This is a genomic window from Cupriavidus sp. 05T41 (genome assembly GCF_056396525.1).
On sequence record NZ_JBFTLQ010000011.1, the window covers coordinates 113,933 to 171,603 of the forward strand.

Sequence of the window (57,671 nt, forward strand, 5' to 3'; positions counted from 1 at the left end):
GCATCTTCGCCGCCGCTGAAGGCGCCTTTCCCGCCAAAACCCCCGCTCGCCATCACATCCGCCGCTGGCACAGCGCTTGCTCAATAGAACGCGAGCGGACCAACGGCGGCCCGCTCACCCCATACGCGGCGGCAGCGGTCTTTATCGCTGCCGCCAGGACAACGGCGTCCCCTGACCGGTCTTCATGACCGGTTCGCGGGACGCCCTTTGTTTTTCTGGAGCCATGATGACCGGCAAAGCCACCCGCATCGAACTGCTAAGCCTGCGCACCCCGCAGATGCGCGCCTTCCACCTGACCTGGATGGCGTTTTTCGTGTGCTTTTTCGCGTGGTTCGCGTGCGCGCCGCTGATGCCGGTGCTCAAGGGTGAATTTGGCCTGACTCCCGGCCAGATCGCCAATATCAATATTGCCGCGGTCGCGGTGACCATCCTCGTGCGCCTGGTCGTCGGCCCGCTGTGCGACCGCTTCGGCCCGCGCCGCACCTATACCGGCCTGCTGGCGCTCGGCGCGATTCCCGTGCTCGGCGTGGCGATGGCGCAGAGCTACGAGACCTTCCTGTTCTTCCGCCTGCTGATCGGCGCGGTGGGCGCGAGTTTCGTCATCACGCAGTACCACACCTCGGTGATGTTCGCCCCCAACGTGGTGGGCACGGCCAACGCCGCGGCCGCGGGCTGGGGCAATGCCGGCGGCGGCGCCGCGCAGGCCATGATGCCGCTGCTGCTGGGCGCGATCCTGATGCTGGGCGTGAACCACGCCATGGGCTGGCGCCTCGCGCTGCTGGTGCCGGGCGTGCTGATGCTGATCATGGCGGTGCTCTACTGGAAGTTCACCCAGGACTGCCCGCAAGGCGATTTCGCCGACCTGCGCAAGCAAGGCATCAGCGTGGACAGCGGCAAGAAAGGCGGCTGGGCCAGTTTCAAGGCCGCCAGCGCCAACTACCGCGTCTGGATGCTGTTCATCACCTACGGCGCCTGCTTCGGCGTGGAGATCTTCATCCACAACGTGGCCGCCACCTATTACGTGGACCACTTCGGCCTGTCGCTCAGCAGCGCCGGCCTGGCCGCCGCCAGCTTCGGCCTGCTCGCGCTGTTCGCCCGCGCCCTGGGCGGCTGGCTGTCGGACAAGGCAGCCCTGCGCCGCGGCCTGGATGCGCGCTCCACCCTGCTGTTCGTGCTGATCCTCGGCGAAGGCCTGGGCCTGCTGTGGTTCGCACAGGCCCACAGCGTGGCGGCGGCCGTGGTGGCCATGCTGGGCTTCGGCCTGTTCACCCACATGGCCTGCGGCGCCACCTACGCGCTGGTGCCCTTCATCGACCGCAAGGCGCTCGGCGGCGTGGCCGGGATCATTGGCGCCGGCGGCAATGTGGGCGCGGTGGCGGCCGGGTTCCTGATGAAGGGCCTGGGCGGCAACCTGCAGCAGACGCTCACCGTGCTCGGCGCGGCGGCCATCGTCTCGGCCCTGTGCGCGATCGCCGTGCGCTTCTCGGCCGAACACAAGGCCAGCGAGCAAGCCCTGTTCGACAGCGCACTGGCCGGCTCCAACTCCTGAGCCGCCGCCGCAACGAATTCGGTCCCAGAAAACACAGCACAGCACGGCCACGGCTCCCCGGCCCCACAGAACAAGGAAACCATCATGAAACTGATCATCATCGGCCACGGCATGGTCGGCCACAAATTCCTGGAATGCCTGGCCGAAGCCGGTTCGCAAGACCTGGAGGTCACCGTCCTGTGCGAGGAGCCGCGCCCGGCCTACGACCGCGTGCACCTCTCGGAATTCTTCGCCGGCAAGACCGCCGAGGATCTGTCCCTGGTGGAAGCCGGCTTCTTCGAGCGCAGCAACATGCTGCTGCGCCTGAACGCCCGCGCCACCGTCATCGACCGCGCGGCCAGGACGGTCACGGTGTCCAACGGCGAGACCCTGTCCTACGACAAGCTCATCATCGCCACCGGCTCCTACCCCTTCGTGCCGCAGCTGCCGGGCAAGGACCGCAAGGATTGCTTCGTCTACCGCACCATCGAAGACCTGGAAGCCATGCAGGAATGCGGCGCCCGCTCGAAGACCGGCGTGGTGGTGGGCGGCGGGCTGCTCGGCCTGGAATGCGCCAAGGCGCTGCGCGACCTGGGCCTGCAGACCCATGTGGTGGAATTCGCCCCGCGCCTGATGGCCGTGCAGGTGGATGACGGCGGCGGCGAGATGCTGCGCCGGAAGATCGAAGACCTGGGCGTCACCACGCACACGCGCAAGAACACCGTGGAGATCGTCGACGGCGAGCAAGGCACCCATCGCATGAACTTCGCCGATGGCAGCCACCTCGAAACCGACATGATCGTCTTTTCGGCCGGCATCCGCCCACGCGACGAACTGGCGCGCGCGGCCGGCCTGGCCGTGGGCGAGCGCGGCGGCATCGCCGTGGACAACCAGTGCCTGACCTCGGACCCGGACGTCTACGCCATTGGCGAATGCGCGCTGTGGCAAGGCAAGATCTACGGCCTGGTCGCACCCGGCTACGACATGGCGCGCGTGGCGGCCAAGCACCTGCTGGGCCACCAGGCCGAGTTCGCGGGCGCCGACATGAGCACCAAACTCAAGCTGATGGGCGTGGACGTGGCCAGCCTTGGCGACCCGCATGGCAATGCCCCCGGCAGCCGTGCCTACCAGTTCACCGACGAGCGCAAGCAGGTCTACAAGAAGCTGGTGGTGTCCGATTGCGGCAAGTACCTGCTGGGCGGCGTGCTCGTGGGCGACGCCGAGGAATACGGCACGCTGCTGCAGATGATGCTCAACAAGATCGAGCTGCCCGAGTCGCCCGAATTCCTGATCCTGCCGGCTTCCGACGGCCAGGCCAAGCCGGGCCTGGGCGCCGACGCGCTGCCCGATGCGGCGCAGATCTGCTCGTGCAACAACGTCTCCAAGGGCGACATCTGCGCTGCCGTGCGCGACGGCGCCACCACCATCGGCGCGCTCAAGAGCTGCACCAAGGCCGGCAGCACCTGCGGCGGCTGTGTGCCGCTGGTCACGCAGGTGATGAAGGCCGAGATGAAGAAGCAGGGCCTGGCGGTGAACAACCACCTGTGCGAACACTTCGCCTACTCGCGCCAGGAGCTCTACCACCTGGTGCGCGTGGGTGGCTTCAAGACCTTCGGCGAGCTGCTGGCGGCGCACGGCACGGGCCTGGGCTGCGACGTCTGCAAGCCGACCGTGGCGAGCATCCTGGCCTCGTGCTGGAACGAGTTCGTGCTCAAGGAAGAGCACGCCAGCCTGCAGGACTCGAACGATTACTTCCTGGGCAATATCCAGAAAGACGGCACCTACTCGGTGGTGCCGCGCATGCCGGGCGGCGAAGTCACGCCCGACGGCCTGATCGCGGTGGGCCAGGTCGCCAAGAAATACGGCCTGTACACCAAGATCACCGGCGGCGCCCGCGTCGACATGTTCGGCGCGCGCGTGGAAGAGCTGCCGATGATCTGGGAAGAGCTGATCGCGGCCGGCTTCGAATCCGGCCATGCCTACGGCAAGTCGCTGCGCACCGTGAAGTCGTGCGTGGGCTCGACCTGGTGCCGCTATGGGGTGGACGACTCGGTTGGCCTGGCCATCGAGATCGAGAACCGCTACAAGGGCCTGCGCGCCCCGCACAAGATCAAGTTCGGCGTCTCCGGCTGCACCCGCGAATGCGCCGAGGCGCAGGGCAAGGACGTGGGCATCATCGCCACCGAGCGCGGCTGGAACCTCTATGTGTGCGGCAACGGCGGCATGAAGCCGCGCCACGCCGAATTGCTGGCCAGCGACCTGGACCGCGCCACGCTGCTGCGCTACGTGGACCGCTTCCTGATGTTCTACGTGCGCACGGCGGACCGCCTGCAGCGCACCAGCACCTGGCGCGACAACCTCGAAGGCGGCCTGGACTACCTCAAGGCCGTGGTGCTGGAAGACAGCCTGGGCATCGGCGCAGAACTCGAAGCCCAGATGCAGCACGTGGTCGACACCTACGAGGACGAATGGAAGCTGGCCGTGACCAACCCGGAAACACGCAAGCGCTTCCGCCACTTCGTCAACAGCGACCTGCGCGACGACAACCTGGTCTTCATGGAGGAGCGCGGCCAGATCCGCCCCGCCACGCCCGAGGAACGGATCTTGCATCGCTCCAGGCTCGAACAGATCCCGGTGATCGTCAAGGCAGCCTGACCGGCCGTGCCCCACAACCAACGCGCCAACGCCAAGGAAAACATCATGAGCCAAGCCCACCACAGCGAAACCTGGACCGCCATCTGCGCCCTGCGCGACATCGTGCCCAATACCGGCGTGTGCGCGCTGGTGGACAAGGCACAGATCGCCGTGTTCCGCATCGGCGCGGGCGCGGACGATCAGGTATACGCCATCTCCAACTACGACCCCAACGCCAATGCCGCGGTGCTGTCGCGCGGCCTGGTGGGCAGCCTGGGCGAGCGCGTGGTGGTGGCCTCGCCGATCTACAAGCAGCATTTCGACCTGCGCACCGGCGAATGCCTGGAAGCGCCGGAGCACTCGGTCGCGGCCTACCCTGCCCGCGTGCATGACGGCAAGGTCTGGGTGGCCGCATGAGTGCCGGTCGCGTCAGTGCAGGCCACAAGCCCCGCCTGGTGGTCGTCGGCAACGGCATGGCCGGCATGCGCACGGTCGAGGAGCTGCTCAAGCTGGCGCCCGATCTCTACGACATCACCGTGTTCGGCGCCGAGCCGCACGGCAACTACAACCGCATCCTGCTCTCGCCGGTGCTGGCCGGCGAGAAGACCATCGCCGACATCATGCTCAACACGCGCGAGTGGTACGAGCAGAACGGCATCGAGCTGCTGGCCGGCGACCCGGTGGTGGCCATCGACCGCCCGCGCCGGCTGGTGCGCTCGCAATCCGGGCGCGAGGTGCGCTACGACCGCCTGCTGCTGGCCACCGGCTCCAAGCCCTTCATCATCCCGGTGCCCGGCCACCAGCTCGACGGGGTGATCGCCTTTCGCGACATCCAGGACGTGGAAACCATGCTGGCCGCCGCACGCAACCACCGCCGCGCGGTGGTGATCGGCGGCGGCCTGCTCGGCCTGGAGGCCGCCAACGGCCTGATGCGCCAGGGCATGGAAGTGAGCGTGGTGCACATGGCCGACAGCCTGATGGAGCGCCAGCTCGACGCACCCGCCGCGGCACTGCTCAAGCAGGCGCTCGAGCGCAAGGGCCTGCAGTTCCTGCTCAACGCCCATACCAGCAGCATCCTGGGCGAGGACCGCGTCACCGGCGTATGCTTCAAGGACGGCACCAGCATTCCCGCCGACCTGGTGGTCATGACCGCCGGCGTGCGCCCCAATATCGAGCTGGCCCGGCAGGCAGGCCTGCATTGCGAGCGCGCCATCGTGGTCGACGATACGCTGCAGAGCTTCGATCCGCGCGTGTACGCCGTGGGCGAATGCGTGCAGCACCGCCAAGCCACCTTCGGCCTGGTGGCGCCGATCTGGGACCAGGCCCGCGTGGCCGCCGCGCACCTGGCCGGGGCCGGGCACCGCCGCTACGTGCAGCAGGCCACCGCGACCAAGCTCAAGGTGACCGGCGTGGACCTTTACTCCGCCGGCGACTTCATCGGCGGCGAAGGCAGCGAAGACCTGGTCATGCGCGATGCGCGCCGCGGCGTCTACAAGCGGCTGGTGCTGCAGGGCGGGCGCCTGGTCGGCGCGGTGCTGTACGGCGACGTGCAGGACGGCCCCTGGTACTTCGACCTGATCCAGAGCGGCGAGCCGGTCGGCGCCATGCGCCAGCGCCTGCTGTTCGGCCGCGCGCAATGCGAGGCGCTGGCGGCCTGAGCGCCGCTCCCCCTGGCATCCGATTTACCGTTAGCAACGAGCGCGCCACCGTGAACCTGTCCGATATCCCCGTCATCCTTTCCACCGGTTCCCCGGCCGCGCCGCCGGCCGGCGCTTCGTCCGTCGTCACCGATACCACCTGCCCCTATTGCGGCGTGGGCTGCGGCGTGCGTGCCACGCGCCATGACGACGGCAGCGTCGAAGTGGCCGGCGACGCCAGCCACGGCTCCAACCAGGGCCGCCTGTGCGTCAAGGGCTCCGCCCTGGCCGAAACCACCGGGCTCGAAGGCCGCCTGCTGCATCCGCAGGTGCGCGGCGCCGACGGCGCGCTGACGCAGGTATCGTGGGATCACGCCCTGGACAAGGTGGCGCAAGGCTTCAAGGACATCATCGCCGAGCACGGCCCGGACGCCGTGGCCCTCTATGTCTCCGGCCAGTTGCTGACCGAGGACTACTACATCGCCAACAAGCTGATGAAAGGGTTCATCGGCAGCGCCAATATCGACACCAACTCGCGCCTGTGCATGTCGTCTGCCGTGGCCGGGCACAAGCGCGCCTTCGGCGAAGACCTGGTGCCGGGCAACTACGAAGACCTGGAACTGGCCGACCTCGTCGTGCTGGTCGGCTCCAACACCGCATGGTGCCATCCCATCCTGTTCCAGCGTCTGTCCAGGGCCAGGGAAGCGCGCCCCGGCATGAAGCTGGTGGTGATCGACCCGCGCCGCACCGCCACCTGCGAGCTGGCCGACCTGCACCTGCCCATCAAGCCCGGCACCGATGTCTGGCTGTTCAACGGCCTGCTGCACTACCTGGCGCAGCACGGCGCCGCGGATGCGGCATTCATCGCCGGGCACACCAGCGGGCTGGACGATGCGCTCGCCGCGGCTGGCCCGGACTGCACCGACCTGGCCAAGGTCGCCAGGGCCTGCAAGCTCGACCCCGAAGCGCTGCGCGCGTTCTACGAAATGTTCGCCGCCACGCCCAAGGTGGTCACCGCCTTCTCGCAAGGCGTCAACCAGTCATCGGCCGGCACCGACAAGGTCAACAGCATCATCAACTGCCACCTGGTCACCGGCCGCCTGGGCCGGCCCGGCATGGGGCCGTTCTCCCTGACCGGCCAGCCCAACGCCATGGGCGGGCGCGAAGTCGGCGGCCTGGCCAATATGCTGGCCGCGCACATGGAACTGGCCAACCCGCAGCATCGCGAGATCGTGCAGTCGTTCTGGGGCTCGCCCGCCATCGCGGACAAGCCCGGCCTCAAGGCGGTGGAGCTGTTCGAAGCCATCGAGCAAGGCCGCGTCAAGGCCGTGTGGGTCATCGCCACCAACCCGGTGGTGAGCCTGCCGGACGCCGACCAGGCCCGCCGCGCGCTGGCCGCATGCGAGCTGGTGGTCAGCTCCGACATCATGCTGCGCACCGACACCAACGACGCCGCGCAGGTGCTCCTGCCCGCGCTGGGCTGGGGCGAGAAGGACGGCACCGTCACCAGCTCCGAGCGCCGCATCTCGCGCCAGCGGGCCTTCCTGCCCGCACCGGGCGAAGCCCGCGCCGACTGGCGCATCCTGTGCGAGGTGGCCACGCGCATGGGCTTCGACGGGTTCCACTACGCCGGGCCGCACGAGATCTTCGACGAGCATGCCCGCCTGAGCGCCTACCGCAACACCGGCAGCGGCGCTGCCGAAGACGCCACGCTCGCCCATCGCGCCTTCAACATCGCTGGCCTGGCCGGCATGGGCCGCCAGCAGTTCGATGCGCTCGCCCCCGTGCAATGGCCGGTGACGGCCGCCTCGCAGGGCCTGCAAGGCCCCTCCGGCACGGCCCGTCTGTTCGCCGACGGCCGCTTCGCCCATCCTGACGGGCGCGCGCGCTTCGTCGCCACGGCACCGCGTGCGCCGGTCCACGCCACCGACGACGATTTCCCGCTGGTGCTCAATACCGGCCGCGTGCGCGACCAGTGGCATACCATGACGCGCACCGGCAAATCGCCCAAGCTGGCCGACCACATCGCCGAGCCTTTCGTCGACATGCATCCGCAGGACGCATTGCTGTGCGGCGTGGGCGAAGGCAAGCTCGCCCGGGTCTCCACCCGCTGGGGCGCCATGGTCGCGCGCGTGCAACACAGCGGCGGCATCCCGCGCGGCAGCGTGTTCGTGCCGATCCACTGGAACAATCAGTTCAGCTCGGACGCGCGCGTCGGCGCCCTCGTCAACCCCGTGGTCGACCCCGTCTCCGGCGAGCCCGAGTTCAAGCACACCCCGGTGCGCGTGGAGGAATTCCGCGTGTCGTGGCACGGCTTCGTGCTCAGCCGCGAAGCACTGCCGGCCGACACCCTCACCTACTGGACGCGCGTGCAGGGCCGCCAGTTCCAGCGCTACGAATTCGCCGGCCGCGAAAACATCGCAGACCGTGCCGCCTGGGCCCGCGCCCTGCTCGGCATCACCGACCCCGATGCCGACTGGATCGAGTACGAAGACCGCACCGCCGGCATCTACCACGCCGGCCACGTGGTCGACGACCGCCTGCAGACCTGCATCTACATCTCCACCCGGCCCGAGCTGCCCTCGCGCGCATGGCTCTCCACGCTGTTCGGCAAGGACCATCTCGAAGACGCCGACCGCATCGGACTGCTGCTGGGCCAGCCCATGGAGAAAGGCGCGGATGCCGGCCCTACGGTGTGCTCGTGCTTCGGCGTGGGCCGCAACACGATCTGCGACGCGGTGCGCAAGCACGACCTCAAGACCCCGGCGGAAATCACCACGTGCGTGAAGGCCGGCGGCAACTGCGGATCCTGCGTGCCGGAACTGAAGAAGCTGCTGGCGGAGATCAGGGTAGCGGAAACGGCTTGAGGATCCCTCGGCATCCCTGGCCATCGCGCACCGCGAACTCCGGATCCCCGGCAGGAACGCAGGTCCACAGCTGGGCGGCGGTGTCGCTGGCCATCTATGTCAATTCGATGAAGACCCTCACGAAGACCTGGGATTAGGGCGCTATTTGCGGGCCGCCAGCGCAACGCGCACATCGATGGTATGTTGCCGGTCTTTCGGGGCACGCCCCCTCAGATCCGTAGCAGACGAGCAGACTCATGATGATGGAAGGCAGTCACCCGGCGGGTGACCCAATGAAAGATCCCGGCATTCACTCGCCCTCGCGGGCATGGCTGGCAGTCGGATCGGTAACCGTCGGCGCGTTTGCGTTCGTGACGACGGAGTTCCTGCCGGTCGGGCTATTGCCGCAGGTCGCCGCGGAATTCGGCGTGACGCCGGGCACCGCGGGACTCATGGTGACGATTCCCGGCGTACTGGCCGCCATCTCCGCGCCCGGCATGATGCTGGGCGCCGGGCGTATCGACCGGCGCCACATCCTGCTCGCGCTTTCGGTGCTTTTGCTGGCATCGAACCTGATCTCGGCGTTTGCGCCCAGCTTCGCGGTCATGCTGATCGGGCGCGCCCTGCTGGGCGCGAGCCTGGGCGGCTTCTGGACGCTCGCGCTGGCCGCGGCAGGCAGGCTGGTACAGCCCCATGAAGCACCGAGAGCCACCGCGATGATCCTGGCTGGCGTGACCTTCGCCACCGTGATCGGGGTACCGCTGGGCACCTTTATCGCAAATCTTGCGTCCTGGCGCGCATCGTTCATGGCGACCGGCGTACTGGTGGCCGTGGCCCTGGCAGCCCAGGCGATGCTGGTGCCATCGCTGCCCTCGAAAGCCGCCTTGCGCCTGGCCGATCTGTTCGCGCTCCTGCGGCGCACGCATTCGCGCACGAGCCTGATCATGGTCGCCTTCGTGTTCGGCGCCCACTTCTCGTCCTATACCTTTATCGCCCCGTTCCTCCAGGAATATGCCGACTTCAGCGCGCAGGGTATTACCTGGGTGCTGCTTGGCTTCGGCATCATCGGCTTTCTCGCCAATTTTGCCGTCTCGACCACGGTCGCGCGAAACCTCGGTGCGTCACTCGCGACCATGATCGTGATGCTGATGGTCTCGCTGCTGCTGATGCCCGCGCTGCGGCATGCGACGCCCGCGGTGGTGGCGGTCGTGCTGGCGTGGGGTATCGCGTTCGGCGCGATTCCGCTATGCCTCAGCGTATGGATCCAGCGCTCGACCGCCGACCTGCCAGAGGCAGGCTCGGCGCTGTTCGTCGGCATCATCCAGGTTGCCATCGCGGTGGGCTCGTCCGTGGGCGGCAGTATCGTGGACGGCCGCGGCATTCCGGCAGACTTCGGTTTCGGCGCGGTGCTGGCGCTGATCGGCCTGCTGCTGCTCGCCAGCTTCCGGGCCATTCGCAAGGACCGTGCTCCCGCACCGTCGGCAAGGAACGTCATGGCCGCCGCGCCGGACTGCCACTGAGGCCAGCGCAAGGCGCAATCCGTGCAATATCCGCTGGAGCGGGAAGCCGGGGCGGTTCTTCACCAGCCATCCCGGCGCGATGGGGCGAGCTAACTGGCGGCAGCCAACGGTTCTGCCATCAGCCTTGTCGATTCACTCCCCACGCGTCTCCGCATCCACCGCCGCAAACACCTCCTCGGCCATATGGAACGCCGAGTTGGCCGCCGGCACGCCGCAATAGATGGCCGTCTGCAGCAGCACTTCCTTGATCTCCTCGCGGCTTACCTTGTTGTTCGCCGCCGCGCGCAGATGCAGCTTGAGTTCTTCATTGCGGTTGAGCGCCACCATCATGGCGATGGTGAGCAGGCTGCGCGTATGGCGCGGCAGGCCTTCGCGGGTCCAGATCTCGCCCCAGGCATAGCGCGTGATGAGGTTCTGGAATTCGTCGTTGAGCGGCGTGAGCCGGGCCAGCGAGCGGTCCACGTGGGTGCTGCCGAGCACGGCGCGGCGCACGGCGAGGCCGGCGGCATAGCGTTCGCTGTCGTTGGACGGCTTCGCTTCGCCGGACAGGAAACGCGCCAGCGCGTCGTTGAAGCGCGCGGTCTGTTCGAAGCTGGACAGGTGCGCGGCTTCGAGCTCGACGTACTGCGCGCCGGGAATGGCATCGGCGAGCGCGCGGCCTTCGGCCGCGGTGGTGGACGGATCGGCGCTGCCGGCGATCACCAGCACGGGCACCGGGATGGTCCTGACCGCTTCGCGCAGGTCGGCGTCGCGCACGGCGGCGCAGTTGGCGGCGTAGCCGCGCGCATCGAGGCCGCCCAGCACGGCACGCAGGCCATCGAGCTTGCCGCCGGCGGCAGCGACAAACCCCGGCGTGAACCAGCGCTGCAGCGATGCGTCCACCAGCGGCGCCATGCCGTCGCGCAGCACCCCGTCGATGCGGGTGTTCCATGCCTCGCCCGTGCCGATCTTGGGCGCGGTATTGGCGAGCGCGATATGCGTGAAGCGCTGGGGCGCATTCACGCCGAGCCACATGCCGGTCAGGCCGCCCATGGACAGGCCGCAGAACGCGGCCTTGCGGATGCCGAGCGCATCCATCAGGGCCAGCACGTCGCTGCCCAGCTCGGCCACCGTGGCCGGTCCCGGCGGCAGCGATGATTGCCCGTGGCCGCGGGTGTCGTAGCGCAGGACGCGGAACTGCTTGCCGAGCGCTTCGGCCTGCGGCGCCCACATGGTGTGGTCGGTGCCGAGGGAGTTGGAGAAGATCAGGACCGGGGCGGATTCGGGGCCTTCCAGGGTGTAGAACAGGGAGGCGCCGGCATGATTGAGGTGGGGCAATTTAGTCTCCAGGGGCGAAATCTGTCTTGGATCTGTCTTGGGTCTGTCTTGGTTGGTCTTGTTGCCTGGATTCCGGCGTTCAGGCTCGATGCCTGTCGACGGGCTCCGTTGGCATGGCTCGCGGTGACATGGCTACGGGCTCGTCAGCCCTCGCGTGCGCGCCATGCCGCCAGCGCGCCGTCGACGAATCCCTCTGCCTGCCCGAAATAGTTGGCCGGATCGCATACCCGGTCCAGCGCGGCGGCATCCATCAGGCCGGCGTGGGCGGGATCTTCGGCCAGCACCGCCGCCAGCGCTGCACGCAGCGTGGTGCCTTCGGCCACCGCCCGCTTGCAGGCGCCTTCGACGAGGTGGTGCGCCTGCAGCCGGCCGATCCGCCCGCCCAGCTCCAGCATGGCGGCTTCGGCGAGAATCAGTCCGTGGGTCATGTCGAGGTTGGCGCGCATGCGCGGCGCATCGACCTGCAGGCCGCTTGCCACCTCCAGCATCTGGCGCAGGGCGCCGGCGCTGAGCGTGACAATCTGCGGGAGGGTGTCCCATTCGGCCTGCCAGCCGCCGAGGGCGCGCTCGTGTTCCTGCACCATGCCGGCGAGCATGCTCGCCACCAGCGGCGGCACGCGCACGGCGGCGGTCAGCACGGCGGCGCAGCCAACCGGGTTGCGCTTGTGCGGCATGGTGCTGGAACCACCGCGGCCCGGGGCGGAGGGCTCGGCGACTTCAGCCACTTCGGTCTGCATCAGCAGCGCAATGTCGCGCGCGATCTTGCCGAGCGTGCCGGTGAGCATGCCGAGCGTGGCGGCCACGTCGGCCAGGCGGTCGCGGTGGCCATGCCAGGGCACGGCGGGCACGGCGAGATCCAGCTCGCGGCCGAGTCCGGCAATCACCGCGGGCGCGGCGTTGCCGAGGCTGGCCAGCGTGCCGGCGGCGCCGCCGAATTGCAGCACGGCGACTTGCTCGCGCGCGGCGCCGAGACGTTGCAGGTTGCGCTGCAGGGCGTCCAGCCAGCCGGCGGCCTTGAGGCCGAAGGTGGTGGGCAGCGCGTGCTGCAGCCAGGTACGACCCACCATCGGCGTGTTGCGGTGCTGCCGCGCGAGCGTGGCGCACGCCTCGCAGAGCGCTTCGAGATCGGTGCCGATGGCCTGCAGCGCACGGCGCAACTGCAGCACCATGCCGGTATCGATGGCGTCCTGGCTGGTCGCGCCCCAGTGCACGTAGCGCGCGGCCCGTTCGTCGCGTGCGGCCACGCGGGCCGTAAGCTGCTTGACCAGGGGAATGGCAAGGTTGCCGCCCGCGACGGCGGCATCGGCCAGCTTGTCGAAATCGATTTCCCCGGCCCGGCAAGCGGCAGCGATCACTGCGGCGGCGTCCTGCGGGATCACCCCGCAACTGGCCTCGGCAAGCGCCAGCGCCGCTTCGAAATCGAGCATGCCCTGCACCGTGCCGGCATCGGAGAATGCGGCCAGCGTATCGGCGCTGCCGAACATGGGGTCGGTCAGTCGGGAAGAAGTAGGCATCGGTTCAGGTTCGCACGGAAAAGAAACGCACGCCGGCGCCGGGCCGCGGAGCGGGCCGGCGCCGGCGTGCGGCGAGACTTGGCGGGAACGGGGCCGCGCCGGCTCAGATATCGAAGAACACCGTTTCGCCCTGGCCTTGCAGTATCACCTGCCACTGCAGCTTGCCCGGGCCCGCCGGCTGCGCCACCAGGGTCTGGCGGCGCTCCGCCGGCACCTGCGACAGGACCCAGTCGCGCGCATTGGCCTGCGTTTCGTCGGGAAAGTATAGACGCGTGGTCAGGTGCTTGAGCAGGCCGCGCATGAACAGCGACACCACGATATGGGGGGCCTGCGGCTGGCCGTCGGGGCCGGGCACGGCGCCCGGCTTGACGGTGACGAAGCGGAAGCTGCCGTCGGCCTGGGTCGGCAGGCGGCCGAAGCCGGTAAAGCCGGGCACCAGGCTGGATTGCGCGCCTTCGCGCTGGTCGTCGGGGTGGCGGTAGTGGCCGGCCGGGCTGGCCTGCCAGATCTCCACCATGCCATCGGACACGGGCTCGCCCCCGCCGTCGACGATGCGGCCCTCGATGACGATGCGCTCGCCGTCCAGGGACGGCGCCTCGGCGGTCAGGTCGCCGGCGTCGAGCGCCGACAGGCCGATATGCAGGTAGGGACCGACGGTCTGGGATGTGGTCGCGTACAGCATGGCTTACTCCATCGGCGTGGCATCGCGGCCGCGCAGCACGATATCAAAGCGGTAGCCAAGCGCGTACTCGGGCACCGTGGTTTCCCAGTCCAGCGCGCATACCAGGCGCTCGCGCGCCTTGGCGTCCGGCACGCAATTGAAGATGGGGTCGAAGGCGAGCAAGGGATCGCCCGGAAAGTACATCTGCGTGACCAGCCGCGTGGCGTAGGCGTTGCCGAACAGCGAGAAATGGATATGCTGCGGCCGCCAGGCGTTGTGGTGGTTGCGCCAGGGATAGGCGCCGGGCTTGATGGTCTTGAACTGATAGCGGCCGTGGGCGTCGGTCACCGCCCGGCCTTCGCCGATGAAATTGGGGTCCAGCGGCGCGTCGTGCTGGTCGCGCTTGTGCACATAGCGGCCGGCGGCGTTGGCCTGCCAGACCTCGATCAGCGCATTCGGCACCGGCCGGCCGTTCTCGTCGAGCACGCGCCCGCTGACCAGGATGCGCTCGCCGATGGCCTCGCCGCGGCCCTGGCCGGTGGTGAGGTCGCTGTCGCCGGCGCGCACGAACTCGGCGCCGAACCGCGGACCGGTCACCTCGGACAGGGTCTGCGGCAGCGCGATCAACGGCTGCTGCGGCGAGCGCAGACGGGTGGAGCCGTAGGGGTCGAAGCGGTACGCGGGCTGGGTGTCCCAGTAATGGCGGCGGTACTGGGCCAGGCCTGGCGGGAGCTTGGGGGGCGAGTCGGCCATGATGCACGTCTCCTTATGGATGAATTTGCATTACTTTATTTGCAGACTTATCTGCTGTAAATTGAGTTTTTCGACCAGATTCATAACTTTTCGATATGCAAAATGCCTTCCGCAGCCGGGTGCGGCTGCGTCACCTGCATTCCTTCGTGGCGGTGGCGCAGACCCAGCACCTCGGCCGCGCCGGCGAACAGCTGGGCCTGAGCCAGCCGGCCATCTCCAAGACGCTGACCGAACTGGAGGCCCTGCTGGGCACGCGCCTGCTGGTACGCAAGCGCTCCGGCACGGAACTGACCGAATCCGGCCAGCGCTTCCTGCGCCACGCCTTGCGCGTGCTGGAGGACCTCGACGAAGCCGCCGGCAGCATCGATGGCGAGTCGGAGAGGGGCGCCCGTCGCATCCGCATCGGCGCCCTGCCCAGCGTGGTGCCCGACCTGCTGCAAGAGGCAGTGCTGGCGTTTCGCGACAGCCACCCCGAAGTCAGCCTGGCCGTGCAGACCGGCATGAACCGCGCGCTGATCGATAGCCTGAAGGCCGACCTGCTCGATATCGTGATCGGCCGCATGGACAATCCGGCGGTGATGGAGGGCTTGTGGTTCGAGATGCTGGACGCCGAGCCGTTGCTGCTGGCGGTGCGCCGCCAGCATGCGCTGGCCGGGCCGCAAGCCGGCACGCCGACACTGGCGGACGTCATGCGCTTCCCGCTGGTGGTGCCGGCGCAGGGCTCGGTGCCGCGCCATAGCGCGGAGAGCATGCTGGCGCGGCACGGCTTCGTGTTGCCGCCGGGCGTGCTGGAAACCTCGGATGCCTACCTGGGCCAGCTGATCGCGCTGAAGTCCGACGCGGTCTGGCTGGCGCCGCGCTGCGCCATGCGACAGGGGCTGGAAAGCGCCGAGCTGGCCTTGCTGCCCATCTCCGGCCATGGCAGCGAAGAGCCTGTCGGCCTGCTGCGCCAGGGCGGGCGCAACCTCGACCACGCCGCCGAGGCCTTCGTGCAGGACCTGCGCGAGCGCGCCGCCGCGCGGGCACGCGGGCACGCGCCGAAGGCGCGGGAGTAGCCGCCGGCAGTGGCTACATCTCCCCCGCGTCCGCCATCTTCTTGCCCGCCGCGCGGGTGACATCGGGCGACAACTGCAGGAAGATCCAAGCCGAGGCCGAGGTGATCAGCCCCACGCAGATGAAGGTGGCGTGAAAGGCCGGCAGCGCGGATGTCGCGCCGTGTTCGCTGAACGCGCCCTGGAAGGTCGCCAGCAGGGCGCCGGCCGATGTGACAGCCAGGCTCATCGACAGCATCTGCACCATCGACAGCAGGCTGTTGCCGCCGCTGGCCCCGGCCGTGCCGAGGTCCTTGAGCGTGACGGTATTCATCGCGGTGAACTGGATCGAATTGACCGCGCCGAACACGGCCAGTTGCACCAGCAGCAGCGCCAGCGGCTGGCTCGGCGAGATCAGCGCGAACGAGGCCATCGCCAGCCCCACCACGAACGTGTTGGTGACCAGCACCTTGCGATAGCCGTGGCGCTCGATCAGTCCCGTGGCAAGGCGCTTGGACGCCATGCCCGCCGCCGTGATCGGCAGCATCATCAGGCCCGCCTCGAACGGCGAATAGGCCAGGCTGACCTGCAGGGTCAGCGGGATCAGGAACGGCATGGCGCCGTTGCCGATGCGCGCGAACAGGTTGCCCAGCAGCCCCACGCTGAAGGTATGGATGCGGAACAGCCGCAACCCGAACAAGGGACGGCGGTGGCGCGTGGCATGCAGCACATAGGCGGTCAGCGAAGCCATGCTGGCAATCAGCAGCATCAGCACCGTGGCATGCTCGAAGCCCAGCTCCGCCAGGCCGTCCAGCGAGAACGACAGCGTCAGCATGGCGATCGCCAGCAGCAGGTAGCCGCTCATATCGAAGCGCGCCACGCCGTGCAGGCGGGCATTGGGCATGTAGCGCATGGTGGCCAGCCCGCCCAGCAGGCCCACCGGCACGTTGATCAGGAAGATCCAGTGCCAGGAGAAAGTCTGGGTCAGCCAGCCGCCCAGCGTCGGCCCGATCAGCGGCCCGACCATGCCCGGGATGGCCACGAAGCTGAGCGCCTGCAGGTACTGGTCGCGCGGGAACGTGCGCAGCACCGCCAGCCGCCCCACCGGCAACAGCATCGCCCCGCCCACCCCCTGCAGCACGCGCGATGCCACCAGCATGCTCAGCGTGCCGGAATACGCGCAGGCCAGCGACCCCGCCACGAACAGGCCGATGGCGGTCTGGAAGATGGTGCGCGTGCCGAAGCGATCGGCCAGCCAGCCCGATGCGGGAATGATCACCGCCATGGTCAGCGAGTAGGCGATCACCACCGACTGCATGCGCAGCGGACTCTCGCCCAGGCTTTTCGCCATCGACGGCAAGGCGGTGTTGACGATGGTGGAATCCAGCGTCTGCATGAAGAAGCCCACCGCCACCACCCACAGCATGATCCTGCGTGTGCGGTCGTCGGGCGCGGGCGGCGTGGCGGGCGTGGCGGGTGTGGCGGGGGTGGCAGTTGTGCCGGAGGTCGTGTCTCGCATCTGGATGGCCGGGCCGGGTATCGCTGTAGTGTAGCCTGCGCGGCAGGTCCTGCCAGACCGCCCCGCCCTCGCGCACCGGCCTCGCCCGGCGAGCGTCGAAGCCCCGCCTCAGATCTCCGCCCTCAGCCCCAGGAAGAAGCGCCGCCCCGGCGCCGGCTCGAAATAGCGGCCGTTGCTTTCGTTGACGATCACCGAGCCGATGTAGTGCCGGTCGGTGATGTTGTCGATGCGGCCGAACGCAAACCAGCGCGTGCGGCCCATGCGGAAGGCGTAGCCGGCGCGCAGGTTGAAGCTGGCGTAGCCGGGCGCGGCCTGGGTGTTGAGGTCGTCGGCAAAGACGCGCCCTTCCACGTGCATTTCCGCGCCCAGCGTGAGGCCGGCCACGGGGCGGTAGGTGGCCTCGAGGTTCAGGCTGTGGCGCGCGGTGCCGGGCAGCCGGTTGCCGGCGGCCACGGTCTGGCCCTGGGCGTTGAGGAAGGCGTCGCCGAAATAGGCATCGAGCCAGGTGTAGGCCAGCCCGGTGCCGAAGCGCTGGGCTGGCCCGAAGCTGCCGTGCCAGCCCAGCTCGAAGCCGCGCCTGCGCACGCCGTTGACGTTCTGGAACACGCTGCGGCCGTTGTCGTTGGACAGCGGCACGATCTCGTCGTGGCTCGCGGCGCCGAACAGGGCGGCTTCGACGCGCTGGTTCGTGCCCTGCCACTTGACGCCTATTTCGCCCTGCCGGCTGGTGGACGGGCTCAAGCCCAGGTTGGTGCCGGCGCCATTGGGGCCGTAGGCCACCTCGGTCAGCGTCGGGGTTTCGAAGCCACGGCCCAGGTTGGCGTAGACGTTGACGGAGTCGAGCGCTTGCCAGACCACCCCGAGCACCGGGCTGACGTTGTTGTACGTGTTGGTGCCGCTGTCGTCGGGACTGGCGGGGGTGATGAAATGATCGTCGATGCCAAGCCTGACCCGGCTGGCGCGCACACCGCCCACCAGCCGCCATGCGGGATGCCAGGTCCAGTCGAACTGCGCGTAGGCGCCGTAGCTGCTGGCGGTGTCGGTCTCATTGCGGCGCAGCGCGCCCTGCACGCCGTTCTGGTTGACGTAGCCGGTGCGCGCGTCGTGCATGCCGTCGGCCTCGGCGCCGGCGCTCCATGTCAGCGGCAGGCCGGCGAAGGTGGTGTCATGGTGCCAGGACAGCGCGGCCCCGCCAAAGCTGCGGTCGATGTCGACGATGCCTCCGGCCGAAGTCGGGGCGGCGCCGCTGAAGCCCAGGTACTGGGTCAGCGCGCGCGTGCCGCCGTAGGCGCGGGCTTCGAGGCGGTCGCGCTCGCCCAGGCGCTGCTCCCACACCAGCCCGCCCTGGGTCTGCCTGACGGTCTTGCCGGTGTTGAACTGCGTGGACAGCGGCACCGACTGGCGCGGGTTGGCATCGGCCTGCGCGCGCGTGAGGCCCAGGGGGTCCTGCGCCTGCGGCTGGTCGAAGATATTGAGCAGCGCGGTGAGCCGGGTGCCGTCCACCGGTTCGGCCACTACCTTGGCGTTGAGCTGGCGGCGCCGCGCCGCGCTGTGGTCGCGGTAGCCGTCGGTCTCGAAGGTCCAGGCGTCGAGCACGGCGCCGATCTTGTCGTTGCCGCCGCCCACGGTGACGCCGGTCGTCCACTGCCCGTCCGAGCCGAAGCCGGTGGAGGCGCGCGCCATCGGTGCCTTGGGCGGATCGGGCGTGAAGACCTGCACCACGCCGCCCGATGCATTGCCGTACATCTGCGCGAAGGGGCCGCGCAGCACCTCGATGCGGCTGGCGTTGTTGAGATCGAAGGTGGAAGCCTGCCCCTGGCCGTCCGGCATGGTGGCGGGAATGCCGTCGACGAACAGCCGCACGCCGCGCACGCCGAAGGTGGAGCGGCTGCCGAAGCCGCGCACGGCCAGTTGCAGATCCTGCGAATAGTTCTGGCGCTCGCGTGCCGCCACGCCCGGCACGCCGGTCAGCAACTCCGAGAGGTTGACCAGCGGGCTGGGGGCGGCCATGGGATCGACCGGCACGCTGTCGATCGCGGCCGGCGCGTCGAAGCGCTTCTGCTCGGCGCGGCTGGCGCTGACCACCACGTCGGGCAGCGTGTCGTCGGCAAAGGCGCCTCCCGAACCCGCGGCGAGCATGGCAGCAGCCAGGCAGCACAGGCGATGCAGGGGCCGAGGGCACCGGTGCTGCCCCGCGCGTGGCCGGGCGAGCCCGCACACCCGCTTGCCGCCCTGCGCGCCGCGCGCCCCGTCACCAACCATGTGCCCGCCCTGCGTTCGTTGATCGGATCCCTTGCCGCCGTTGCCGCATTCCGCCAGGGGTCGCGCAGCGTCTCATTTGGGCCGGATCGCGTCGGCGGTGCCCTGGATGAACGCCTTGATCTTCTCGACGTCCTCCATGCTCAGCTTGCCGGTGAAATCCGGCATGCCGCGCGCCATGGCGGGCCCCTTGAAGACGAATTTGTCCAGATTTTGAATATAGGCGGTGTTCATATAGCCCAGGTTGGGAATATTGCCGCCGCGGTCCACCCCCGGCACGCCGTGGCACAGCACGCAGTTGCTGACGTAGAGCGCGGTGCCGGCGGCGACACTGGCGTGATCGTACTTCACGCCCGACAGCAACTGGTCCGCGCGGTACTGCGCAAAGGCCGGCAGCGGCGCCTTGCCGCCTATCGCGAAGGTGTACACCGTGCCCGGCCCCTGGCGGTCCGTGGCGCGCTGCGCCTGGCCGTACACGCCGCCCCAGCCCACCGCGACGGACACGTACTGCTTGCCGTCCACCATATAGCTGACCGGCGCCGCGATCACGCCGGTGCCGGTGGGCGACTCCCACAGCTTCGCGCCGCTGGTGGCGTCGTAGGCGATGAAGCGCCCGTCCGCCGTGCCCTGGAACACCAGGTTGCCCGCCGTGGTGAGCGTGCCGCCATTCCACGGCGAGACCTGTTCCTGGGTCCATACCGCCTTCTGCTGCACCGGATCCCACGCGATCAGGCGGCCGAAGGGCTTGCTGGCGGGCGGTTCGGCATTGAGGATCTTGGCCGTGTTCCAGCCCACGTTGCCGTGCGGCTGGCCGGGCTGGCCGCCGTTGAAGGTCCAGTTCTTGTCGTCCATCAGGTTCAGCGGCACATGCTGCGCCGGCAGGTAGACCAGGCCGGTCTGCGGATTGAACGACATCGGGTGCCAGTTGTGCGCGCCGTAAGGGCCGGGGATGGCGTCGTAGGGCTTGTCGCCCTGGCGCGCGGCCGGCAACTCGACCGGGCGTCCGTTCTGGTCGTAGCCGCTGGCCCAGTTCACGTCGACGAAGTTCCTGGCCGAGATGAACTTGCCGTCGGTGCGGTCGATGACGAAGAAGAAGCCGTTCTTGGGCGCGTGCAGGATGACCTTGCGCGCCTGCCCGCCGATATTCAGGTCGGCCAGGATCATCTGCTGGGTGGAGGTGTAGTCCCAGTTGTCGCCCGGCGTTTCCTGGTAGTGCCAGACGTATTTGCCGGTATCCGGATCGAGCGCGACGATGGACGCCAGGTACAGGTTGTCGCCACCCGACGGGCTGCGCTTGCTGCGCGACCACGGCGAGCCGTTGCCGGTGCCGACGTACATGAGATTGAGTTCCGGGTCGAAGGCCAGCGTGTCCCACGCGGTGCCGCCGCCGCCAGCCTCCCACCATTTGCCGGCCGGGTCCCAGGTCTTGGCGGCCTGCGCCATCGATTCGTCCTCGAACGGCTTCGACGGGTCGCCGGGCACCGTGAACCAGCGCCACTTCTGCTCGCCGGTGCCGGCATCGTAGGCGGTGATATAGCCGCGCACGCCGTATTCGGCGCCGCCGTTGCCGATGATGACCTTGCCCTTGAACACACGCGGCGCGCCGGTGATGGTGTAGGAATGCTTGCGGTCGATGATGGTGTCCTTCTCCCACACCTTGCGGCCGTTCGACGCGTCCAGCGCGATCAGCCGGCCGTCATAGGCGGCGACGAACACCTTGCCCTGGTAGAGCGCCACCCCGCGGTTGACCACATCGCAGCAACCGCGGTAGCCGAGCGAGCGGTCGACCTTGGGATCGAAGCTCCAGAGCCGCTTGCCGCTACGCGTGTCGACCGCATGCACCACGCTCCACGAGGCGGTGACGTACATGATGCCATCCACCACCAGCGGCGTGGCCTCGACCCCGCGCGTGGATTCGAGGTTGTAGGACCAGACCAGCCCGAGCCCCTTGACGTTGTCGGCATTGATCTGGGAGAGCCGGCTGAAGCGGGTCTCGGCGTAATCCAGGCCATAGCTGGGCCAGTCCGGCGTCCTGGCTGCGTTGGCCTCGATAAAGGCGCCGTCGATGCTGCGGGTGACGGCGCGGATATGGTCGGGCGTGGCCGTCCGGGCCGCGGGCTTGCCCTGCGCGGCGGCCGGCGCGGCCATCGTCACGGCCGCGGCAGCCGCCAGCAGCACGCTCGCGGCGCGCCGATGGCGTGACAGAACGCGCGGCAGAACGCGCGACAGAATGCATGACAGAACCCGCATGGATTCGTGGCTCATCGTGTCTCCTCTCTCTTGTGCTTTTTTGCTTATTCTTCGGGGGGATGCGAAAGGCGCTGCCGGGGCCGCGGGCCGGCAGCATGGCGGACCTCCTCCGCCACGCTGCCGCATGCAGCAGGCCTAAGCATGTGCGTACCGCGCACCTTTTAAATACCCGGGATTACCCGCAGGGCGTCGGCCCGGTCGCCCGGCAAAGGCCGGGTGCGCGGCGGCGCCCCTCAGTAGGCCATGCAGACCGACTTGAGCTCGGTATAGGACTCGATGGCCGAGTAGCCATGCTCGCGGCCCACGCCAGACGCCTTGTAGCCGCCGAACGGCATATTGGGGTCGACGATGTTGTGCGTGTTGACCCAGACCGTGCCGGCATCGAGCCCGTCCACCAGGCGCTGCACGGCGCGCAGGTCGTTGCTCCAGATGCTGGCGCCGAGACCGTACTCCGAGCGGTTGGCCTCGGCCAGGACAGCCTGCGGATCGTCGAACGGCATGGCCACCACGACCGGCCCGAACACTTCTTCGCGCACCAGCGTCAGGTCCTTGCAGGCCGCGTTGGCCACCACCGTGGGCCGCACGAAATAGCCTGGACGGTCCGGCGCGGTGCCGCCCGCGATGATCTCCGCGCCTTCGCTGCGCCCCGTGCCGATCAGGCCCATGACCTTGTCGCGCTGGCGCGCCGACACCAGCGGCCCCATCTGGCTGGCCGGATCGAGCCCGGAGCCCAGCACCGTGGCGTTGGCCACCTTGCCCAGCCCTTCGACCACCTGCTCGTAGTGGCGGCGCGCCACGTAGAGGCGCGAGCCGGCCGTGCACACCTGCCCCTGGTTGAGGAAGATGGCGGCGGCCGCGCCGGCGATGGCGTTTGCCGGATCGCAATCGTCCAGCACGATGACCGGGCTCTTGCCGCCCAGCTCCAGCGATACACGGCGGATATCCTGGCCGCAGCGCGCCCCGATCAGGCGGCCTACCTCGGTGGAGCCGGTGAAGGTGATCTTGTTCACGCCGGGATGCCCGACCAGCGCCGCGCCGGTCGAGCCGTCTCCGGTGACCACATTGAACACGCCCGCCGGGAATCCCGCCTCGAGCGCCAGCTCGGCCAGCCGCAGCGCAGTCAGCGGCGTCTCCTCGGCCGGCTTGAGCACCACCGTGCAGCCGCACGCCAGCGCCGGCGCGATCTTCCACACCGCCATCAGCAGCGGGAAATTCCACGGCACGATGGCGCCCACCACGCCCACCGGCGTGCGCCGCGTCGAAGCGCTATAGCGCGTACCCGGCGGGAACGGCACCGAGATATCGAGCGTGCTGCCTTCGATCTTGGTGGCCCACCCCGCCATATAGCGCAGCCATTGCGCGCTGCCTGCCACCTCCAGCCCTTGGGCGAAGGCCAGCAGCTTGCCGTTGTTGAGCGTCTCCAGCCGCGCCAGTTCGTCGGCGTGCAGTTCCACCAGGTCGGCGAGCTTGAGCAGCAGCCGCTCGCGCTGGGCCGGCACCATGGCGCGCCAGGCGCCGCCCGCAAAGGCACGCGCGGCGGCGGCCACGGCGGCATCGATATCTGCCGCGCCACCCGCCGGCACGCGTGCGATCGCCTCGCCCGTGGCGGGATCGAACACGGCGAAGGTCTCGCCCGAGGCGGCCTGGCGCCATTCGCCGTCGATCAGCATGGCATTGCGGATGGCCTGATCCAGGTTGTTGCGGGCTTCCTTGGGTGCATTCATCTTCGTCTCCGGTGGATGTCGGCTTGCGCCTTGTTGTGGAGAACGAAGTTAGCATCGCGCCTTGGGGCGTGGCTTGTCTGGCCGTGCACAATGCTTGCCGATGCGTGCAAGCGCGCGTGAAGCAGGGAATGGCGCGGATCAGTGCGGCAGCGCAACACGGGCGGGCCGGGCGGCGCCCGCATGCCGCTGCCGCCATTGCGAGGGGCTCATGCCAAAGCGCTCGTGGAACACGCGGCTGAAATGCGCGGCATCGGCAAAGCCGAGCGCGAAGGCGATCTCGGTGATGCTGCGCCCCGCCTCGCCGGACAGGCGCTGCGCGGCCTGTCGCAGCCGGCGCGACAAGATGTAGGCATGGGGCGTCAGGCCGGCCTCGCGGAACAGGTTGTACAGCGTGCGGCGCGAAACGTTGAGCACCGAGGCCAGCCGCTGCACCGAGAGCTCGGGATCATGCAGGTGGGCATCGATGAACTCGGCCAGGCGGTGCAGGCGCCCCTCGCCCAGGTGGCTCGCCATGGCGGCGCCGGCCGCATCGCCGGCGGCCGGCCGGGCCGCCGCATGCACGCCCTGCAGCGCGGTTTCCATCAGCGATACCACCGAATCCTGCAGCACGGTCTGGCCCTGGTGATCCAGCAGGTGGCCGGCACAGGTGTCATGGAGCAGCGCGCCCAGCGCCGATACCGCGATGCGCGCCGCCCCTTCGCCCGGCAAGGCCTGGCCTCCCAGGCTCGCGGCTGCGTCGCGCCAGCCGAAAGCGCGCTCCTGCGGCACCAGCAACACCAGCACGCGGCTGCGCTCACCCATTTCGATGCTGTAGGGCTGCGCGGTATCGTAGATCGACCACATGCCCGCGCCGAGCGCAGCCTCGTTGCCGCGCTGCGCCACGCGGCTGTGCCCGTTCAGTTGCCAGAAGATCTTGAAGAAGCCGGCATCCGATGCCGCCGCGTGGCGCGGCTCGCGCGCCACGCGATGCGCGTCGACCTCCAGGTCCGCCACCGCGCAGGCGCCGAAGCGCGCATAGCTGAAGCTGCAATGAAAACGTCCGCTGCCCTGGCGCGAATATTCCAGCGGCAGGAAGCTGGTGTCGATCGCCTGGCGCCATTGCTCGAAGCTCAGGCCATTCATGCGGGACGAGATCTGCGGCAGGCATTGCACGGCTGGCATCGGGCATCTCCAGGGACCGGGGCTGCCGGCGGCGGTGAAACCGTCGTGCCGGCAGGGCCGAAAGCGGATCACAAGCCTAATGGAAAGCCGGTAGGCAGACAATGGGAACAATTACCCGGCCGAAGGCCCGCACGGCTTCGCCTGCGCTAGGGGCGCGCCTCGTAGATCAGGTTGAACGGCGTTTCCGTGGCCCGCCGGAAATGCCGGAAGCCGCCGCGCGTCACCACCTCGCGGATGCGCTGCTCGCCCGCCTGCGCGCCAAGGCACATCGCGCCTTCCTGCGCGCGCGAAGCCGGCGTGCAGATGAAGGTGGACGCCGAATAGAAGATGCGCCCCACGGGATTGAGGTTCTCCTCGAGCCGGTCCTGCGCGAACGGCTCCACGATCATCCAGGTGCCATCGGGCTTGAGGCTGTTCCACACATGGTGCGAGGCGCCCACGGGGTCGCCCATGTCGTGCAGGCAGTCGAACATCGCCGCCAGGTCGTAGCCGCTGCCGGGGAAGTCCTTGGCGCTGGCCACCTCGAACGTGACCCGGTCCGCCACGCCGGCGCGCTGCGCGGCTTCGCCGGCATAGCGGATCGAGGGCTCGTGGTAATCGAAACCGTGGAAGGTGGAGTTGGGATAGGCCTGCGCCAGGATGATGGTGGACGCGCCGTGCCCGCAGCCGATGTCGGCCACGCTGGCGCCCGCTTCCAGGCGCGCGCCCACGCCCTCCAGCGCCGGGATCCAGTCGGTCACCAGGTGCGCGGCGTAGCCGGGCCGGAAAAAGCGCTCGGTGCCGTGGAACAGCGCGGCGTCATGCTCGTGCCAGCCGAGGCCGGCGCCGGAGCGGAATGCCTCGATGATCCTGGGAATGGCCTTGAACTGCGCCACGGCGATTTCGAACGCGCCCGGGATGAAGGCCGGCCCGCCTTCCACGGTCAGCGCGAAGGCCTGCTCCTCGCTCAGGTGGAACTGCCCGGTGGCCGGATCGTATTCCACGAAGCCGCTGGCGGCCTGGGCCGACAGCCACTCGCGCACGTAGCGCGCATCGGTGCCGGTATCGTGCGCCAGCTCCTGCGCGCTCAGCGCCTTGCCGGCCAGCGCCTTGTACAGCCCGAGCTTGTCCCCGACCACGATGGTCGCGGCGTGCATCACGGCGCCGAGATCGTGCACGAAGTTGCCCATGAATGCGTTCAGCTTGCTTTCGTCGAGTGCCATGGCGGACTCCTTGATGGCGGGTGGGAGGAGACGGGGCGACCGCGGGGCGGCCACGGGCCGCTGGCGGTGGCACTACCCGTGTGCTACTTTTTCTGGGAGCGCTGCCGGTGCGGCGCGGCATCGCGGTGCCGCAGGCCCGCTGGCGCGCCCTACCGCATCCAATATCGGCCGGCATCGTTGGAATCACGGTTGGAATCACGGCAGGAGGCAGCAGCGTGAGGGCCACCGATCTCGCTTCAGCGCAGACCATCGCCGGCCTGGAAATCCGCCTGCTGGGTGATGTATGCGTGACCCGCCAGGGCGCCCCGCTGACACTGCCCGCCTCCCGGCGCACCCGCGCCCTGCTTGGCTACCTGGTGGCCGAGGGCACTGCCCAATCGCGGCAGGTCTTGTGCGACTTGCTCTGGGAAGGCCCCGACGACCCGCGCGCCGCCTTGCGCTGGAGCCTCACCAAGCTTCGTCCGCTGGTGGACCAGGCGGGCGTGTCTGGCGCGGGCGGCATCACCAGGCTGGTTGCCGACCGCGAGCGCGTGGCCTTTGCCGCGCACGGTGCGGCGATCGACATCGCGCGCGTCGAGGTGCTGCTTGCCGCGGGGCCGCAGACAACATCGCTTGCCGCACTGGAGGAAGCAGCCGCCCTGCTGAAGGGCGAATTCCTCGCCGGCCTGGACCTGGCCAACTGCTATCGCTTCTATCACTGGTGCACGGCGCGGCGCGAGCGCTACGACGCCCTGCGCCGGGCCGTGCTCGCCGAGCTGGTTGCACGCCTGCACGCCACGCCTGCCCTGGCCCTGCCCTACGGCCGGGCCATGGTGGCCGCCGATCCGCTCACCGAATCCGCGCACGCCACGCTGGTCGCCCTGCTGGCAGCGGCCGGGCGCTACCCGGATGCCGAGCAGCACTACACCTATGCGCGCGACATGTTGCGGCGCGAGCTGTCAGCGCCGGCCGGCGGACCGCTCGATGCAGCCATCCACCATGCGCGCCGCGAAATGCACGCCCTGGGCGCATCGGGCACCGACGCGCAGGCTGCCGAGCTGGCCGGGCTGGCCGACGCCCCTGTCGCTGCACGGCCCGATCCGCAGCCCGATCCGGAGCCCGACCCGCAGTCAATGCCTTTGACAGGACGGCAGTCCGAATGCCGGGCCATCGCGCGCCTTGTCGCCGGCGGCGCGGACAGGCAGGCGCTCTTGCTCTTTCTCGGGGAACCAGGCCTCGGCAAGACCCGGCTGCTCGACCACTTCGCCGCCAGCGCCGCGGCTGCCGGCCTGCGCGTGCTCCGCGGCCGCTGCTACGAGGCCGAGATGGTGCGGCCCTACGGGCTCTGGCTCGATACCCTGCGTGGCATCGGCGCCGACGATGTGCCGGCCGCCGCGCAGCTCGCGGCGCCGCTGCTGGCGACCGGCGCGGGCAACCCTGCCAGCATGGCCGGCACCGTCCGCGAAGGCAGCCGCGAGCAGCTGTTCGGTGCCGCAGCCAGCCTGCTGCAAGCGCTCGCCGCCGCGCAGCCGCTCGCGCTGGCGCTGGATGACCTGCACTGGCTCGACGAGGGCTCCGCGGCCCTGCTGCACTTCCTGTGCCGCACGCTCGCGCCCGGCGCACGCATGATCTTTGCCGGCGCCGCGCGCTCGGGCGAGATCGACGACAATCCGTGGGCCAAGGGCATGCTCCATTCGCTTGCCCGCGAGGCACGCCTGCTGCGCATGCCGCTGGCACCGCTGGAAGCGCCCGATGTCGCGGCCCTGCTCGGCCCGGCAGGCGCCGCGATGGATCCCCTGGCGGTCGCGCGCGACAGCGGCGGCAATCCGCTGTTCGTCATCGAGCTCGCCCGCGCGCGCCAGCCGGCGCGCGACGATGCCGGCGACGGCCGCCTGCCGCGCCGCACGCTCGACACACTGATCGCAGAGCGCCTGGACGCGCTCGATCCCGTTGCGCACGAGCTGCTCACGCGTGCCTCCGCGCTCGGGCGCGAAGTGCGGCCAAGGCTGCTGGCGGATATCTCGGGTGTGCCGCTCGCCCAGATGCTCGACAGCCTCTCGCAGCTGGAGCGGCGCGGCCTGCTCAAGCCCACCGGCGAAGGCCATTTCGACTTTAGCCACGATGTGGTGCGCCAGGCAGCCTACCGCGCCATCTCCCCGCCGCGCCGCCGCGAAATCCATCGCCTGATCGCGCAGCAACTGGCCGCGGCCTGCGCGGACGACCCCCGCCTGCATGGCGAGCTGGCCCACCACGCCAGCCTTGCCGGCGATGCGCCGCTGGCCGCGCAGGCCTGCCTGGCGGCGGGCCAGCATTGCCTGTGCGTGTATGCCAACGACGAGGCCGCGGCGGTGGCCGAACGCGGCCTCGCGCAGCTCGGACAGCTGCCGCCGGGCGCCGCCCGCGTGCGCCTGGCCATCGGACTGCTGAAGCTGCGGGCCGTGGCCGCCACGGCAGCCGGTGCACGGCGGCTGCCCGCGCTGTGCGGCGCGCTGGAAGACGCCATCGGCGCCGCGCAGGCCCTGTCGCTGCACGAGGAGGCCGCGGCGGGCCTGCATATCCTCTCGTGGCTGTACCAGCAACGCAACGACACCGGGGGGGCCCGCCAGTGCACGCTGGAGGCCGAGCGCATGACGCGCAAGGCCGATGCCGCCACGCGCTGCCAGCAGCTCGCCAACACGGCCCGCTGCCTGCTCGAAGTGGAAGCCGACCTGCCGCGCGCGCGCGCCATGCTGGCCGAGGCCGACCCGCTCGCCGACACGCTCGACCTCCAGGTGACGGAACTGATGTGGGGCCACGGCCTGCTGGCCCGCGTGGACGGTGACCTGGCAGCCGCGCATGGGCACGTCGCTTGCGCCGTTGCGCTCTCCCGGCAGCGCCAGGATCACTGGCGCGAGTACGAATGCCTGGTCTGGCTGGCCACCATTGCCTTCGAGCTCGGCCGCTTCGATGACGTCACGGCGTGCTGCGCCGAGATCGGGCGGGCCGCCCAGCGCATGCGCACGCCGGGTGCGGCGGATGGCTCGCCGGCACCCGAATGCGACGAGGCCGACGCGCCGTTCGCCCGCGCGCTCGGCGCGCTGGCCGCGCTGCGGCCCGGCACGGATGGTGAGCAAGAACGGGCAGAGGCCGCGGGCGTGCTGGCGGCATCGCACGCGGCGCTGCGTGCGATGGACGACAAGGCACACCTGGCCTACGCACTCAACGCAGCAGCGGCAATCGCGCTCGGACAGGGCCAGCGGGACGCGGCCCACGCCTGTGCAAGCGAGGCGCTGGAAGCTGCCCGCGCCGTGCGCAGGCTGACCGAGATGGCGGTCGCCACGGCCTGCCTGGCGCAGCTGGCCGCCGCGGCCGGCGATGCGGCAGGCGCGGCGGCGCTGCTGGGCGAGCTGCGCTGGTTGCTGACCGGGCACCGCTGCAGCGCGCGCGCCGCGGCGGCGCTGGATCGTGCCCTTCAGGCATGCCGAGCCATTCCAACGCTCGCGCCAACGCTGGGACACTAGCCTAGAGGCATGGATGTTTTCACCACGGCAAGGAGTCCCGCCATGTCACGCATCATCGTTGAACGCAGCTTTGCCACGCCCCAGTCCGATGAGGACATGAAGATCGTGGCCGACCGCGAGCGCCCGTGCCTCGCGCTCTACAACGTCACCTGGAAACGCAGCCTGATCGCCTCCGACCGCAAGCGCATGGTCTGCGAGTACGAAGCCGCGGACGCCGAGACGGTACGCAAGATCCAGCACGAGGCCGCGGCCAGCTTCGACCGCGTATGGGTTGGCGACGTGGTGGAGTGAGCGGCGCCACGCTGTCGCCGCGCAACGCACACAATGCGCAAAACCTGTCTGCCGGCGGCCAACAGCTTGCTGGCGGCAGGCCGCTCCTGGCGCACAACGTGGTGCTTTTTCCCCACCACCGCCTCCGGCACGAGAAATGCGTAATGGTGCAGGAGCGCCGCTTCTGACAACCGTGCCCCACGGAGAAAACAGACAGGCAAGCGGCTATTGACGAACGGGATGCGCGCCGATGGGTCCGGCTCCCGCGCCCCCGATGACCGCCTGAAGGTTAGCCATGCAAAAACTGTCGCTACTTACACTGTGCCTGCTTGCCGTCCTGGCTGGCATGACCATGTTCATCTGCCTGTCGGGTGCGTTCACCGTGCGCGACACCGAATACGGGAGCGGCACCGCCATACTCTGCTATTTCGGCGAGACCGGATCGCACGACGCGTCCTTGTGGCGCGACCTCGGAGCCGGGCGCGCGGCAAGCCAGTGAAACAGACAATGCCGGGCGCGCGAGCGGCCCGGCGATCCCCTCGCAGCGTCGCTTCCCGTCGTCGAATCGCGCCCCATTTACATCACGTTGCGATATATATCGCGCCACTGCGAACCGCCCGCCACGGAGCGCGGATGCGACGGGAAAGCTAGCCCGGGAAAGGGTACTCCGTGTCGAACGCCGCAAATCGGACCTGCAGGAACTCGATCAGGCGTCGCTGCCGGTAGGATGGAAACCGGCTCTGCAGGAACACCAGCTGCAGGGGAATGCTGTCTTCGTACCAGCCGGGAAACAGCAGCACCAGGCGCCCGGTGCTCACGTCGGCGGCCACATCGAACCAGTTCTTGAACGCGATGCCGTGGCCCGCCAGCGCCCAGTCGCGCACCACGGCGCCGTCGTCGCTGGTGCGCCGCCCGCTCGCTTCGACTTCGAGCCGCGCCTGCCGCGACCGGAACGGCCAGCGCATGCGCGACTGCCCGCCGGGCGCCAGGCACAGCATCTGGTGCTGCGCCAGCGCTTCGGGCGAAGCCGGGGTGCCATGCGCGGCCAGATAGGCCGGCGCGGCCACCGCCACGCGACGCGTAAGCGCAAGCTGGCGTCGCACCAGGCCGGAATCCTCCAGCCATCCCACCCGCACCGCCAGGTCGACGTTGCTGCGATACAGGTCGGCCAGCGTGTCGCCCACCGACAGCTCCAGCGAAAGCTGCGGGTGCGCCAGCAGGAAATCGTCCAGCCAGCCGCGCAGCAAGGTGCGTCCGAGGTCGGCCGGCGCCGACAGCCGCAGCGCACCGGCCAGTTCCTCGCGCTGCTCCGCCAGCGCGCCCTCGCCCTCCTCGAGGGCCGCCAGCGCCTTGCGCGCCGCCTCCAGGAACACCCGCCCCTCCTCGGTCAGCCGCATGCGGCGGGTGGTCCGCGCGAACAGCCGCGCGCTCAGGCGGTGCTCCAGGCGGATCAGCGCCGCGCTCGCGGTGGCGGCCGTACGCCCGAGCTCGCGCGCCGCGGCCGAGAGGTTTTCAAGCTCGGCGGTGCGGACGAAGAGCTTGAGGTCGTCGAGTGAGTACATTCAAAGCTGGATTGATAAGGGCATGCAGAATTGCCACATTATCAAACCAAAGCCGATCCTGCACCACGCGCCTTGCCTCAGGCCAGGCGCCCCACCAGCCCCTGCGCCGCCTCGTCATCGGTGCGCTCGAAGCGCAGCGGCGTCACCGAAATCCCGCCCCGGCCGATCACCACGGCTTCGCTGTCCTGCGTGTCGGGCCGCGGCGCGCGCGAGAATTGCAGCCAGTGGTAGGGAATGCCGCGCGGGTCGACATGCGCCCGCACGGCGATGTCCTTGACCAGGCCAAGGCCCTGCCGCGTGACGGTGAGCGGGCCGGCGGCATCGGGATCGACGTCGGGGAAGTTGACGTTCAGGCAGGCCTGGTCGCTCCAGCCGGCGGCGAGCAGGCGGCGGATGACGTCCGGGGCCAGGGCGCGGGCGGTTTCCCAGCGCACGGCGTTGCGGTCGGTGAAAGCCTGGCTCAGCGCGATGGACGGAATGCCCAGCAGGATGCCGGTCATGGCGGCGCCCACGGTGCCGGAGAACACGGTCTCGAGGCCAAGGTTGGCGCCGCGATTGATGCCGGAGAGGACCAGGCTGGGCGGGGCGTCGGCCATCAGGTGGCGCGCGGCCATGACCACGCAGTCGCCCGGCGTGCCGCTGACGCCGAAGCGGCGCTCGCCTTGCTGGCTGAAGCGCAGCGGCGCGTGCAGGCTGATCGAATGGGAAGTGCCGCTCTGGTCGTGCTCGGGCGCGACGACCCAGACTTCGCGCGCCAGCGTGGCGGCCACGGCTTCTAGCACGGCCAGGCCGGGGGCATCGATGCCATCGTCATTGGTGAGGAGGACGCGATCCAGCAGGGGTTCGGACATGGGCGGAGGAAAAATGGGCAAGGGTGAAAGGCGTGGCGGCAATGCCGCCGGCGAAAATCCAGCGGCAACTATAAACCCAGGCCGCGCCGGCCGGCTCGCCGGTGAGCGAAGGCCTTTGGCCACGATTGCCGGATTTGCCAAGACGGCGCGGCGGCGGGCCCACTAAGCTGCGCGCGTCGTTGTCCTTGCGCGCCTCGCCGCGCCGATGCCATGTCGCCCTCCCGCTTCCCCCTGTCCTCTTCCTGGCTGTCCTCTTCCTGGCTGTCCAGCCTCGGCTTTGTGCTGATCTGGTCGACCGGCTTCATCGTGGGCCGGGCCATCGTGCCGGTGGCGCAACCCAGCCTGTTCCTGCTGGCCCGCTTCGGCCTGGCGGCGCTGATGTTCGCGATTGTCGCGCTGGCCGGCGGCGCGCGCTGGCCGGCACTGCGCGACGTCCCGAAACACCTGCTGGCGGGCGCGCTGCTGCACGGCAGCTATCTGTGCGGCGGCTATTGGGCCATCGCGCACGGGCTTGCGCCTTCGGCGATGGCCTTGCTCGGGGCCTTGCAGCCGCTGCTGACGGCGCTGCTGGCGATCCCGCTGCTGGGCGAGTTCCCGTCGCGCCAGGGCTGGGGCGGCCTTGCGCTGGGTTCGCTCGGCGTAGTATTGGTGGTGGCTCCCGCCACCCTGGCCAGCGCGCCGAGCCCGGTCTCGCCCTGGGTGGTGCTGGTGGCCTTGCTTTCCATCCTTTCCATCACCATGGGCACCATCCTGCAGAAGACCTCGATTGCCACGGCCGACCTGCGCGCCAGTTCGGCGTGGCAAAACGTGGGCGGCGCCCTGGTGGCCGGCGCGCTGGCCTGGCTGCTCGGGGAGACGCACTGGCAGCCCGGCCTGGCCCTGTGGTCGGCGCTGGGCTGGGCGGCGCTGGTGCTTTCCGGCGCCGGCACCTATCTCCTGCTGCGCATCGTCCGGCGCGGCCAGGCGGCGACCGCCGCCTCGCTGATGTTCCTGGCGCCGCCGCTGGCCGCGCTGCAGGCGTGGCTGCTGTTCGGCGACAGGCTTGGCGCCCTGCAGTTGCTGGGGCTCGCCGTGGCCGGGCTCGGGGTGTGGCTTTGCCAGACCAGCCAGCGCGCCGCGCCGCGCGGAAGTACCGGCCATGCCACCGCGCGATAAAGCCGCCGCACCCTCGCTGGCAGGCCCGGCGCCGCTGGTGGAGACCCGTATCTACGAGCCGGAGCCAGACTGGCATCGGCATGGCTACGCCCAGGTCCTGTTCGGCCTGGACGGCGCCAGCGAGCTGGAGATCGATGGCCACCTGCACCGGCTCGATCGCGGCAGCGGGCTGATCGTCCCCGCTGGCGAGCGCCATGACTTCCTCGGCCTGCCGGACAACCGCCAGCTGGTGCTGGACGTGCCGCCGGGCTCGCTGGCGCTGCCCGCGGCGCTGACCGGGCACGCCCGGGCCTTTGCCGTCGCCGATAGCTGGGCCGAGCGCGTGCGGCGCATTGCCGCCCTGCCGCAAGCCCCGGGTCGAAGCACATCCCGCCAATATCACTGGCAGCTGGCCACCGTGCTTGCGGGCGACCTGGCGCAAGGCCTGGGCGTGCCGGGACGCGGCCAGTTCGCCCCCTTTCCCGTGGCGCAGATCGACGCCTACCTGCGCCGGCATCTCGACGCGCCACTGGGCGCCGGCCAGCTTGCGGCCCATTTCGGCTGGAGCGTGCGGCGCTTCCACACCCTGTTCTGCGAAGCCTTCGGCGACACGCCGCACCGTTACCAGACCCGCCTGCGGCTGGACCACGCCACGCACCTGCTTGCCGACCACAGCCAGGGCCTGGCAGACATCGCGCTGATGCTCGGCTTTCCCGACCAGACCACCTTCACGCGCCGCTTTACCCAGCGTTTCGGCATGCCGCCGGGCGCATGGCGCAGCGCCGGCGCGCGCGCATAGCGCATCACGCACATCGCATAAGCGCCTAAAAAGGCACCTCCAAACCATCGTCGCAGGATTTATTACTGCTTGATGCCAAAATTTCACAAACAAATACTGATCGATTGTCTTTAATCTGCTCGCCACTTCCGCTCAACAGCACCGCATCACTGCATTGACTGATCGCAGGCACGGAATCTCCAGACAGGCAATTGCGTAGTTTGCATGGTTGACGGCAGGACATGCCTACCCGGCATGGCCCTGTCATTTGCGGTGCCGGGCGGGCGCGCATCACCTGCGCGACCCGTCCGGCGGAAGTCTGGAAGCAACCGGCCCGCCCTTACCCAGGGCGGCGCCGGACGATTACCGACCGGAGACAATCAATGAGTGAAAAAGCAGAAGCACTGCACCGCGGCCTGGGCGAACGCCAGATCAGGCTGATGGCGCTGGGCTCGGCCATCGGCGTCGGCCTGTTCCTGGGCTCGGCCAACGCCATCAAGATGGCGGGACCGGCCATCATGCTGGCCTATATCATCGGCGGCGCCATGATTTTCCTGATCATGCGCGCGCTTGGCGAGATGGCCGTGCACAACCCGGTGGCAGGCTCCTTCTGCCGCTACGCGCAGGACTACATGGGGCCGCTCGCCGGCTACCTGACCGGCTGGAACTACTGGTTCCTGTGGCTGGTGACCTGCATCGCCGAAATCACGGCCGTGGCCATCTACATGGGCATCTGGTTCCCCGACGTGCCGCGCTGGATCTGGGCGCTGGCCGCGCTGGCCTCGATGGGCTCGGTCAACCTGCTGGCGGTCAAGGCCTACGGCGAGTTCGAGTTCTGGTTCGCCATGATCAAGATCGTGACCATCGTGCTGATGCTGATCGGCGGCACCGGCATGATCGTGGCCGGCTTCGGCAACGGCGGCGTGGCCGTGGGCCTCTCCAACCTGTGGCAGCACGGCGGCTTCATGCCCAATGGCGCCACCGGCGTGCTGATGTCCCTGCAGATGGTGATGTTCGCGTACCTCGGCGTGGAAATGATCGGCCTGACCGCCGGCGAGGCCAGGAACCCGCAGAAGTCGATTCCCGGCGCGATCAACTCCGTGTTCTGGCGCATCCTGATCTTCTACGTGGGCGCGCTGTTCGTGATCCTCGCCATCTACCCGTGGAACGAACTCGGCACGCAGGGCAGCCCCTTCGTGATGACCTTCGAGCGCCTGGGCATCAAGACCGCCGCCGGCATCATCAACTTCGTGGTGCTGACCGCCGCGCTGTCGTCGTGCAACGGCGGCATCTTCAGCACCGGCCGCATGCTCTACAACCTCGCCCAGCAAGGCCAGGCGCCGCGCGCCTTCGCCGTGGTGGACCGCAATGGCGTGCCGCGCCGCGCACTGCTGGTGTCGATCGCCGCCCTGCTGTGCGGCGTGCTGCTGAACTACCTGGTGCCGGAAAAGGTGTTCGTGTGGGTGACCTCGATCTCCACCTTCGGCGCCATCTGGACCTGGGCGGTGATCCTGGTCACGCAGATGAACTTTCGCCGGGGCCTGTCGGCGGCCGAACGCGGCAAGCTTGCCTTCCGCATGCCGTTCTGGCCCTATGGCTCGTGGATCGCGCTGGCCTTCCTCGGCCTCGTGGTGGCGCTGATGGCCTACTTCCCCGACACGCGCATCGCGCTGTACATCGGCCCGGCATGGCTGGTGCTACTCACGGTGCTGTACTACCGCCTGGGCATGCAGTCCCGCGAGCCGGTGCAATACCAGGCCTGAGCGTTGCGCCGGCGGCGCCTCGCGGCCACGCGGCGTGAGGCTGTGCTGGCGTGATTCAGCAGCAAGACGCCCCTGCCGATCGAAAGATCGCAGGGGCGTCTTGATTTCCGGCCGTGGCCTGCCAGTTCCCTGGCGTGAATTCCTAAACCCGGTGAATAAGGATAAAGGCAGGATTAACGTCTTCGCCTGAATCGCCTGTCTGCGCGTCCGATACGCATAAGCTAGCTCCTTGAAAAAATCCACTGGCCGATTTGCAGCCGGACCTGCTTGCTGTCGCGGCAATTGGACTGCAGGAAGGCGATCACCGCGTCGAGCTGGCGCCATCGCCGGATGCTGCCGCGCACGGTGCCCAGCATATAAATGTGCCCGCCCAGCAGGAACTGCACCCGCCAGAAGCCGTCGCCCTGGCTTGTCACGATCGCGTCGTAGTCGCACTTCAGCACCTGGGTGAGCCGTCCAAGGTCCGTGATGGTGATTCGGCTCGCTTCCTCCGTATCCAGCAGATCCATGATTTCTCCGACTTCGTTATCCTTCGATTTTCGAAATCGACGCCGTATCGGTACTTTTGTTGATAGCGCCGCTAAAACCCAAGGCAATTTGAGACCAGTCGAGGCGGCGGGTTACTAGGTTATTTCGCAAAGCTGTGTGAGAAATATCCCAAATACATGTCTGCCCCAAACGCATCCCGCGACTGGCGACGCAATCGATGGGCCTTGCCGGCTCGCCGGCGCCGGCGGGCATGCCCAAGCGCCGCCGGCGCACCGGGAACCCGCTCCCCGGCTGGCATGCGCGCCCTCTGATGCCTCTCACGCACACGCGGGGGCCCGGGCCACGCTAGAATGACCGCGAATCATCAATTGCCAGGGGAGCCGGATGTCTGACGCGCTTGCCGCACCCAGCAGAACCGACGCATCCGGTGCAGAGGCCCGGGCAACTGCCGTCGCAGCCACCATCGCGAAAGCCGCGGTCGATCAAGCGGACTACGACATGCGCAACTGGACCGATCCCGAGCCCGGACCGGTCCGCATCGGGTCGCAGCAGCACTTGCGCATGTTCTGCAATATGCTGCTGCAGACGCATAACCCCTACAAACCCGCCGTGATCGACTGGCCCCGGCTCGATCCCGATGCCCTGCACCGCGTCACCTCCCTGCCGATCTGGGATATCGCCGTGCAGACCGAAGGCCGTGCGTCGGTGCGCGTCAAGGCGTTTGCCGATACCGTGGCCGATCCGCTGCTGCGCAGTGCGCTGGAGATGGATAGCAGCGAAGAGGCGCGCCACAAGGTGGTGTTATCGCGGCTGGTGGAGGCGTACGGCATTGCGCTGGAACCGGAGCCGGAGTACCTGCCGCCGGCCGACCTGGAATGGGGCTGGCTCGCCACCGGCTACAGCGAGTGCATCGACAGTTTTTTCGCCTTCGGCCTGTTTGCCGCCGCCAGGAAATCGGGATTCTTCCCCGCCGAACTGGTGGAAACCTTTGAGCCGGTCATCCAGGAAGAAGGCCGCCATATCCTGTTCTTCATCAACTGGGCGGCCTGGTACCGCCGCAGCCTGCCCTGGTGGCGACGCCCCCTGTACATGCTCAAGGTGCTGCGGGTATGGCTGTTCCTGATCAAGGAGCGCATCGGCATGGCCCGCAGCATCGAGGCCGACGGCTCGGCCAAGGACGCCAATTTCCCGATGAACAGTTCGGCCGCGCTGGGCAATACCATGTCCGCGCGCGAGATGATCGAACTCTGCCTGAGCGAGAACGAAAAACGCATGGCAGGCTATGATCCCCGCCTGCTGCGTCCCGAGACGGTGCCCAGACTGGCCCGGCTCGCGCGGCGATGGCTGCGCTAAGCGCGGCTTAATTCACTTATATCCCCTCCGGAGTGCTTTGAGATGTTCTTGTTGTCCCTGATCCCGCTCGCCATCTGGTGCGTGCTGCTGGCCGGCCGCGGCGGCTTCTGGCGCGTGCGCAAGCCCGCCCCCGCGCCCGCGCCGGCGCGGTGGCCGGAGGTCGTCGCCATCATTCCCGCCCGCAACGAGGCGACGGTGATCGGCGGGGCCGTGGCCAGCGCACTGGGCCAGGACTATCCCGCGCGGCTGCATCTGGTGGTGGTGGACGATCACAGCACCGACGGTACCGCGGACAAGGCGCGCAGCGCGGCCGCGGCGCTGGGCAAGGCGGATTCCCTGAGCGTCATCACGGCGCGGGATCTGCCGGCGGGCTGGAGCGGCAAGGTCTGGGCCCAGTCGCAAGGGCTGGAAGCAGCCGATGCGCTGGCACCGGGCGCGGCCTGGGTGTGGCTGACCGATGCCGACATCCATCATGGCGCCGGTGTGCTGAAGCAGCTGGTGGCCCGCGCGGAACACGAGCAGCGCGACCTGGTATCGCTGATGGTGCGGCTGCGCTGTGCCTCGTGGTGGGAGCGCATGATCGTGCCGGCTTTTGTCTTCTTCTTCGCCAAGTTGTACCCCTTCGCCCATGTCAACGACAAGCGCAGCCGGGTGGCGGCCGCCGCGGGCGGCTGCATGCTGGCGCGGCGCACGGCACTGGCCCGCATCGGCGGGTTCGAGGCGATCCGCGGGGAACTGATCGACGACTGCAGCCTCGCGGCGTGCATCAAGCAAGGCGGTTCGATCCGCCTGGACCTGGCCGACGACAGCGTTTCGGTGCGTCCCTACGACGACTGGCGCAGCCTGTGGGACATGATCACCCGCAGCGCCTACACGCAGCTGCGCTACTCGCCGCTGCTGCTTGCCGGCGCGGTGGCCGGCATGGCGCTGACCTACCTGGCGCCGCCCGTGCTGGCGCTGGCGGGCGGAGCGCGCCTGTGGCCGGCCTGGGCGGCCTGGCTGGCGATGTCGCTGGCCTACGCGCCGATGCTGCGCGAATACCGCCAGCCGCCGTGGCTGGCGCCGCTGCTGCCGCTGACCGCGCTGTTCTACCTGGGCGCGACCGTCGACTCCGCGCGCCGCTACTGGCTGCGCAAGGGCGGCCAGTGGAAAGGCCGCTCGCAGGCGCCGCAGCGCGGCTGAGCGCCAGGCCGGGACCTGCCCGGCCCGGGCTCAGCGCAGGTAGCCTGCGCCGCGGAACCACTCCAGTGCCTCGCGCAGCGCTTCCTGGTAGGGCCTGGCCTGGTAGCCAAGCACCCGGCGCGCCTTTTCCGAGCTGAAGAACATCTGGTATTTCGACATGGACAGGCCGTCGGCCGTCAGGAACGGCTCCTTGCCGGTCACGCGGGCCACCGCTTCGGCCGCGTAGGCCAGCGGATAGAGCGGCCAGCGCGGCAGCTTGATGGTGGGCGGGCGCCGACCCGTCATGGCAGCGAGGTCGGCCAGCATCTGCTGCAGGGTGACGTCCTGCCCGCCCAGGATGTAGCGCTCGCCGGTGACGCCGCGGTCCAGCGCGAGCATGTGGCCTGCGGCCACGTCGTCCACATGGACCAGGTTGAGGCCGGTATCGACGAAGGCCGGGATCTTGCCGCTGGCTGCCTCGACGATGATGCGGCCGGTCGGCGTGGGCCGCACGTCGCGCGGACCGATCGGCGTGGAGGGATTGACGATCACCGCAGGCAGCCCGTCGCGGGCCACCATGCGCTCCACCACGCGCTCGGCCAGCACCTTGCTGCGCTTGTAAGCGCCAATGGCTTCGTGGCCGCCCATCGGCGCATCTTCGGCGACCGGCGCCGTGGCGCCCGCGACACGCAGGGTCGCCACGCTGCTGGTGTAGACGATGCGCTCCACCCCGCAGGTCTGCGCGGCGCCCATCACGGCCTCGGTGCCGGCCACGTTGGTGCGGACGATTTCCTCGGGATCCGGCGCCCACAAGCGATAATCGGCCGCCACATGGAACAGGTAGCGCACGCCCCTGAGCGCTGCCTCCATCGCGCGCGCGTCGCGCATGTCGCCTTCCGCGATCTCCACGGGCAACCCGTCAAGGTTGCGCCGCGGGCTTTGGGCGCGTACCATCGCGCGCACCCGGAAGCCGCGCGCCAGAGCCTGTCGTGCCACCGCCGATCCGAGAAAGCCGGAGGCGCCGGTTACCAGCACATAGTCTCCTGACGTCATATTACTCACGGAAAAAAACCTCAAAGTGTTGCTGGCGAAAGCCAGGTGCCGGGCAAAGGTTGCGGCACGGGTATATAGTAACCACCGTATGACGGGAAAGTGATTCCGGAATATCAACTAATGCTGAACCCGTTGACTGGGTCGGGGGGCCTATCTTTATGCAGGTGATTCTTGCTCAACCCCGTGGCTTCTGTGCCGGTGTAGTGCGCGCGATCGAGATTGTAGACCGCGCATTGCTCAAGCACGGTGCCCCGGTGTTCGTGCGACATGAAATCGTGCACAACAAGCACGTTGTAGAAGGACTGAGGCGCAAAGGCGCGCGCTTCGTCGAAGAACTGGACGAAGTGCCTAGCGGCGCCGTCACCATTTTCAGCGCGCATGGCGTATCCAAGGACGTCGAGGCCGACGCACGCACCCGCGAGCTGCACTCGATCGACGCGACCTGCCCGCTGGTGATCAAGGTCCACACCCAGGGGCGCCAGTACGCCGCCAGCGGCCGCACCGTGATCCTGATCGGCCATGCCGGCCACCCTGAAGTCGAAGGCACCATGGGCCAGATCCCGGGCAAGGTGATCCTGGTGCAGAGCGAGGCAGAAGTCGCCGAGCTGGAGCTGCCGGAAGACACCCCGGTCGCCTATGTGACGCAGACCACGCTCAGCGTGGACGACACACGTAATATCATTGCCGCGCTGACCCGCCGCTTCGCCAATCTGGTGGGGCCGGATACGCGCGACATTTGCTATGCAACGCAAAACCGCCAGAGCGCGGTGCGCGAACTCTCCAAACAGGTGGAACTGATCCTCGTGATCGGCGCCACCAATAGCTCCAACTCCAACCGGCTGCGCGAAATCGGCACGGAAAGCGGCGTGCCCAGCTATCTGATCGCCGATGGCAGCGAGCTGAACCCCGAATGGGTGCGCGGCGTCGAAGTCGTCGGCATCACCGCTGGCGCCTCCGCCCCCGAGGAGATGGTCATGGACGTGATCGCCACGCTGCGCCGCCTGGGTCCGGTGGAAGTCTCCACCATGGACGGCCGCGAGGAACACGCTGAATTCCGGCTGCCCGCCGAACTGGCCGACCCGCCCGCGCGCAAGCGCACGGCTGCCAGCAAGGCCACCCCCGAGGCCGCGCCGCAGCCGGACCCGCAAACCGCCGCCGGGTAATGCCCGGCCGCCCCCATATAAGAAGGAAGTAAATGGCCATTCCCTTTCTGCAAGTCGCCCGCGTGGGCGCCTACGTCGTCAAGCAGCATCTGTCCGGCAACAAGCGCTACCCCCTGGCGCTGATGCTCGAGCCCCTGTTCCGATGCAACCTGGCGTGCAACGGCTGCGGCAAGATCGACTATCCGGACGAAATCCTGAACCAGCGCCTGTCCGTGGCGGAATGCCTGGGCGCCGTCGACGAATGCGGCGCGCCGGTGGTGTCCATCGCCGGCGGCGAGCCGCTGCTGCACCGTGACATGCCGGAGATCGTGCGGGGCATCATCGCCCGCAAGCGCTTCGTCTACCTGTGCACCAACGCGCTGCTGATGGAAAAGAAGCTGGACCAGTACGAGCCCAACCCCTACTTCGTGTGGTCGGTCCACCTGGACGGCGACCGCGACATGCACGACCACGCAGTCAGCCAGGAAGGCGTCTACGACCGCGCCGTGGCGGCGATCCGCGCGGCCAAGGCGCGCGGCTTCCGGGTCAACATCAACTGCACGCTGTTCAACAACGCCGAGCCGGAAAAGGTCGCGAAGTTCTTCGACTCGGTCAAGGAAATCGGCGTGGATGGCATCACCGTGTCGCCGGGCTATGCCTACGAGCGCGCGCCGGACCAGCAGCACTTCCTGAACCGCGGCAAGACCAAGCAGCTGTTCCGCGACATCCTGCAGCGCGGCCAGAACGGCAAGAAATGGGCATTCAGCCAGTCCACGCTGTTCCTGGACTTCCTGGCCGGCAACCAGACCTATCACTGCACGCCCTGGGGCAACCCGGCGCGCACGGTGTTCGGCTGGCAACGTCCGTGCTACCTGCTGGGCGAAGGTTATGTGAAGACCTTCAAGGAATTGATGGACACCACCGACTGGGACGCCTACGGCACCGGCAACTACGAAAAGTGCGCCGACTGCATGGTACACAGCGGCTTCGAAGCCACCGCCGTGGCCGACACCATCTCCCATCCGCTCAAGGCGCTGGGCGTGTCCCTGCGCGGCGTGCGTACCTCGGGCCCGATGGCCCCGGATATCCCGCTGGACAAGCAGCGCCCCGCCGACTACGTGTTCTCGAAGCACGTCGAGATCAAGCTCGAAGAGATCGGCCGCTCCAAGGCCAAGGCAGCCAACGACGCCGCCACGCGCAAGGCGGCCGCCCACTAAGCACCCGGGACGCTCCCCGACGGGAGCGCCGCGCCGCGGTACCTTGCGTACCGCCCGGCGCGGCTGCCGGCGGGCGCTCAGGCGTCCGCGGTCCGGCGTGCGTTGTGGTTGACGAGGTACTTGAGCAGCCCGTCGATGCCGTTGCGCGCCACGATGTCGGCGAACTGGCGGCGGTACACCTCGATCAGCCAGGCCCCCATCATGTTGATGTCATAGATCTTCCAGCCGTTGCCGCTGCGCTGCAGACGGTAGTCGATCTGCATATCGTCGCCGTTGTTCTGCACCCGCGTCTCCACCACCACATCGGTGGCATTGGCCGCGGCCAGGACCGGCTTGTAGCTGAATTTCACCTTCTGCTCGCGCAACTGTGACAGCGATACCGCATAGCTGCGCACCAGCAGGGTCTGGAACTGCTCGTAGAGTTGCTTCTGCTGCTCGGGCGTGGCATTGCGCCAGGCGCTGCCCACCGCCAGCCGGGTGGTACGCTCGAAGTCGGCGTAGGGCAGGAACTGGCGCTCCACCACGGCCGTGATCTTGGCCAGGTCGCCGCTGCGCGTATCCGGGCTGGACTGGATCGTGCTGATCACGCCCTCGACCGCGGCCCGCACCAGGCGGTCCGGCGAGGACTTGTCCACCGATTGCGCCTGCGCGGCCGATACCATGGCCACCGCCGCGAGCGGAACCAGGGCCTGGAAAGCAATACCGTGTGTCTTCATGCGAATTTAGACCTGAAAATGCCGGTCGGGTCGACCGTCGGACGGGTCCGGCGGCTTTGCCAAGGAAACCAGACATGGAGAGTGCCGCAGCGCGCCTCAGCGCCACAAAAGCCAGGCTGCAGACGGCTTGCGCGCACATGACGGGGCAGTATAGCGTACCGGCGCAGGCACGCACCGGGCCCGGCTCGCCCGCGTGGCGCCTCGCGCGCACCGCGGCGCGGCCCGGTACCCGAGCGCCATGCCGTGCCGTCCCGTTATACTCGCGGCTGCCGCTTTGTGCCTTTGCTTCGTCTTGTCGCTTGCATGAGGCTTCGCATTGCGACCAGAGCGGCACCTTGCGGCGTACCGTGCGCGGTACCTCCGCGTGTATCTTTTACCGCGCCCGCCGTAGCGCATCACTCAGGTCCCCATATCGCCCATGCTGACGTCGTCGGTCATTCGCATCGTCAAGTTCTCCACCCGCCGCGCCTGGCCCGTGATCGCGCTTGCGCTGTTGCTGACCATCGTCAGCGGTATCTATGTGGCTCGGCACTTCGCCATCAATACCGATATCAGCCGCCTGCTGGAATCGGACCAGCCCTGGGCGAAACGTGATGCCGCGGTCAGCGCCGCCTTTCCCCAGCGCGACCAGATGATCCTGGCCGTGGTGAAGGCGCCGGCCCCCGAGCTGGCCGATGCCGCCGCCGACGAGCTGGCCAAGGCGCTCGGGCAGCAGACCACGCGCTTTCGCGCGGTCAGCCAGCCCGGCGCCGGCGATTTCTTCGAGCACAACGGCCTGCTCTTCCTCGATACCGCCAAGCTGCGTGACGTGACCTCCCAGCTCAAGCAGGCGCGCCCGCTGCTCAACGCGCTGGCGCACGACCCGACCCTGCGCGGCCTGTCCGACACGCTCACCACCACGCTGAACCTGCCGCTGCAGCTGGGTCAGATCAAGCTGGGCGACATGGCCAAGCTGCTCGGCAGCAGCGCCGGGGTGGTCGACCAGGTGCTGGCCGGCAAGCCGGGCGCGCTGTCCTGGACCGGGCTGGTCGACTCCGGCCAGGAGCTGGCGCCCGGCGCCACGGCGATGTCCTTCGTCGCGCTCAGCCCCGTGCTCGACTACGCCGACCTGCAGGCCGGCGCCGGCGCGGCCGAAGCCATCCGCGCCACTGCGCTCAAGCTCGGGCTGGACAAGCGCTTCGGCGCCAGCGTGCACCTGACCGGCTCGCAGGCGCTGGCCGACGACGAGTTCGCCTCGGTCAAGGAAGGCGCCGCCATGAACGGCGTGCTGACCCTGCTGGTGGTGATCCTGATCCTGTGGCTGGCGCTGCGCTCCAAGCGGCTGATCATGGCGGTGCTGGCCAGCCTGCTGGTCGGCCTGGCCATCACCGCCGCGCTGGGACTGGCCATGGTGGGCGCGCTGAACATGATCTCGGTCGCCTTCGCCGTGCTGTTCGTCGGCCTGGGCGTGGACTTCGGCATCCAGTTCGGCGTGCGCTACCGCGCCGAGCGCCACACACACCCCGACATCCCCGACGCGCTCGCCTGCGCCGCCAAGGCGGTAGGCGTGCCGCTCGCGCTGGCCGCGGCCGCCACCGCGGCCGCCTTCTTCTGCTTCCTGCCGACCGACTACCGCGGCGTGGCGGAGCTGGGCAAGATCGCCGGCGTGGGCATGCTGGTGGCCTTCAGCACCACCATTACCCTGCTGCCGGCGCTGATCACCGTGATGCGCCCGAAGGACGAAGCCGGCCGGCTCGACGTGCCAGGCTTCAAGTGGCTGGCGCCCGCCGACGCCTTCTTCGAGCGCTACCGCACCCAGGTCCTGATCGCCACCCTCGGCGTGATCCTGGCGGGCGCGCCGCTGCTGATGCACCTGCGCTTCGATTTCGATCCGCTGCACCTCAAGGATCCGCACTCCGAATCGATGGCGACGCTGCTCTCGCTCAAGGATGCGCCCCAGGCCGGCACCGACAATGTCAATGTGCTGACCCCCTCGCTGGATGCCGCCAAGGCCGCCGCCGCCCGCCTGGCGGCGCTGCCCGAGGTGTCGCGCGTGGTCACGCTGCAGACCTTCATTCCCGACGACCAGCCGGCCAAGCTGGCGCTGATCGCCGATGCGAGCGCCAGCCTGATGCCGGTGCTGACGCAGACCGTGGCCACGCCGGCCAACGACGAGCGCCGCGTCAGCTCGCTCAAGAACGCGGCGCGCCAGCTGGCGCTCGCCGCCGAAGACCATCCCGGCCCCGGCGCGACGCAGGCCAGCCACCTGGCCGCGTCGCTGCGCAAGCTCGCCGCCGCCGATGCCGCCACGCGCGACCGCGCGGAGCAGGCCATCGCCCTGCCGCTGCGCCTGGCGCTGGCGCGCCTGCAGCGCACCCTGTCGCCGCAGCCGGTCACGCAGGCATCGCTGCCGCCCGCCATGGTGCGCGACTGGGTCGCACCGGACGGCCAGGCGCTGGTCAGCGTGAGTCCCAAGCTCCCCGCCGCGGCCAAGCCCGGCGATGCCGACGCCTCCAGCGTCGACAGCGATCTGCGCGACGCCGCGCTCAAGCGCTTTATCGATGCCGTGCAAGGCGTTGCGCCGGATGCCGTGGGCGGGCCGATCTCGATCCGCGGCTCGGCCGACACCATCATGACCGCCTTCGCCCAGGCCGGCGTGTGGGCCGTGGTGTCGATCACCATCTTGCTGTGGGTGACGCTGCGCCGCGTGGGCGACGTGCTGCGCACGCTGGTGCCGCTGCTGGTCTCGGCGCTGCTGACGCTGGAGCTGTGCGTGGTGTTCGGCATCCCGCTCAATTTCGCCAACGTGATTGCGCTGCCGCTGCTGTTCGGCATCGGCGTGGCATTCAAGATCTACTATGTGATTGCCTGGCGCGAAGGCAAGACGCACCTGCTGCAATCGCCGCTGACCCACGCCGTGCTCTTCAGCGCCGCCACCACCGCCACCGCCTTCGGCAGCCTCTGGCTGTCGCAGCATCCGGGCACCGCCAGCATGGGCAAGCTGCTGGCGCTGGCGCTGGCGTGCACGCTGGCCGGCGCCGTCTTCTTCCAGCCGATCCTGATGGGCAAGCCGCGCAAGCGGTCCGCGCCTGCCAAGGGGCCGGTCCACTGAAAACCCGCCAACCATGACGACCCGTTCCGATTACCGTCCCTCCAGTATTACCCGGCTGCTGCCGGCGCTGTCCCTCGCGCTGCTGGCCACAGCCTGCGCCAGCGGCCCCCAGGCCAGCCCGAACGACCCCATCGAGCCGTTCAACCGCGTCATATTCACGATCAATGACAAGGCCGACGAATACGTGGCGACCCCATTGGCCAAGGGCTATCGCGCCGTCACGCCGCAGCCCGTGCGCACCGCCATCACCAACTTCTACTCGAACCTCGCCGACGTCGGCAATTTCGTCAACAACGTGCTGCAGGGCAAGGGCGTCGACGCGGCCGAGACCTTCATGCGGATCGCCGTCAACTCCACGCTCGGCATCGGCGGCCTGATCGATATCGCCACGCCGGCCGGCCTTAGCAAGCACGCACAGGACTTCGGCCTGACCATGGGCGTGTGGGGCATACCCTCGGGCCCGTACCTGGTGCTGCCGCTGTTCGGCCCCAGCTCGATCCGCGACGGGATCGGCCTGTACGTGAACTTCCAGATCTCGCCCACCACGTGGGTCGACCAGGACTACCGCTACGGCCTGTACTTCCTGGGTTTCCTCGATGCCCGCACCAATGCGCTGGGCGCGACCGACCTGCTGACGCTGGCGGCGCTGGACAAATACAGTTTCGTACGGGATGGATACCTGCAGCGGCGCCAGTACCTGATCGACGGCGGCAGCGGCAAGCTGCCGCAATATGAAGACGACGACGCGCCGGCGGATGCCGCGCCGGCCGCGGCGCCCGGCGCACCGGCCTCTGCACCGGCCTCTGCGCCGGCCGCTACACCGGCCGAGGCAACGGCGGCACCGGTTCCGCCGCCAGCCGGCGGCGCGGAAAAGGCGCCGGACGAGAGCACCAGGAAGGAATAGTCATCAGCCTTGTGGTGGCCCGGGCGCCGAGGAGCGCCCAGGCTGCCCGCCTGCCGGAATCGTCCTGATTCCGGCGCAAGCCCCATCAAGCCCCATCAAGCCCGTTCGAGCCCCGTTCAGGCCAGCCCGAATCCCGTTCCCACGCGGCGCCGTGCCGCTTCCAGCCCCAGCCTCGCGCGCTTCGCATCGCGCGCCAGCCTGAGCAGGTCCGGCAACTGGCCGGGCCCGGCCAGCAAAGACTTCAATACCGCCCAGATATCGGTCCCGCCGTCCGCACCCATGCCGGCCACCGCAGCGGGCGGGACATCGCGCGCGGCCGGATCCACCACCACGCGGCAGGCGGCGAAGGGGACGCCGTATTCGTGCGCGATGCGTGCTGCGATATGGGATTCCATGTCGGCTGCCAGCGCGCCGGTGGCGGCATGCAGCGCGCTCTTGGCGGCCACGGAGGTAACCGGTGAATCATCGCCGGCGAGCGTGCCGGCGACGGCATCGGGCAGAGACCGGGACAGCGCCCGCAGCCAGGCGGCATCGGCCGGCCAGAAGCTGGCGCCTGCGCGGATGCCGGTGGCGAGGATCACCTTGCCGGGCAGCAGCGCGGGATCCAGCCCGCCGGCCACGCCGAAGCTGATCACCCCGGCGCAGGGCTGCGCCAGGCGCTCGCGCAGGCCTTGCGCCAGCGCCTCGGCGCGCAGGCCATGCAGGGTTTCGATGCCGGGTCCCGCGGCAATGCGGGCCTCGAAGCGCATGCCGGTCACCACGAGCATGGGACCGGCGCGGCGCGGCGCCGGGACTGCCGTGCTTACATCCCCCACGCCACCGCCCGCGTGCCGTCGCGGCGCAGGTTGCGGAAGCGGGCCAGCGCCCACAGCGGGAAGAAACGCGCGTAGCCGTGGTAACGCAGGTAGAACACGCGCGGGAAGCCCACCGCGGTGAAGCGCGCTTCGTTCCACAGGCCATCGGCCTGCTGCGTGCCGACCAGGTAATCGATGCCGCGCGCCACGGCCGGATGATCGACGGCGCCGGCCGCCATCAGCGCCAGCACCGCCCACGCGGTCTGCGAGGCCACGCTCGGCGCGGGCTCGTAGCCCTTGTAGTCGAGGCGGTAGCTGCTGCCGTCCTCGCCCCAGCCACCGTCGGCGTTCTGGATCGAGATCAGCCACTCGGCGGCGCGGCGCATCTCCGGCGCCTCCGGGTCCATGCCCGCGGCGTTGAGCGCGCACAAGGCGCTCCAGGTGCCGTAGATATAGTTCATGCCCCAGCGGCCATACCAGCTGCCGTCGGCCATCTGCTCGTCCAGCAGGTAGCGCAGCGCGCGCTTGAAGGCGTCGCTGCTGGTGGCGCTCTCGCCGAGCTGCGCCAGCATCGACAGGCAGCGCGCCGAGACATCGGCGGTGGGCGGATCGAGCAGCGCGCCGTGGTCGGCGAACGGAATGTTGTTGAGGTACTCGTGCGTGTTCTCGGGCTCGAAGGCACCCCAGCCGCCGTTGCTGCTCTGCATGCCTTCGACCCATTCGCGCGCGCGCGAAACGGCTTCGCCATAGCGCTCGCGGTGGCTGGCCGCCGTCACGGCGGGCGCGCCGGCGCCCACGCGCGCGGCGCGGTCCATGGCCATGGCCACCACGGCGGTGTCGTCCACGTCCGGGTAATGCGGATTGGCGTACTGGAAGGCCCAGCCGCCGGGGCGCACGTCCGGGCGCCGCACGATCCAGTCGCCGCGCACGTCCAGCTCCTGCAGCGGCACCAGCCATTGCAGGCCGCGCTCGGCGGCCGCCTCGGCGCGCGCGCCGCCGGCTTCCAGCAGGGCATGGCTGGCCAGCGAGGTGTCCCACACCGGCGACAGGCAAGGCTGGCAATACGCTTCGTCGCCATGCACCACCAGCAGCTTCTCGACGGACGCGCGCGCGATCGCCACGTCCGGATCGGTCCTCGGCACGCCCAGCACGTCGAACATCATCACGGCGTTCGCCATGGCCGGGAAGATGGCGCCCAGGCCGTCCTCGCCGTTCAGGCGTTCGCGCACGAACCGCTCCGCACGGTCGATGGCGCGCTTGCGCAGGCTGCGCGGGAACAGCGGCTCGGCCACGCGCAGGCCGGCATCGACCACGCGGAAGAAGCTGAACCACGCGCGTCCCTGGTGGGGCGCCTTGGCTGGCAGGCGCGTGGCCTGGCACGGGCGCAGGAACAGCTCGTCGATGCCCACGCCGCGCGGATTGCGCGCCTGCGGACGCAGGCTGTTGAGCACCAGCAGCGGCACGATCACCGTGCGGGCCCAGTACGCCACCTTGGAAAGATGGAACGGGAACCACAGGGGCAGCAGCATGATCTCCACCGGCATCATCGGCACCGCCTGCCACGGCATCACGCCGTACAGCGCCAGCAGCGTGCGGGTGAAGACATTGCTGCCCTCGGCGCCGCCCTGCGCATGAATGGAGGCGCGCGCGCGGCGCATGTGCTCGGCATCGGGGTCGTCACCGATCATCTTCAGCGCGAAATACGCCTTCACGCTGGCGCTGATGTCGGACGCGCCCTGGTGGAACAGCGGCCAGCCGCCGTCGGCATTCTGGATGCGGCGCAGGTAGCGCGCGATGCGCGCTTCCAGCACGGTATCGGCGGTCTCGCCCAGGTAATGCACCAGCAGGACGTACTCGGCCGGGATGGTGGCGTCGGCTTCCAGCTCGAACACCCAATGGCCGTCCGGCTGCTGGGCCGCCAGCAGGGCGTCCTGCGCGCGGCCGATCGCGCCTTCCAGCGCGCCCGCCTGCGGCGCGCCGTGCGCGACAGCCGCAGGGATGGCCGGATCGGTGGATATTGCTACTTGGCTCATCGGTTTCGATGTCCTCTCTTCAACAACGCAAATTACAGCAATGCCGCACGCTCGCCGGGCCCATGACGGGCGGCGACCGCGTACGGCGGCAAATCAGCGCACCGCCTCAGACGAGACCGTGCCGCAACAGGATCCAGAGCGCGCGGGCGCGGGGCACCCTCACCCGTTCGCGCGGCGTGGTCCAGCCGCGGGCCAGCAAGCGCTGCAGCACCACGTGGTAGACCTCGCCCATGATGCGCGGCGAGCGCACCACGCGGCGCGGGCAGTTCGCCATGATCGCGAACGCCTTGTCATAGTGCGCCTGGGCCTGCCCCGCCACTTCCAGGCAGGCGCGGCCCACGGCCGGATGGCCGACGATGGCCTGCGGCGCGCCCAGCGGCACGCCAGCATTGGTGAGCGCTTCGGCCGGCAGGTACACGCGGCCCAGCCCGGCGTCCTCGTCGATGTCGCGCAGGATATTGGTCAGCTGCAGCGCACGGCCCAGGTGATAGGCCAGCGCCACGCCGGCATCGCGCTCCATGCCGAACACGCGCACCGCAAGCCGGCCAACCGCGCTCGCCACGCGATCGCAATACAGGTCCAGCGTGGCGGCGTCGGGCGCGCGCACATCGCCCACCACATCCATGGCCATGCCATCGATGACCGCCAGGAAATCCTCCTGCAGCAGCCCGAAGCGCTGGATCTGCGCATGCAAGCCGCGCAAGGCGGGCGGCGGCGAACCGGCATAGCAGGCGGCCAGGTCGGCGCGCCAGGCATCCAGCCCGGCCAGGCGCGCGGGACGCGGGTCATCGCCGTCGGCGATATCGTCCACCGCCCGGCAGAAGGCATAGATCTCGAACATCGCCTGCCGCTGCACGGCAGGCAGGATCTTCATGGCGGCATGGAACGAACTGCCGGACGAGACGGCATTGCCTGCGGGTGGGACGTTTTGCACTGCGATATCGGTTCCGGCCACGTAACTCCCCGTCACGCGTTGAGCCGCCTCCGCCGCACGCCCCGTTCCCGGAAAAGCACACGGGAAAAGGCACGCACAGCCAGGGCGGCATGATTTTGGGTAATTCGGGATTATAGCAAGGCGCGCCGTGGAGGGCCTGCTAGCGGGCAGCGGGGTGAACTTCGGACGCCAGGGCGCGGGAATGCAGGGGGCGGGCTGCGCAGAGCGGCGGCGAATGCGCCCGGGAAGTGCTCGACATGCACCGCTGGAAGCGTCTATCAAGCGCCCATCGAGCGCCCATCAATATCCCGATGAATCACAAAAGCAGGGATCAGACGAGCCGGCGCGCCCGCCTGCGAAAGACACGCAGGCGCGCGGTCGTGCGGGGCGCGGCTCAGGCGCCGCTTACCCGGCCTCGCAGCCGGAGCACGACAAACCCTCTCAGGCCGGGATCATAGCGGGCAAATTCGAACCCCTTGCCGGCCGGATCCACCGGCACCCGGTCGGCCGCGGCCTGTGCCAGGGCCCATTCGGTGGCCGCCTGCATCCTGCGAAGATCGGCCAGCACTGCCGGCGAAACACGGTCGAGCAAGCGACGCGAACGGAGCGCTTCCATGGCGGCCTCCCTTGGGCTGGCAATCAGGACGCCCTCAGTCTATGCCCCACCTGCGCCTGCCTGATGTGTTCCAGCCCACACATCGCGCCATGTTCCCCGCGCCGCGAGAACGGAAGCCCGGTGCTCAGAATCCCACCGGATAGCCGTCCTTGCGGTGATCCGAAGCGGCCGCGTAGCCGCTGTCGAGCCGCATCGCTATCTGGGCGCCGCCGAAGTCCAGGTTGCCCTGCGGCGCCACCTCGACCTTGTGCCCGCGCGCGCGCAGCCCTGCCACGGTGGCTTCCGGGCAGTTCCATTCCACCGAGATGGTGCTGTTGTCGTCCAGCACACGCCAGCGCGGGCCGTCGCACGCGGCTTGCGGGTTCTGGCCGAAGTCCGCCAGGCGGCTGGCCATCTGCACATGGCCCTGGGCCTGCATCGAGCCACCCATCACGCCGAAGCTGGCCAGCGGCTTGCCCTGGCGCATCAGGAAGCCGGGGATGATGGTGTGGAACGGCCGCTTGCCGGGACTGACCTGGTTGGGGTGGCCGGGCTTGAGGTTGAAGCCCCAGCCGCGGTTATGCAGCGCGATGCCGGTGCCGGGCACCACCACGCCGGAGCCGAAGCCCTTGAAATTGGACTGGATGTACGAAACCATCATGCCGTTGCGGTCCGCCGCGGTCAGGTAGACCGTGCCGCCGCTGTGCGGCTTGCCGGGGCCGGCCGCGCCGGCACGCTCGAGGTCGATGGTCCTGGCGCGGCTGGCCAGGTAGCGGCGATCCAGCAGATCGGCCGCCTGCACCTCGGTCATCGCCGTGTGGTCGCCTACGTAGGCATGCAGGTCGGCAAAGGCCAGCTTCATGGCTTCCACCTGCACGTGGATGGCCGCGGCGGAGTCCACGCCCATGCCGGCCACGTCGAACTGTTCCAGCATGCCCAGCGCCATCAGCGCGCCGATGCCCTGCCCGTTCGGGCCGATCTCGAACAGCTCCAGGTCGCGGTAGGCCGTGCTGATCGGCTGGACCCAGTCAGCGCGGTGCGCGGCCAGGTCCGCCTCGGTGATCAGCCCGCCGGTGGCGCGCGCGTGCGCGGCAATGCGGCCGGCCAGTTCGCCATGATAGAAATCGTCGCCCTTGGTCTCGGCGATGCGGGCCAGCGTCCGCGCCTGGCCCTCGCAGATAAAGCGCTCGCCCGGCAGCGGCGCGCGGCCGTTCGGCGCGAAGGCGTCGGCAAAGCCCGGCTTGTCGATCAGCACCGGCACCTGCGCCTGCCACTGGCGGTGCACGGTGTGCGAGACCAGGTAGCCATTGCGCGCATATTCCAGCGCGGGCTCGAACAGGTCAGCGAACGGCAGGCTGCCGAACTTTTCCCAGGTGGCACGCCAGCCGGACACCGCGCCTGGCACGGTCACGGTGTCCCAGCCGTTGGGGGGCATGCTGTCGTAGCGCGAGAAATACTCCGGCGTCCAGGCCGCGGGCGCGCGGCCGCTGGCGTTCAGGCCGTGCAGTTCCTTGCCGTCCCAGATCAGCGCGAAGGCATCGCCACCGATCCCGTTCATGCAGGGCTCGACCACGGTCAGGGCGATGGCGGTGGCCAGCGCCGCGTCCACGGCGTTGCCGCCGCGGGCCAGCATGCGCAGCCCGGCCGCGGCCGCCAGCGGCTGCGAGGTGGCCACCACGTTGTCGGCCAGGACCGGCACGCGCTGCGAGGGATAGGGGAAATTCCAGAAATTGGTCATGGGACTAAGCGCTTGCGCCCGGTGAGCGGCGATTGAAAGTTGAGGAATCAGGGGACTGCAACGCCCGGTAGCCACCGTCGCGGGACGGCTGCTGCCGGGCACTTCAAGAACAAGAAAACGACGGAAAGCGCGATGTCTTCACGGCTGCGTCTATTCGATCCGCACGTTGGCCGCGCGCGCCACCTTTTCCCACGTGCGCATCTCGTCGCCGATCATCTGGCCGAACTGCTCGGGCGGGGTGTACTTGATCTGCACGCCCTGCGCTTCCATCGACGCGCCAAGCTCGGGCGAGGCCAGCACCTCCTTCATGGCGGCGGCAAGCTGCCGGACCACCTGCGGCGGCGTGCCCTTCGGCGCGACCAGGCCAAACAGGTTGTCGGCACGGAAATCGCGGATGCCCGCCTCGGTCACGGTCTGCGCATCGGGCAGCGAACTCACGCGCTGCCCGGACGCCACCGCCAGCAGGCGCAGCTTGCCGGATTTCACATGCGGCAGCGCCGAGGGAATGCTGTCGAACATCAGGGTGGAGCGCCCGGCGATCAGGTCCGGCAGTGCGAACGAGCTGCCCTTGTATGGCACGTGCACCACGTCCACCCCGGTGCGCAGCTTGAACAGCTCCGATTCCAGGTGCGACAGCGTGCCGGCGCCCTGCGAGGCGAAGTTGTACTTGCCGGGCGAGGCCTTGAGCAGGCTCACCAGCTCGGGCACCGAATGCACCGGCAGCGAGGCCGGCACCACCAGGATATGCGGCACGGTGCCGATGCCCGCGATGGGCACGAAATCCCGGCTCAGGCTGGCAGGCTGGCTGTTGTACGTGGCTGCCGCGATGGCGGCATTGCTGACGGCAGCCAGGTACAGCGTGTAGCCGTCGGGCGCGGCCTTGGCCGCGTAGCCCATGCCGATGGCGCCGCCCGCGCCCGGGCGGTTGTCCACCACCACGGGCTGCCTGAGCACGGTGGACAAGCGCTGCCCCACCGCACGCGCCAGCACGTCGGTGGCGCCGGACGGCGGGAAGGACAACACCAGTTGCACCGGGTGGTCGGGATAGTCCGCGGCGGCGGCCGGCGCGGCGGCGCCGAGGGCCAGTGCCAGCAGCAGGCCGGCATGGCACGAACGTGTGCGGAAAAGCGACTGCGTGAACATGATCAGGGTAGCTCCGGAAAGCGTCGAGAGACGTTGACTGCCTAGGTAGGTTCGGATGCGTTCCAGGGCGCAGCCGCTTTGCCTGCCAGCTTGTTTGCGCGCCCCTGTCATGCTGGATCTGCTTCGCCTTCGGGCGATATGCCGGCTGATGGGAAGTGATGATTCTAGGGCGGGCTTCCGGACACCGGGATGCGGATCGGCCATAAGGCTATGCGAAAATGGAATACCCCTGTGGAAGATCCGTGCGAGAGGCCCGCGGCGATCCGTTCACGGGACCACCCGAAACAGTCCTAGGAACGCGCAAGCCATGCAACTGAAATGGATCGACGACCTGCTGGTCCTGGAAAAGACCCGCAGCTTCTCGCGTGCCGCCGAGTTGCGGCACATCACGCAATCGGCCCTGTCGCGGCGCATCCGCTCCCTGGAAGACTGGGCCGGCGCGGTGCTGGTCGACCGCAACACCTTCCCGCTCGATCTCACGCCCGCGGGCAAGACCTTCTGCGCCAGCGGCCGCGAAGCGCTGACCCTGCTGATGGACGCGCGCGCCACCCTGCGCCAGGAAAGCCGCATGCCGGGCAAGGCCATCCAGATCGCCGCCGGGCACACCTTGTCGCTGACCTTCCTGCCCACCTGGCTCAAAGCCTGCCAGGCCCGCTACGGCCAGTTCAATGCACGCGTGGTGGCCGCCAACGTGCTCGAAGCGGTGGTGGCCTTGTCGGAGGGCAACTGCGACCTGATGCTGGGCTACAACCATGCGCGCGTGCCGGTCTCGCTGGATACCGACAAGTTCCGCAGCCTGACCGTGGGCCATGACCTGCTGATGCCGCTGAGCGCGCCCAACTTGCGCGGCGGCCCGCTGTTCTCGCTGGGCGGCAGCGGCCACAAGCCGATTCCCTACCTGGCCTATACCGCCGGCACCACGCTCGGGCGCGTGGTGGAGGTCATCCTGGAAGGCACGCCGCCGCGCCGCCCCCTGGAGCGCTGCTACGAGGCGGATATGGCGATCCTGCTGATGAAGATGGCCATCGAAGGGCACGGCGTGGCCTGGCTGCCGCGCACCACCGCGGCCGACGCGCTGGCCGCGGGCACCCTGGTGCCGGCCGGCGATGCCACATGGCACTCCGGACTCGACATCTGCGCCTACCGCGCGGCCCACGCCGGCAACCCTACCCTGCTCGAACTCTGGGAGGTGCTGGAGCGGCAGGCGCAATAGCGTGGCGCCGCGTGCGCCACGCCGCATGCCGGCGTCACCTATGCTGTAGACGTTTGCGGATTGCCCCCGCGACTGGCCCGGGCCGGCGCCCGAACCGGGACGCGAGGCCGCCTCCGGCCTGCTGTCCCGGCACGTGGATGCGCTGTGCCGGCGCTCCTCCTGCGACCTCGACCAACTGCTACGGGAGAACTGCCCCATGGGTCTTGCTGGCATCCTGTTCGCCCTTGGCCTGCTGATCTGGCTGGCCTACCGGGGCTGGAGCATCCTGCTGCTGGCGCCGGCCGCCGCGCTGCTGGCCGCGGCCACGGCGGGCGAGCCGCTGCTGGCGCACTGGACCCAGACCTTCATGGCCAATGCGGCGGGCTTCTTCGCGCAGTTCTTCCCGCTGTTCCTGCTGGGCGCGCTGTTCGGCAAGCTGATGGACGACAGCGGCTCGGTCAACGCCATCGCCGCCTGGATGATCCTCAAGCTCGGCCCGCGGCGGGCCATCCTGGCGGTGGTGCTGGCCGGTGCGCTGGTCACCTATGGCGGGGTCAGCCTGTTCGTGGCCTTTTTCGTGCTGGCGCCGATGGCACAGGCGCTGTTTGCCGCCGCGCAGATCCCGCGCCGGCTGATGCCGGCTGCGATCGCGCTTGGGACCTCCACCTTCACCATGTCCGCGCTGCCGGGCACGCCGGCCATCCAGAACGCCATCCCCATGCCGTTCTTCGGCACCACGCCGTTCGCCGCGCCGGGCCTGGGCGTGATTGCCGCGGCCATCATGCTGGGCTTCGGGCTCTGGTGGCTGGGGCGGGTGGAGCGTGCCGCGCGCCGCGCGGGCGAGACCTTCGGCGACCATGCGCTGGCTTGCGCCGACCGCGCTGCCGACGATGCGCTGGTGCGCGAGCGCGCCACCGTGGCGCGCGAATTCGATCCCGCCGAGGCCCACCGCGGCGCGCGCAGCGAAGAACTGCCTGCCGTGTGGAGCGCCTTCGCGCCGCTGGTGGTGGTGGTCGCCGTCAACCTGGTCATGAGCCTGCTGGTACTGCCGCGCCAGGACGCCGGCTACCTGGCCGACGAGCGCTGGGGCGGCACCAGCCTGGCGGCGCTGGGCGGGGTGTGGTCGGTAATCGTGGCGCTGGCGGCCGCCACGCTCTGCCTGCTGATCCTGCACCGCAAGCGCCTGCGCAAGCTGCGCGAGAGCATGGACGCCGGCGCCAATGCGGCCGTGCTGCCGGCCGTGAGCGTGGCCAGCCTGGTGGGTTTCGGCGCGGTGGTGGCAGCCCTGCCCGGCTTCGACGTGGTGCGCGACTGGGTGCTGTCGATCGAGGGCGGTCCGCTGGTATCGCTCGCGGTGGCCACCAATGTGCTGGCCGCGCTGACCGGCTCGGCCTCGGGCGGCCTGACCATCGCGCTGCAGGCGCTCGGCGGCACCTATCTGCAACTGGCCGAAGTCACCGGCATCGACCCGGCCCTGATGCACCGTGTCGCCGTGATCGGCGCCGGCACGCTCGACAGCCTGCCGCACAACGGCGCGGTGGTAACCCTGCTGGCGGTGTGCGGCACCACCCACCGCGAGAGCTATCGTGACATCGTGGTGGTGGGCATCGCCGGCCCCATCGCCGCACTGGTCGCGGTGATCCTCATCGGCGGGACCTTCGGATCCTTCTAACGACGGCTGCGGCCGCCGCGATCCTGGCTCCCGGGCGAATGCACGTTGCACCGGCGCGGTAGCGGCAGGGCGCGCCACGTCTTTCGTCACCGAGGTACGGTCGTCCGGCAGCGGGTTGCCGGTGGGGCAGGATTCACGCCCGTGTTCCGCCCCTGCGCTCACTCGTGATATGGTCGCCGGACGCTGCATCTCCCCAATGCAGGATGCATCCGTTCAACGTCCTTATCGGAACCCCGGAGCCGTCGCATGCTCACCACCGGCAGCTGCCACTGCGGCAATATCTCGTTCACGCTCGACTGGAAGTCCGACGCGCCGGAGATCCCCGCGCGCCGCTGCACCTGCTCGTTCTGCACCAAGCATGGCGGGGTCTGGACCTCCTGCCCCGAGGGCTCGCTGAGGGTCATCGTCAAGGACCCCGCCGCCGTCTCCGGATACGCCTTCGGCACCGAGACTGCCCGCTTCCATGTCTGCACCCGCTGCGGTGTGGTCCCGCTGGTCAGCTGCCAGATCGGCGGGCGGCTCTATGCGGTGGTCAGCGTCAATGCGCTGGAAGGCGTGGATCCGGCGCTGGTGCGCCATCCCGCAAGCACCACCTTCGACGGCGAAAGCACGGAGGACCGGCTGGCGCGGCGGCAGCGCAACTGGATTGCGGATGTGGAGATCCTGCCGGCCGGCGCATAGCGCCCGGCACCTCCGGGCGGCCGGCCTGCCCCGGAGCGCCCGGCCCGCGGCCTAGCGCTCCCCGCGCAGCCGCCGCACCGTCGATCCGCGCGGTGTCAGCACGGCCAGCACCGCTGCTGCGATAAGCAAACCGGGCACGTCGCCAAGCAGGTGCCCGCGCTGGTGCACGCTCGCGAGCGCCTCGACAGCCATGATGCCGCCGTGCACCAGGCTCGACCACACCGTGAACCAGATCAGGCTCAGGTGGCGCAGCGGATCGCGCGCCGCGAGGATCAGGAACACACCCAGCGTCGCGTAGATGCCGACGATCATCAGCGGATAGTCCGAGTACCCGCTGTGCCATGCCCAGCCGGATGGCCACAGCACCATC

Annotated in this window: 45 protein-coding genes (1 of these 45 cut by a window edge); 22 read left to right on the forward strand and 23 right to left on the reverse strand. The window is 69.1% G+C overall.

Going from position 1 to position 57,671, the window contains the following annotated elements; translation table 11 throughout:
- The first annotated feature begins 226 nt into the window (after nt 1–226).
- The 6 genes from AC1DKV_RS09430 to AC1DKV_RS09455 all read left to right on the forward strand — a co-directional run bounded on the left by AC1DKV_RS09430 (nt 227) and on the right by AC1DKV_RS09455 (nt 10,165).
- On the forward strand, nt 227–1,549 hold the full coding sequence (locus AC1DKV_RS09430; RefSeq protein WP_441615111.1) for an MFS transporter: 1,323 nt from the start codon (nt 227–229) through the stop codon (nt 1,547–1,549).
- 84 nt (nt 1,550–1,633) lie between these two features.
- The gene (gene nirB / locus AC1DKV_RS09435) at nt 1,634–4,183 is read left to right on the forward strand and encodes a nitrite reductase large subunit NirB (protein ID WP_441614950.1); all 2,550 of its coding nucleotides are present in this window, start codon (nt 1,634–1,636) and stop codon (nt 4,181–4,183) included.
- 45 nt (nt 4,184–4,228) lie between these two features.
- The gene (gene nirD, locus AC1DKV_RS09440) at nt 4,229–4,579 is read left to right on the forward strand and encodes a nitrite reductase small subunit NirD (RefSeq protein WP_441614952.1); all 351 of its coding nucleotides are present in this window, start codon (nt 4,229–4,231) and stop codon (nt 4,577–4,579) included.
- A complete protein-coding gene (locus AC1DKV_RS09445; RefSeq protein WP_441614954.1) occupies nt 4,576–5,820 on the forward strand; it encodes an NAD(P)/FAD-dependent oxidoreductase in 1,245 nt (414 codons plus the stop codon). The genes nirD and AC1DKV_RS09445 overlap by 4 nt, the downstream gene beginning before the upstream one ends.
- Nucleotides 5,821–5,870: 50 nt before the next feature.
- A complete protein-coding gene (locus AC1DKV_RS09450; RefSeq protein WP_441614955.1) occupies nt 5,871–8,666 on the forward strand; it encodes a molybdopterin-dependent oxidoreductase in 2,796 nt (931 codons plus the stop codon).
- A gap of 272 nt (nt 8,667–8,938) precedes the next feature.
- Entirely contained in the window at nt 8,939–10,165 is a 1,227-nt protein-coding gene (locus tag AC1DKV_RS09455) for an MFS transporter (RefSeq protein WP_441614957.1), read from the forward strand.
- Nucleotides 10,166–10,297: 132 nt separating this feature from the next.
- On the opposite strand, the gene pcaDC is transcribed toward AC1DKV_RS09455, so the two are convergent.
- The 4 genes from pcaDC to pcaH form a co-directional block, all read right to left on the reverse strand.
- On the reverse strand, nt 10,298–11,482 hold the full coding sequence (gene pcaDC, locus AC1DKV_RS09460) for a bifunctional 3-oxoadipate enol-lactonase/4-carboxymuconolactone decarboxylase PcaDC (RefSeq protein ID WP_441614959.1): 1,185 nt from the start codon (nt 11,480–11,482) through the stop codon (nt 10,298–10,300).
- Nucleotides 11,483–11,625: 143 nt separating this feature from the next.
- Nucleotides 11,626–12,996: a 3-carboxy-cis,cis-muconate cycloisomerase gene (locus AC1DKV_RS09465; protein ID WP_441614961.1), complete on the reverse strand. Its 1,371-nt coding sequence runs from the start codon at nt 12,994–12,996 to the stop codon at nt 11,626–11,628.
- Nucleotides 12,997–13,099: 103 nt separating this feature from the next.
- A complete protein-coding gene (gene pcaG, locus AC1DKV_RS09470; protein WP_441614963.1) occupies nt 13,100–13,678 on the reverse strand; it encodes a protocatechuate 3,4-dioxygenase subunit alpha in 579 nt (192 codons plus the stop codon).
- 3 nt (nt 13,679–13,681) lie between these two features.
- On the reverse strand, nt 13,682–14,410 hold the full coding sequence (gene pcaH, locus AC1DKV_RS09475; RefSeq protein ID WP_441614965.1) for a protocatechuate 3,4-dioxygenase subunit beta: 729 nt from the start codon (nt 14,408–14,410) through the stop codon (nt 13,682–13,684).
- 95 nt (nt 14,411–14,505) lie between these two features.
- On the opposite strand from pcaH, the gene AC1DKV_RS09480 reads away from it, so the two are divergent.
- Nucleotides 14,506–15,465, forward strand: coding sequence for a LysR substrate-binding domain-containing protein (locus tag AC1DKV_RS09480; protein ID WP_441614967.1), 960 nt, complete (start codon nt 14,506–14,508; stop codon nt 15,463–15,465).
- A gap of 13 nt (nt 15,466–15,478) precedes the next feature.
- On the opposite strand, the gene mdtD is transcribed toward AC1DKV_RS09480, so the two are convergent.
- The 6 genes from mdtD to AC1DKV_RS09510 form a co-directional block, all read right to left on the reverse strand.
- Entirely contained in the window at nt 15,479–16,960 is a 1,482-nt protein-coding gene (gene mdtD / locus AC1DKV_RS09485) for a multidrug transporter subunit MdtD (RefSeq protein WP_441614969.1), read from the reverse strand.
- 108 nt (nt 16,961–17,068) lie between these two features.
- Nucleotides 17,069–19,099, reverse strand: a complete 2,031-nt coding sequence (locus AC1DKV_RS09490; protein WP_441614970.1) for a TonB-dependent receptor family protein — start codon at nt 19,097–19,099, stop codon at nt 17,069–17,071.
- A 195-nt stretch (nt 19,100–19,294) separates the two neighbouring features.
- On the reverse strand, nt 19,295–21,484 hold the full coding sequence (locus AC1DKV_RS09495) for a PQQ-dependent dehydrogenase, methanol/ethanol family (protein ID WP_441614972.1): 2,190 nt from the start codon (nt 21,482–21,484) through the stop codon (nt 19,295–19,297).
- Between the two features lie 218 nt (nt 21,485–21,702).
- Complete coding sequence (gene styD, locus AC1DKV_RS09500; RefSeq protein WP_441614974.1) at nt 21,703–23,193, reverse strand: phenylacetaldehyde dehydrogenase StyD; 1,491 nt, start codon at nt 23,191–23,193, stop codon at nt 21,703–21,705.
- Between the two features lie 138 nt (nt 23,194–23,331).
- Nucleotides 23,332–24,354, reverse strand: coding sequence for a helix-turn-helix domain-containing protein (locus tag AC1DKV_RS09505; RefSeq protein WP_441614976.1), 1,023 nt, complete (start codon nt 24,352–24,354; stop codon nt 23,332–23,334).
- Nucleotides 24,355–24,500: 146 nt separating this feature from the next.
- Entirely contained in the window at nt 24,501–25,556 is a 1,056-nt protein-coding gene (locus tag AC1DKV_RS09510) for a class I SAM-dependent methyltransferase (RefSeq protein WP_441614978.1), read from the reverse strand.
- Between the two features lie 215 nt (nt 25,557–25,771).
- Between AC1DKV_RS09510 and AC1DKV_RS09515 the strand changes: the two genes are divergently transcribed.
- From AC1DKV_RS09515 to AC1DKV_RS09525, 3 genes are all read left to right on the forward strand, one after another.
- Nucleotides 25,772–29,035 carry an ATP-binding protein gene (locus AC1DKV_RS09515; protein WP_477137597.1) on the forward strand — a complete coding sequence of 1,088 codons (3,264 nt, stop codon included), beginning with the start codon at nt 25,772–25,774 and terminating at the stop codon, nt 29,033–29,035.
- 42 nt (nt 29,036–29,077) lie between these two features.
- A complete protein-coding gene (locus AC1DKV_RS09520; RefSeq protein ID WP_441614982.1) occupies nt 29,078–29,326 on the forward strand; it encodes a nickel-binding protein in 249 nt (82 codons plus the stop codon).
- 274 nt (nt 29,327–29,600) lie between these two features.
- Complete coding sequence (locus AC1DKV_RS09525) at nt 29,601–29,804, forward strand: hypothetical protein (RefSeq protein ID WP_441614984.1); 204 nt, start codon at nt 29,601–29,603, stop codon at nt 29,802–29,804.
- 148 nt (nt 29,805–29,952) lie between these two features.
- Here the strand turns inward: AC1DKV_RS09525 and AC1DKV_RS09530 are convergent, their stop codons facing one another.
- Complete coding sequence (locus AC1DKV_RS09530) at nt 29,953–30,867, reverse strand: LysR family transcriptional regulator (protein ID WP_441614986.1); 915 nt, start codon at nt 30,865–30,867, stop codon at nt 29,953–29,955.
- A gap of 77 nt (nt 30,868–30,944) precedes the next feature.
- Nucleotides 30,945–31,718 (reverse strand): 5'/3'-nucleotidase SurE, encoded by a 774-nt coding sequence (gene surE, locus AC1DKV_RS09535; protein ID WP_441614988.1) that lies wholly within the window; start codon nt 31,716–31,718, stop codon nt 30,945–30,947.
- Nucleotides 31,719–31,928: 210 nt separating this feature from the next.
- On the opposite strand from surE, the gene AC1DKV_RS09540 reads away from it, so the two are divergent.
- Complete coding sequence (locus AC1DKV_RS09540) at nt 31,929–32,873, forward strand: DMT family transporter (RefSeq protein WP_441614990.1); 945 nt, start codon at nt 31,929–31,931, stop codon at nt 32,871–32,873.
- A complete protein-coding gene (locus tag AC1DKV_RS09545; RefSeq protein WP_441614992.1) occupies nt 32,857–33,651 on the forward strand; it encodes a helix-turn-helix transcriptional regulator in 795 nt (264 codons plus the stop codon). The genes AC1DKV_RS09540 and AC1DKV_RS09545 overlap by 17 nt, the downstream gene beginning before the upstream one ends.
- A gap of 25 nt (nt 33,652–33,676) precedes the next feature.
- Here AC1DKV_RS09545 and AC1DKV_RS09550 read toward each other — a convergent pair whose 3' ends face one another.
- Nucleotides 33,677–33,823 (reverse strand): hypothetical protein, encoded by a 147-nt coding sequence (locus AC1DKV_RS09550; protein ID WP_441614994.1) that lies wholly within the window; start codon nt 33,821–33,823, stop codon nt 33,677–33,679.
- A 190-nt stretch (nt 33,824–34,013) separates the two neighbouring features.
- On the opposite strand from AC1DKV_RS09550, the gene AC1DKV_RS09555 reads away from it, so the two are divergent.
- Nucleotides 34,014–35,393 carry an amino acid permease gene (locus tag AC1DKV_RS09555; protein WP_441614996.1) on the forward strand — a complete coding sequence of 460 codons (1,380 nt, stop codon included), beginning with the start codon at nt 34,014–34,016 and terminating at the stop codon, nt 35,391–35,393.
- A 221-nt stretch (nt 35,394–35,614) separates the two neighbouring features.
- Here the strand turns inward: AC1DKV_RS09555 and AC1DKV_RS09560 are convergent, their stop codons facing one another.
- Nucleotides 35,615–35,902, reverse strand: coding sequence for a hypothetical protein (locus AC1DKV_RS09560; RefSeq protein ID WP_441614998.1), 288 nt, complete (start codon nt 35,900–35,902; stop codon nt 35,615–35,617).
- A gap of 364 nt (nt 35,903–36,266) precedes the next feature.
- Between AC1DKV_RS09560 and AC1DKV_RS09565 the strand changes: the two genes are divergently transcribed.
- Nucleotides 36,267–37,235: a ferritin-like domain-containing protein gene (locus AC1DKV_RS09565; RefSeq protein WP_441615000.1), complete on the forward strand. Its 969-nt coding sequence runs from the start codon at nt 36,267–36,269 to the stop codon at nt 37,233–37,235.
- A 42-nt stretch (nt 37,236–37,277) separates the two neighbouring features.
- Nucleotides 37,278–38,417, forward strand: a complete 1,140-nt coding sequence (locus AC1DKV_RS09570) for a glycosyltransferase (protein WP_441615002.1) — start codon at nt 37,278–37,280, stop codon at nt 38,415–38,417.
- 30 nt (nt 38,418–38,447) lie between these two features.
- Here AC1DKV_RS09570 and hpnA read toward each other — a convergent pair whose 3' ends face one another.
- Nucleotides 38,448–39,449 (reverse strand): hopanoid-associated sugar epimerase, encoded by a 1,002-nt coding sequence (gene hpnA / locus AC1DKV_RS09575; protein WP_441615004.1) that lies wholly within the window; start codon nt 39,447–39,449, stop codon nt 38,448–38,450.
- A gap of 158 nt (nt 39,450–39,607) precedes the next feature.
- Between hpnA and ispH the strand changes: the two genes are divergently transcribed.
- Together ispH and hpnH are read left to right on the forward strand one after the other, a co-directional pair.
- Complete coding sequence (ispH, locus tag AC1DKV_RS09580; RefSeq protein ID WP_441615006.1) at nt 39,608–40,612, forward strand: 4-hydroxy-3-methylbut-2-enyl diphosphate reductase; 1,005 nt, start codon at nt 39,608–39,610, stop codon at nt 40,610–40,612.
- A gap of 32 nt (nt 40,613–40,644) precedes the next feature.
- Nucleotides 40,645–41,808, forward strand: coding sequence for an adenosyl-hopene transferase HpnH (gene hpnH / locus AC1DKV_RS09585; protein ID WP_441615007.1), 1,164 nt, complete (start codon nt 40,645–40,647; stop codon nt 41,806–41,808).
- Between the two features lie 77 nt (nt 41,809–41,885).
- On the opposite strand, the gene AC1DKV_RS09590 is transcribed toward hpnH, so the two are convergent.
- Nucleotides 41,886–42,524, reverse strand: coding sequence for an MlaC/ttg2D family ABC transporter substrate-binding protein (locus tag AC1DKV_RS09590; RefSeq protein ID WP_441615009.1), 639 nt, complete (start codon nt 42,522–42,524; stop codon nt 41,886–41,888).
- A gap of 418 nt (nt 42,525–42,942) precedes the next feature.
- On the opposite strand from AC1DKV_RS09590, the gene hpnN reads away from it, so the two are divergent.
- Nucleotides 42,943–45,615, forward strand: coding sequence for a hopanoid transporter HpnN (hpnN, locus tag AC1DKV_RS09595; protein WP_441615011.1), 2,673 nt, complete (start codon nt 42,943–42,945; stop codon nt 45,613–45,615).
- 13 nt (nt 45,616–45,628) lie between these two features.
- A complete protein-coding gene (locus AC1DKV_RS09600; RefSeq protein WP_441615013.1) occupies nt 45,629–46,519 on the forward strand; it encodes an MlaA family lipoprotein in 891 nt (296 codons plus the stop codon).
- 116 nt (nt 46,520–46,635) lie between these two features.
- On the opposite strand, the gene AC1DKV_RS09605 is transcribed toward AC1DKV_RS09600, so the two are convergent.
- The 6 genes from AC1DKV_RS09605 to AC1DKV_RS09630 form a co-directional block, all read right to left on the reverse strand.
- Complete coding sequence (locus AC1DKV_RS09605; RefSeq protein ID WP_441615015.1) at nt 46,636–47,286, reverse strand: phosphorylase; 651 nt, start codon at nt 47,284–47,286, stop codon at nt 46,636–46,638.
- Nucleotides 47,287–47,321: 35 nt separating this feature from the next.
- Complete coding sequence (gene shc, locus AC1DKV_RS09610; RefSeq protein WP_441615016.1) at nt 47,322–49,346, reverse strand: squalene--hopene cyclase; 2,025 nt, start codon at nt 49,344–49,346, stop codon at nt 47,322–47,324.
- Nucleotides 49,347–49,452: 106 nt separating this feature from the next.
- Entirely contained in the window at nt 49,453–50,301 is an 849-nt protein-coding gene (gene hpnD / locus AC1DKV_RS09615) for a presqualene diphosphate synthase HpnD (protein WP_441615018.1), read from the reverse strand.
- A 373-nt stretch (nt 50,302–50,674) separates the two neighbouring features.
- On the reverse strand, nt 50,675–50,896 hold the full coding sequence (locus tag AC1DKV_RS09620) for a hypothetical protein (RefSeq protein WP_441615020.1): 222 nt from the start codon (nt 50,894–50,896) through the stop codon (nt 50,675–50,677).
- Nucleotides 50,897–51,020: 124 nt separating this feature from the next.
- A complete protein-coding gene (locus AC1DKV_RS09625; protein WP_441615021.1) occupies nt 51,021–52,613 on the reverse strand; it encodes a gamma-glutamyltransferase family protein in 1,593 nt (530 codons plus the stop codon).
- A gap of 150 nt (nt 52,614–52,763) precedes the next feature.
- Entirely contained in the window at nt 52,764–53,756 is a 993-nt protein-coding gene (locus tag AC1DKV_RS09630; RefSeq protein WP_441615023.1) for a Bug family tripartite tricarboxylate transporter substrate binding protein, read from the reverse strand.
- Between the two features lie 307 nt (nt 53,757–54,063).
- Between AC1DKV_RS09630 and AC1DKV_RS09635 the strand changes: the two genes are divergently transcribed.
- The 3 genes from AC1DKV_RS09635 (at nt 54,064) to AC1DKV_RS09645 (ending at nt 57,301) form a co-directional block, all read left to right on the forward strand.
- Nucleotides 54,064–54,969 carry a LysR substrate-binding domain-containing protein gene (locus tag AC1DKV_RS09635; protein ID WP_441615025.1) on the forward strand — a complete coding sequence of 302 codons (906 nt, stop codon included), beginning with the start codon at nt 54,064–54,066 and terminating at the stop codon, nt 54,967–54,969.
- A 196-nt stretch (nt 54,970–55,165) separates the two neighbouring features.
- Nucleotides 55,166–56,620: a GntP family permease gene (locus tag AC1DKV_RS09640; RefSeq protein ID WP_441643284.1), complete on the forward strand. Its 1,455-nt coding sequence runs from the start codon at nt 55,166–55,168 to the stop codon at nt 56,618–56,620.
- Between the two features lie 246 nt (nt 56,621–56,866).
- Nucleotides 56,867–57,301 (forward strand): GFA family protein, encoded by a 435-nt coding sequence (locus AC1DKV_RS09645; RefSeq protein ID WP_441615029.1) that lies wholly within the window; start codon nt 56,867–56,869, stop codon nt 57,299–57,301.
- Nucleotides 57,302–57,352: 51 nt separating this feature from the next.
- On the opposite strand, the gene AC1DKV_RS09650 is transcribed toward AC1DKV_RS09645, so the two are convergent.
- Nucleotides 57,353–57,671, reverse strand: partial view of a DUF6632 domain-containing protein gene (locus tag AC1DKV_RS09650; protein WP_441615031.1) — the 3' portion only. It continues 80 nt past the right edge of the window; the window shows 319 of its 399 coding nt (coding positions 81–399); the start codon falls outside the window, past its right edge — the gene reads right to left on this strand; the stop codon is at nt 57,353–57,355.

Coding starts and splice junctions, on each gene's coding strand:
- surE (WP_441614988.1), bottom strand. CDS start 31,718: ATGTCCGAACCCCTGCTGGATCGCGTCCTCCTCACCAATGACGATGGC.
- AC1DKV_RS09455 (WP_441614957.1), top strand. CDS start 8,939: ATGAAAGATCCCGGCATTCACTCGCCCTCGCGGGCATGGCTGGCAGTC.
- hpnN (WP_441615011.1), top strand. CDS start 42,943: ATGCTGACGTCGTCGGTCATTCGCATCGTCAAGTTCTCCACCCGCCGC.
- ispH (WP_441615006.1), top strand. CDS start 39,608: ATGCAGGTGATTCTTGCTCAACCCCGTGGCTTCTGTGCCGGTGTAGTG.
- AC1DKV_RS09545 (WP_441614992.1), top strand. CDS start 32,857: ATGCCACCGCGCGATAAAGCCGCCGCACCCTCGCTGGCAGGCCCGGCG.
- shc (WP_441615016.1), bottom strand. CDS start 49,346: ATGAGCCAAGTAGCAATATCCACCGATCCGGCCATCCCTGCGGCTGTC.
- pcaG (WP_441614963.1), bottom strand. CDS start 13,678: ATGCTGTACGCGACCACATCCCAGACCGTCGGTCCCTACCTGCATATC.
- hpnA (WP_441615004.1), bottom strand. CDS start 39,449: ATGACGTCAGGAGACTATGTGCTGGTAACCGGCGCCTCCGGCTTTCTC.
- AC1DKV_RS09465 (WP_441614961.1), bottom strand. CDS start 12,996: ATGCCTACTTCTTCCCGACTGACCGACCCCATGTTCGGCAGCGCCGAT.
- AC1DKV_RS09445 (WP_441614954.1), top strand. CDS start 4,576: ATGAGTGCCGGTCGCGTCAGTGCAGGCCACAAGCCCCGCCTGGTGGTC.
- AC1DKV_RS09600 (WP_441615013.1), top strand. CDS start 45,629: ATGACGACCCGTTCCGATTACCGTCCCTCCAGTATTACCCGGCTGCTG.
- hpnH (WP_441615007.1), top strand. CDS start 40,645: ATGGCCATTCCCTTTCTGCAAGTCGCCCGCGTGGGCGCCTACGTCGTC.
- AC1DKV_RS09510 (WP_441614978.1), bottom strand. CDS start 25,556: ATGGCACTCGACGAAAGCAAGCTGAACGCATTCATGGGCAACTTCGTG.
- AC1DKV_RS09630 (WP_441615023.1), bottom strand. CDS start 53,756: ATGTTCACGCAGTCGCTTTTCCGCACACGTTCGTGCCATGCCGGCCTG.
- AC1DKV_RS09605 (WP_441615015.1), bottom strand. CDS start 47,286: ATGCTCGTGGTGACCGGCATGCGCTTCGAGGCCCGCATTGCCGCGGGA.
- AC1DKV_RS09495 (WP_441614972.1), bottom strand. CDS start 21,484: ATGAGCCACGAATCCATGCGGGTTCTGTCATGCATTCTGTCGCGCGTT.
- AC1DKV_RS09560 (WP_441614998.1), bottom strand. CDS start 35,902: ATGGATCTGCTGGATACGGAGGAAGCGAGCCGAATCACCATCACGGAC.
- AC1DKV_RS09625 (WP_441615021.1), bottom strand. CDS start 52,613: ATGACCAATTTCTGGAATTTCCCCTATCCCTCGCAGCGCGTGCCGGTC.
- pcaH (WP_441614965.1), bottom strand. CDS start 14,410: ATGGCCGACTCGCCCCCCAAGCTCCCGCCAGGCCTGGCCCAGTACCGC.
- AC1DKV_RS09525 (WP_441614984.1), top strand. CDS start 29,601: ATGCAAAAACTGTCGCTACTTACACTGTGCCTGCTTGCCGTCCTGGCT.
- AC1DKV_RS09490 (WP_441614970.1), bottom strand. CDS start 19,099: ATGCTCGCCGCGGGTTCGGGAGGCGCCTTTGCCGACGACACGCTGCCC.
- AC1DKV_RS09520 (WP_441614982.1), top strand. CDS start 29,078: ATGTCACGCATCATCGTTGAACGCAGCTTTGCCACGCCCCAGTCCGAT.
- mdtD (WP_441614969.1), bottom strand. CDS start 16,960: ATGCGAGACACGACCTCCGGCACAACTGCCACCCCCGCCACACCCGCC.
- AC1DKV_RS09530 (WP_441614986.1), bottom strand. CDS start 30,867: ATGTACTCACTCGACGACCTCAAGCTCTTCGTCCGCACCGCCGAGCTT.
- AC1DKV_RS09480 (WP_441614967.1), top strand. CDS start 14,506: ATGCAAAATGCCTTCCGCAGCCGGGTGCGGCTGCGTCACCTGCATTCC.
- AC1DKV_RS09505 (WP_441614976.1), bottom strand. CDS start 24,354: ATGCCAGCCGTGCAATGCCTGCCGCAGATCTCGTCCCGCATGAATGGC.
- AC1DKV_RS09640 (WP_441643284.1), top strand. CDS start 55,166: ATGGGTCTTGCTGGCATCCTGTTCGCCCTTGGCCTGCTGATCTGGCTG.
- AC1DKV_RS09540 (WP_441614990.1), top strand. CDS start 31,929: ATGTCGCCCTCCCGCTTCCCCCTGTCCTCTTCCTGGCTGTCCTCTTCC.
- AC1DKV_RS09645 (WP_441615029.1), top strand. CDS start 56,867: ATGCTCACCACCGGCAGCTGCCACTGCGGCAATATCTCGTTCACGCTC.
- AC1DKV_RS09565 (WP_441615000.1), top strand. CDS start 36,267: ATGTCTGACGCGCTTGCCGCACCCAGCAGAACCGACGCATCCGGTGCA.
- AC1DKV_RS09635 (WP_441615025.1), top strand. CDS start 54,064: ATGCAACTGAAATGGATCGACGACCTGCTGGTCCTGGAAAAGACCCGC.
- styD (WP_441614974.1), bottom strand. CDS start 23,193: ATGAATGCACCCAAGGAAGCCCGCAACAACCTGGATCAGGCCATCCGC.
- AC1DKV_RS09620 (WP_441615020.1), bottom strand. CDS start 50,896: ATGGAAGCGCTCCGTTCGCGTCGCTTGCTCGACCGTGTTTCGCCGGCA.
- AC1DKV_RS09430 (WP_441615111.1), top strand. CDS start 227: ATGACCGGCAAAGCCACCCGCATCGAACTGCTAAGCCTGCGCACCCCG.
- AC1DKV_RS09590 (WP_441615009.1), bottom strand. CDS start 42,524: ATGAAGACACACGGTATTGCTTTCCAGGCCCTGGTTCCGCTCGCGGCG.
- nirB (WP_441614950.1), top strand. CDS start 1,634: ATGAAACTGATCATCATCGGCCACGGCATGGTCGGCCACAAATTCCTG.
- AC1DKV_RS09555 (WP_441614996.1), top strand. CDS start 34,014: ATGAGTGAAAAAGCAGAAGCACTGCACCGCGGCCTGGGCGAACGCCAG.
- AC1DKV_RS09570 (WP_441615002.1), top strand. CDS start 37,278: ATGTTCTTGTTGTCCCTGATCCCGCTCGCCATCTGGTGCGTGCTGCTG.
- nirD (WP_441614952.1), top strand. CDS start 4,229: ATGAGCCAAGCCCACCACAGCGAAACCTGGACCGCCATCTGCGCCCTG.